At 35.7% G+C, this 57,671-nt stretch carries 52 protein-coding genes (1 of these 52 only partly in view); 42 read left to right on the forward strand and 10 right to left on the reverse strand.

The features are described from left to right. The 3 genes from FFM71_RS06565 to FFM71_RS06575 all read left to right on the forward strand — a co-directional run. A protein-coding gene (locus tag FFM71_RS06565; RefSeq protein WP_137611376.1) for an aspartate aminotransferase family protein crosses the window boundary here: on the forward strand, positions 1-806 show its 3' portion. 559 nt of this gene lie to the left of the window's left edge; the window shows 806 of its 1,365 coding nt (coding positions 560-1,365); the start codon falls outside the window, past its left edge; it ends in the stop codon at positions 804-806. 19 nt (positions 807-825) lie between these two features. Then, the gene (locus FFM71_RS06570) at positions 826-2,283 is read left to right on the forward strand and encodes an APC family permease (RefSeq protein WP_137611377.1); all 1,458 of its coding nucleotides are present in this window, start codon (positions 826-828) and stop codon (positions 2,281-2,283) included. 1,088 nt (positions 2,284-3,371) lie between these two features. Continuing rightward, positions 3,372-3,620 (forward strand): P8 family protein, encoded by a 249-nt coding sequence (locus FFM71_RS06575; protein ID WP_137611378.1) that lies wholly within the window; start codon positions 3,372-3,374, stop codon positions 3,618-3,620. A gap of 128 nt (positions 3,621-3,748) precedes the next feature. On the opposite strand, the gene FFM71_RS13405 is transcribed toward FFM71_RS06575, so the two are convergent. The 3 genes from FFM71_RS13405 to FFM71_RS06585 form a co-directional block, all read right to left on the reverse strand. Further along, positions 3,749-3,919, reverse strand: a complete 171-nt coding sequence (locus tag FFM71_RS13405; RefSeq protein WP_171000495.1) for a hypothetical protein — start codon at positions 3,917-3,919, stop codon at positions 3,749-3,751. Beyond that, positions 3,919-4,290: a hypothetical protein gene (locus FFM71_RS06580; RefSeq protein WP_137611379.1), complete on the reverse strand. Its 372-nt coding sequence runs from the start codon at positions 4,288-4,290 to the stop codon at positions 3,919-3,921. The genes FFM71_RS13405 and FFM71_RS06580 overlap by 1 nt, the downstream gene beginning before the upstream one ends. 889 nt (positions 4,291-5,179) lie before the next feature. Beyond that, complete coding sequence (locus FFM71_RS06585; RefSeq protein ID WP_137611380.1) at positions 5,180-6,037, reverse strand: SLAP domain-containing protein; 858 nt, start codon at positions 6,035-6,037, stop codon at positions 5,180-5,182. Positions 6,038-6,500: 463 nt separating this feature from the next. Here FFM71_RS06585 and FFM71_RS06590 point away from each other — a divergent pair, with 463 nt between their 5' ends. Then, positions 6,501-6,755, forward strand: coding sequence for an AbrB family transcriptional regulator (locus FFM71_RS06590; protein WP_137611381.1), 255 nt, complete (start codon positions 6,501-6,503; stop codon positions 6,753-6,755). 429 nt (positions 6,756-7,184) lie between these two features. Here the strand turns inward: FFM71_RS06590 and FFM71_RS06595 are convergent, their stop codons facing one another. Next, positions 7,185-7,643, reverse strand: a complete 459-nt coding sequence (locus FFM71_RS06595) for a hypothetical protein (RefSeq protein ID WP_137611382.1) — start codon at positions 7,641-7,643, stop codon at positions 7,185-7,187. A 368-nt stretch (positions 7,644-8,011) separates the two neighbouring features. On the opposite strand from FFM71_RS06595, the gene FFM71_RS06600 reads away from it, so the two are divergent. Beyond that, positions 8,012-9,139, forward strand: coding sequence for a hypothetical protein (locus FFM71_RS06600; protein ID WP_137611383.1), 1,128 nt, complete (start codon positions 8,012-8,014; stop codon positions 9,137-9,139). Positions 9,140-9,352: 213 nt separating this feature from the next. On the opposite strand, the gene FFM71_RS06605 is transcribed toward FFM71_RS06600, so the two are convergent. After that, positions 9,353-10,225, reverse strand: a complete 873-nt coding sequence (locus FFM71_RS06605) for a hypothetical protein (RefSeq protein WP_137611384.1) — start codon at positions 10,223-10,225, stop codon at positions 9,353-9,355. A gap of 324 nt (positions 10,226-10,549) precedes the next feature. Between FFM71_RS06605 and FFM71_RS06610 the strand changes: the two genes are divergently transcribed. From FFM71_RS06610 to FFM71_RS06645, 8 genes are all read left to right on the forward strand, one after another. Next, positions 10,550-10,975, forward strand: coding sequence for a hypothetical protein (locus FFM71_RS06610; protein ID WP_137611385.1), 426 nt, complete (start codon positions 10,550-10,552; stop codon positions 10,973-10,975). Between the two features lie 758 nt (positions 10,976-11,733). After that, positions 11,734-11,940, forward strand: coding sequence for a hypothetical protein (locus tag FFM71_RS06615; RefSeq protein ID WP_137611386.1), 207 nt, complete (start codon positions 11,734-11,736; stop codon positions 11,938-11,940). A gap of 13 nt (positions 11,941-11,953) precedes the next feature. Beyond that, positions 11,954-12,166 carry a DUF2922 domain-containing protein gene (locus FFM71_RS06620; protein WP_137611387.1) on the forward strand — a complete coding sequence of 71 codons (213 nt, stop codon included), beginning with the start codon at positions 11,954-11,956 and terminating at the stop codon, positions 12,164-12,166. 369 nt (positions 12,167-12,535) lie between these two features. Further along, complete coding sequence (locus tag FFM71_RS06625) at positions 12,536-14,047, forward strand: hypothetical protein (RefSeq protein WP_137611388.1); 1,512 nt, start codon at positions 12,536-12,538, stop codon at positions 14,045-14,047. A 230-nt stretch (positions 14,048-14,277) separates the two neighbouring features. Further along, the gene (locus FFM71_RS06630) at positions 14,278-14,781 is read left to right on the forward strand and encodes a hypothetical protein (RefSeq protein ID WP_137611389.1); all 504 of its coding nucleotides are present in this window, start codon (positions 14,278-14,280) and stop codon (positions 14,779-14,781) included. Between the two features lie 284 nt (positions 14,782-15,065). Next, positions 15,066-16,553, forward strand: a complete 1,488-nt coding sequence (locus FFM71_RS06635; protein WP_137611390.1) for an SIR2 family protein — start codon at positions 15,066-15,068, stop codon at positions 16,551-16,553. Positions 16,554-16,681: 128 nt separating this feature from the next. Further along, a complete protein-coding gene (locus tag FFM71_RS06640) occupies positions 16,682-17,653 on the forward strand; it encodes an ABC transporter substrate-binding protein (RefSeq protein WP_137611391.1) in 972 nt (323 codons plus the stop codon). 108 nt (positions 17,654-17,761) lie between these two features. Continuing rightward, the gene (locus FFM71_RS06645) at positions 17,762-18,169 is read left to right on the forward strand and encodes a hypothetical protein (RefSeq protein ID WP_137611392.1); all 408 of its coding nucleotides are present in this window, start codon (positions 17,762-17,764) and stop codon (positions 18,167-18,169) included. A gap of 567 nt (positions 18,170-18,736) precedes the next feature. Here the strand turns inward: FFM71_RS06645 and FFM71_RS06650 are convergent. From FFM71_RS06650 to FFM71_RS06670, 5 genes are all read right to left on the reverse strand, one after another. Then, a complete protein-coding gene (locus tag FFM71_RS06650; RefSeq protein WP_137611393.1) occupies positions 18,737-19,171 on the reverse strand; it encodes a helix-turn-helix domain-containing protein in 435 nt (144 codons plus the stop codon). A 43-nt stretch (positions 19,172-19,214) separates the two neighbouring features. Beyond that, complete coding sequence (locus tag FFM71_RS06655) at positions 19,215-19,574, reverse strand: hypothetical protein (protein WP_137611394.1); 360 nt, start codon at positions 19,572-19,574, stop codon at positions 19,215-19,217. Positions 19,575-20,176: 602 nt separating this feature from the next. Then, positions 20,177-22,069 (reverse strand): putative glycosyltransferase family protein, encoded by a 1,893-nt coding sequence (locus FFM71_RS06660; RefSeq protein WP_137611395.1) that lies wholly within the window; start codon positions 22,067-22,069, stop codon positions 20,177-20,179. 394 nt (positions 22,070-22,463) lie between these two features. Then, positions 22,464-22,916: an SHOCT domain-containing protein gene (locus FFM71_RS06665; protein ID WP_137611396.1), complete on the reverse strand. Its 453-nt coding sequence runs from the start codon at positions 22,914-22,916 to the stop codon at positions 22,464-22,466. 130 nt (positions 22,917-23,046) lie between these two features. Beyond that, a complete protein-coding gene (locus FFM71_RS06670; protein WP_137611397.1) occupies positions 23,047-23,406 on the reverse strand; it encodes a DUF2628 domain-containing protein in 360 nt (119 codons plus the stop codon). A 155-nt stretch (positions 23,407-23,561) separates the two neighbouring features. Here FFM71_RS06670 and FFM71_RS06675 point away from each other — a divergent pair, with 155 nt between their 5' ends. From FFM71_RS06675 to FFM71_RS06810, 29 genes are all read left to right on the forward strand, one after another. Next, positions 23,562-24,893 carry a DUF3329 domain-containing protein gene (locus FFM71_RS06675; protein WP_223876492.1) on the forward strand — a complete coding sequence of 444 codons (1,332 nt, stop codon included), beginning with the start codon at positions 23,562-23,564 and terminating at the stop codon, positions 24,891-24,893. 143 nt (positions 24,894-25,036) lie between these two features. Continuing rightward, a complete protein-coding gene (locus FFM71_RS06680) occupies positions 25,037-26,056 on the forward strand; it encodes an acyltransferase (RefSeq protein ID WP_137611398.1) in 1,020 nt (339 codons plus the stop codon). Between the two features lie 856 nt (positions 26,057-26,912). Then, positions 26,913-28,355: a hypothetical protein gene (locus FFM71_RS06685; protein WP_137611399.1), complete on the forward strand. Its 1,443-nt coding sequence runs from the start codon at positions 26,913-26,915 to the stop codon at positions 28,353-28,355. Between the two features lie 782 nt (positions 28,356-29,137). Then, a complete protein-coding gene (locus FFM71_RS06690; RefSeq protein ID WP_137611400.1) occupies positions 29,138-29,377 on the forward strand; it encodes a hypothetical protein in 240 nt (79 codons plus the stop codon). 725 nt (positions 29,378-30,102) lie between these two features. Further along, positions 30,103-31,836, forward strand: a complete 1,734-nt coding sequence (locus FFM71_RS06695) for a glycoside hydrolase family 73 protein (RefSeq protein ID WP_137611401.1) — start codon at positions 30,103-30,105, stop codon at positions 31,834-31,836. A 372-nt stretch (positions 31,837-32,208) separates the two neighbouring features. After that, a complete protein-coding gene (locus FFM71_RS06700) occupies positions 32,209-32,910 on the forward strand; it encodes a type IV toxin-antitoxin system AbiEi family antitoxin domain-containing protein (RefSeq protein WP_137611402.1) in 702 nt (233 codons plus the stop codon). Beyond that, a complete protein-coding gene (locus FFM71_RS06705) occupies positions 32,907-33,752 on the forward strand; it encodes a nucleotidyl transferase AbiEii/AbiGii toxin family protein (RefSeq protein ID WP_137611403.1) in 846 nt (281 codons plus the stop codon). The genes FFM71_RS06700 and FFM71_RS06705 overlap by 4 nt, the downstream gene beginning before the upstream one ends. A 147-nt stretch (positions 33,753-33,899) precedes the next feature. Further along, a complete protein-coding gene (locus tag FFM71_RS06710) occupies positions 33,900-34,667 on the forward strand; it encodes a hypothetical protein (protein WP_137611404.1) in 768 nt (255 codons plus the stop codon). Between the two features lie 575 nt (positions 34,668-35,242). Further along, positions 35,243-35,737 (forward strand): sigma-70 RNA polymerase sigma factor region 4 domain-containing protein, encoded by a 495-nt coding sequence (locus FFM71_RS06715; protein WP_137611405.1) that lies wholly within the window; start codon positions 35,243-35,245, stop codon positions 35,735-35,737. A 107-nt stretch (positions 35,738-35,844) separates the two neighbouring features. Then, positions 35,845-36,804, forward strand: coding sequence for a peptidoglycan recognition protein family protein (locus FFM71_RS06720; RefSeq protein WP_223876493.1), 960 nt, complete (start codon positions 35,845-35,847; stop codon positions 36,802-36,804). Positions 36,805-37,773: 969 nt separating this feature from the next. After that, positions 37,774-39,201 (forward strand): hypothetical protein, encoded by a 1,428-nt coding sequence (locus tag FFM71_RS06725; protein ID WP_137611407.1) that lies wholly within the window; start codon positions 37,774-37,776, stop codon positions 39,199-39,201. 16 nt (positions 39,202-39,217) lie between these two features. Continuing rightward, positions 39,218-40,015: a YdcF family protein gene (locus FFM71_RS06730; protein WP_137611408.1), complete on the forward strand. Its 798-nt coding sequence runs from the start codon at positions 39,218-39,220 to the stop codon at positions 40,013-40,015. A gap of 13 nt (positions 40,016-40,028) precedes the next feature. After that, a complete protein-coding gene (locus FFM71_RS06735) occupies positions 40,029-41,081 on the forward strand; it encodes an AI-2E family transporter (RefSeq protein ID WP_137611409.1) in 1,053 nt (350 codons plus the stop codon). Between the two features lie 73 nt (positions 41,082-41,154). Then, on the forward strand, positions 41,155-42,648 hold the full coding sequence (locus tag FFM71_RS06740; RefSeq protein ID WP_137611410.1) for a hypothetical protein: 1,494 nt from the start codon (positions 41,155-41,157) through the stop codon (positions 42,646-42,648). Positions 42,649-43,028: 380 nt separating this feature from the next. Further along, the gene (locus FFM71_RS06745) at positions 43,029-43,718 is read left to right on the forward strand and encodes a 2,3-diphosphoglycerate-dependent phosphoglycerate mutase (RefSeq protein ID WP_137611411.1); all 690 of its coding nucleotides are present in this window, start codon (positions 43,029-43,031) and stop codon (positions 43,716-43,718) included. A 255-nt stretch (positions 43,719-43,973) separates the two neighbouring features. Then, positions 43,974-44,330, forward strand: a complete 357-nt coding sequence (locus FFM71_RS06750) for a type II toxin-antitoxin system RelE/ParE family toxin (RefSeq protein WP_137611412.1) — start codon at positions 43,974-43,976, stop codon at positions 44,328-44,330. Beyond that, on the forward strand, positions 44,323-45,429 hold the full coding sequence (locus FFM71_RS06755; RefSeq protein ID WP_137611413.1) for a helix-turn-helix domain-containing protein: 1,107 nt from the start codon (positions 44,323-44,325) through the stop codon (positions 45,427-45,429). Before FFM71_RS06750 ends, FFM71_RS06755 begins: the two co-directional genes overlap by 8 nt. A 302-nt stretch (positions 45,430-45,731) precedes the next feature. Further along, entirely contained in the window at positions 45,732-47,195 is a 1,464-nt protein-coding gene (locus FFM71_RS06760) for an SWIM zinc finger family protein (protein WP_137611414.1), read from the forward strand. Between the two features lie 33 nt (positions 47,196-47,228). After that, positions 47,229-47,351 carry a hypothetical protein gene (locus FFM71_RS13785; RefSeq protein WP_263390691.1) on the forward strand — a complete coding sequence of 41 codons (123 nt, stop codon included), beginning with the start codon at positions 47,229-47,231 and terminating at the stop codon, positions 47,349-47,351. 433 nt (positions 47,352-47,784) lie between these two features. Continuing rightward, positions 47,785-48,060 carry a hypothetical protein gene (locus tag FFM71_RS06765; protein WP_137611415.1) on the forward strand — a complete coding sequence of 92 codons (276 nt, stop codon included), beginning with the start codon at positions 47,785-47,787 and terminating at the stop codon, positions 48,058-48,060. 144 nt (positions 48,061-48,204) lie between these two features. Next, complete coding sequence (locus FFM71_RS06770) at positions 48,205-49,587, forward strand: type I restriction-modification system subunit M/S (RefSeq protein ID WP_223876494.1); 1,383 nt, start codon at positions 48,205-48,207, stop codon at positions 49,585-49,587. Between the two features lie 236 nt (positions 49,588-49,823). Continuing rightward, entirely contained in the window at positions 49,824-50,606 is a 783-nt protein-coding gene (locus FFM71_RS06775) for a YveK family protein (RefSeq protein ID WP_137611417.1), read from the forward strand. Positions 50,607-50,609: 3 nt separating this feature from the next. Then, entirely contained in the window at positions 50,610-51,368 is a 759-nt protein-coding gene (locus FFM71_RS06780) for a CpsD/CapB family tyrosine-protein kinase (protein ID WP_137611418.1), read from the forward strand. After that, the gene (locus FFM71_RS06785) at positions 51,365-52,147 is read left to right on the forward strand and encodes a tyrosine-protein phosphatase (protein WP_137611419.1); all 783 of its coding nucleotides are present in this window, start codon (positions 51,365-51,367) and stop codon (positions 52,145-52,147) included. Before FFM71_RS06780 ends, FFM71_RS06785 begins: the two co-directional genes overlap by 4 nt. 101 nt (positions 52,148-52,248) lie before the next feature. Then, on the forward strand, positions 52,249-52,902 hold the full coding sequence (locus tag FFM71_RS06790; RefSeq protein ID WP_223876495.1) for a sugar transferase: 654 nt from the start codon (positions 52,249-52,251) through the stop codon (positions 52,900-52,902). Between the two features lie 13 nt (positions 52,903-52,915). Continuing rightward, on the forward strand, positions 52,916-53,965 hold the full coding sequence (locus FFM71_RS06795) for a glycosyltransferase (protein ID WP_171000497.1): 1,050 nt from the start codon (positions 52,916-52,918) through the stop codon (positions 53,963-53,965). Further along, a complete protein-coding gene (locus tag FFM71_RS06800; RefSeq protein WP_137611422.1) occupies positions 53,958-54,992 on the forward strand; it encodes a hypothetical protein in 1,035 nt (344 codons plus the stop codon). The genes FFM71_RS06795 and FFM71_RS06800 overlap by 8 nt, the downstream gene beginning before the upstream one ends. 14 nt (positions 54,993-55,006) lie before the next feature. Beyond that, positions 55,007-56,122 (forward strand): glycosyltransferase, encoded by a 1,116-nt coding sequence (locus tag FFM71_RS06805; protein WP_137611423.1) that lies wholly within the window; start codon positions 55,007-55,009, stop codon positions 56,120-56,122. A gap of 52 nt (positions 56,123-56,174) precedes the next feature. Then, the gene (locus FFM71_RS06810) at positions 56,175-57,590 is read left to right on the forward strand and encodes a flippase (protein WP_137611424.1); all 1,416 of its coding nucleotides are present in this window, start codon (positions 56,175-56,177) and stop codon (positions 57,588-57,590) included. The last annotated feature ends 81 nt before the right edge of the window (positions 57,591-57,671 follow it).

Consider the following 57,671-nt stretch of genomic DNA (forward strand, 5'->3'; position numbering starts at 1 on the left):
ATTCTAATGAAACTGAGCATGACGTATCGTTACGGTACTTTAAGGCCTTCAAGGAACCGTTTGAAAGTTTTTTACCACCAGATGAAGTTGCCTGTGTATTGATTGAACCGATTCAAGGTGATGGGGGTATTCGTAAAGCTCCGGACGAATATATGAAATTAGTTTATGACTACTGCCATGAACATGGAATTCTCTTTGCTGTTGATGAAGTTAATCAAGGCATGGGACGTACTGGTAAAATGTGGAGTTACCAACAATTCGATGGCATCGAACCCGACTTGATGTCAGTGGGAAAGTCGCTTGCTTCCGGAATGCCTCTGTCAGCTACAATCGGTAGAAAAGAAATTATGGAAAGCCTTGATTCACCAGCACACGTCTTTACTACTGCTGGAAACCCCGTTTGTTGTGCCGCTTCCTTAGCAACTTTGGACGTTTTGGAAGAAGAAGATTTACTGGAGAAGTCGACTGTAGGCGGTTTTCACGCTGAAGCACGTTTTAAAGAGATGCAAAAGCATTACCAAGAAATTGGGGATGTGAGAATGTATGGTCTCGATGGTGGAATTGAATTAGTTAAGGATCGTGAGTCCAAAGAACCAAATCCCGATTTTGCTAACAAAGTGATTTATTATGCTTTTCAACATGGTGTTGTTATGATTACATTAAAAGGCAATATTCTTAGATTTCAACCGCCACTAGTAATCAGCCCTGAAGAATTGGACAAAGCGTTGGATGTTTTGGATGACGCTTTTGCCGCGGCAGAAAATAATCAAGTAATTATTCCAAATAACGAAAAAATAGGTTGGTAAATAAGGGAGAGAATTTTTTATGAGTGATTTTTTTAAACGTTTGACCTTAAAAGAAGATCCGAGTATATACGAGGATAAAGATTCACATTTAGTTCGAGTTTTAACAGTTAAGGATTTTTTGGCTTTAGGTGTTGGGACAATTGTTTCGACGTCAATCTTTACACTGCCCGGAGTCGTTGCCGCTGAGCATACTGGTCCGTCAGTAGTGTTCTCATTTATCGTTGCCGCAATTGTTGCTGGTTTGGTTGCCTTTGCCTATGCAGAAATGGCCGCTGCAATGCCATTCGCAGGTTCAGCGTATTCTTGGATCAACGTAATGTTTGGTGAATTCTTCGGTTGGGTTGCTGGTTGGGCCTTACTAGCAGAGTACTTCATCGCATTAGCCTTCGTTGGCTCCGGATTATCTGCCAATTTCAGAGGATTGTTGGAGCCTTTGGGAGTTCATTTCCCGAATGCCATTGCTAATACCTTTGGAAGTAATGGTGGTGTCGTCGATCTGGTCGCCGTGGTCGTAATTGCAGCTGTAGCGTGGCTGATTTCCCATGGTGCCGGTGGTGCTGCCAAAGTTGAAAATGTGCTAGTTGTGCTAAAAGTTTTGGCCGTTTTAACGTTTATTGTCGTTGGTATGACGGCTATTCACGTGAAAAATTATTTCCCGTTTATTCCTAAATATCGTGTTAATCCTGATGGAACTGCCTTTGGTGGTTGGCAAGGAATTTACGCTGGTGTTTCAATGATTTTCCTATCATATATTGGATTTGATTCCATTGCTGCTAATTCCGCTGAAGCTAAGGATCCTGGGAAAACAATGCCTCGTGGTATTCTAGGTTCACTAATGATTGCTGTTGTCTTGTTTGTAGCCGTTGCGCTAGTGCTCGTTGGGATGTTCAAATATTCTTCATACGCTAACAATGCTGAACCAGTTGGTTGGGCCTTGAGACATGCGGGACATCCAATTATTGCCAGTATCATTCAGGCAATTGCCGTTATCGGGATGTTTACCGCGTTGATAGGAATGATGTTAGCTGGTTCACGACTAGTTTATTCATTTGGACGAGACGGAATGTTGCCAAGTTGGTTAGGTAAGTTGAACAAAAATAATCTTCCTAATCATGCGTTATTAGTACTTACTATTGTTGGTATTTTGATTGGAGCCTTTTGTCCATTCGCATTCTTGGCACAATTGATCTCAGCGGGGACGTTGATTGCATTCATGTTTGTTTCATTGGGAATTTATCCATTGAGAAAACGTGAGGGTAAAGATATCAATATGCCCGATTTCAAAGTTCCATTTTATCCAGTTTTACCTGCGCTTGGATTTATCGGTTCACTGATTATTTTCTGGGGACTTGATATTCAAGCTAAGACATACGCCGGTATCTGGTTTGCCATTGGTTTGATTGTGTACTTTGCTTATGGGATGCATCATTCCACATTAGGTAAGAAAGCTGATGCTGAAAAAAAGAATAATAAATAAAGCAGCACTCTTCGGAGGCTGCTTTTTTGGTTTGGTTTTCTAAAGGTTGAAAGTTTGATGTATTATGCCGTTTCCAGAGCTGAGAGTATTCATTAGCTGCGCGGAACGGCTCGAGCCAAAGAACGGTCTCGAGTCTCGGTTGAAGCCTCGCAAAACCCGCGAGTCTTCAACGCGTCCGGTGGTGTAATTGCTGAAGCAATTACACCACTTTCGCTGCAAATGAATACTCTCAGCTCTTCCAACTAATTTATTTTTTTATGGCGAGAACAATAAAATGAAAACTTCTGCTTATGTAAATAAATTAGCTCTAGGGTTGTAACAACAATGGTTACATTTTTTTCACCTTTCAACCTTTAGGTAAGTAATTTATGAACAAAAAAAGAGCCGAGAGTGCACTCCGGGCTCCATGAATCTGACTGGCTTTCGGCTGTACCTAGGCTAGCTGACGATCGAATCGTCATTTCATATTTTCAATACTACTATGCTAATTTTGGACAGTCAACTACTGTGTGGAGATCTGTTATTGGAATAAATTAGCCGATGGGTTGATATGGTAAAGGTAGTTAAGAAATTTTGGGGACAAAAAAAGAGTTGAGAGTGCACTCTCAACTCGGCTATGGGTAAATCTGACTAGCTTTCGGCAGTACCTAGGCCAGCTGACGATCGAATCGTCATTTCATGTGTAGAAGAATACTATATTGTCTCTAGATAGTCAATTAGTTTGCCCAATAGCCTGCTAATTGCCAGAATAATATGGGCAGTTTAAATAATGCAAAAAGGCCAACCATATCTGGACTAATATGGATGACCTTATGTGTTCTTCTATGTTGTAAGGAGATTCACACACAGACTGGTGTGAGAATTAAGTATATCATGAGTGTTTCAAAAAATGTACTCAAAATCCAATCGAATTTGTTGTACAAAATGTATAAAAGGTATTATTTATTTATAGAACACAGTGATATTAACTCTTATCAGTGAAAAGATAATGCCAATTAATAAAATAGTAAAAAATTATGGGCATTTAGTGTGTCACTTTTTCGGAATAGAACTATAATGGGTCTTGTAACAAAGGAGGTTGTTGAATTATGGCAGAAGTAGATCCATCAAAGATGGCTGATGCAGCCATTGCAAAAGAACCAGAAGTATTAAACCTAAAGATGAGTGAGGCTTTCGACTGGAGCGATGATAAGACAGTTGTTCGTGACGCAATCTGGGATTATTTCATGGAGAACAACAATCACGATACAGTTAAGACTGAAGAAGCTGAAAAACCATTCCTCGATATGAAGGATGACGATGTTCGCGACTTTGTCGAAAAGAACCTTAAAAAATAAATCTTTAATTTTCCTTTAGACTTCAAGATGTGATGTCTAAAGGATTTTTTTTGCATTTTTTTAAATAATTTTAATATATAACATGATATAAAAAAAGATAGAATTTTCAGTTTTGGAAATTCTATCTTTTATTTTGACTTGGAATCGTTATAAACCATAGTAACCACGTCATCAACGACATTAAATAGGAAGTCCATCACGCGTTTCTTAAATTCTTTGCTGGCAATAAAGTTGGCCGATTGATGAACAATGAAATTAACAACAACTTTTGGAGCTTTGGACTCAGAAAATCTTTTCATTATTTCATCCTCCTACGCATAACTTTGAACATTTTTCTAAGAAAGCGATTTGACGTTTCACGAGCTAGATGATCATAGGCTAAGTAATGTAATTGTCGTTTCGAAAGGCTGGAATCTTGCGCCAGTTGTAATTCGAGGTAGGCGTACAACTCCTTAGGTTTTAGGTCAGTGTTCTTGGTAAATTCATCTATTCGCTTATCAACAGCCTCTTCGATTTCCTCATGAATAATACCGTAAGAAAGGCCGTCAGGTAAAACTCTATCGTGTTCATGCAACTCATGTTCAACATGTAACTTTAAGTTAAGCTTGGTTTCATCATTAAAATCATCGATTTTTTGAGTAACGTCAGATAATTTTTTGCTTTCAGTCAAATTTATCACCCCTCGCAATTATTAATTTAATTATAGTCTGAACAAATTTAGATAACAAAAAAAGTCTCCCAGATAAGGAGGCTTTTGAGCTAATAGACACGTTCGTGTGCATGATATTTATAAATCATTTCATCGGTTATTTTATTATTTTGATGTTCGTCATATGATATTGTCCAAGGAGTGTCACTTTTATGAGTAAGATCCTTTAGGAAGTATGGATCTTCAATTGTACGTTTATCCTTTGTTATAGAGTCTAGAATATTTTTAATATGTTCATATTCTCCAACTTTTATCAGTTTACTAACTACAGGGGAAATGGAAATGATATCTGATTTAAATGAAGGCTCTATTTTTGAACGATAATTAAATTTGTACTTTTCCCAAAGTCCAGCATCAACGGGACCATAGTTAAAAGCTGCAAAATCATTACAGTTGTTGTTACAGCCTAGAGTTAATTTATTTAAATAATTAGGAGTTTTCGCTTTATTATTTCTTTCGTAAAAAAACTAGTTGGAAGAGCTGAGAGTATTCATTTGCAGCGAAAGTGGCGTTATTGCTTTAGCAATTACACCACCGGGCGTGTTGAAGACTCGCGGGTTTTGCGAGGCTTCAACCGAGGTCCGAGACCGCTCTTTGGCTCGGGCCGTTCCGCGCAGCAATTGAATACTCTCAGCTCTGGAAACGGCATACTTAACTAAACTTTCAACCTTTAGTTAGACACTAAAAAAGCCTCCCACAAGGGGAGACTTCTTCTATATTAGGGAGGGAGATTGTATTAGTTTGTTTATATATACTTCTCATATCTTTTAGTAATTCGAAATTCTTGCTTACCACTTTCTATAATAGTTGGTAAATGTGAAGAAATTGTGAAAAATAGAAATATCCCTAATTATTGTGTAACTGATGTCGCAAATTCTGGTTCGCTGGTAACATTTTGATCGGCTTGATTTACTTGCATGTTTGAACTTTGAGTCCATTCGTTAGTTGAAACTTGATAGAAAGTATAACCATATTTGTTTTGAACTTGTTGGCCAACTTTCCATTGAGAGCCCTCTTGTAATTGACGTCCTGAAAATGAATCCATCGAAGTGTCATAGACATCAGCAGGACCATTAACAACTGTACCTACAACGGGCTGTTGTTGTTCAGATTGTTGAGTCTGCTGTGTTTCGGTCTGAGTCGCAGCTTGAGGTGTAGCGATGTTCAAATTACTTGCTGCAACATATTCATCAGTTGCAATTTGAACATAACTTTCGCCATTAAGAGTAACAGTTTGACCAACGTTCCAAGATGAACCAGCTGGTAATATAACGCCACTGACTGCTTGACCTTGGCTGTTGACGACGGCCGTTGCCCATTTAACTGTTCCAATTTGACCTGAATTGGCAACTTGAGTTTCATATGAACTAGTTTGTACCTGTGATTGCGTTTGAGCAGCTTGAGTTTGACTACTGATATTTAAATTATTAGCAGCAATCCATTCATTCGTAGCAACTTGATAATATGTTACGCCATTGATTTGTTTAGTGTTACCGAGTTTCCAAGCACTATTGTTTGGAAGAAAAGTGCTGGTGATAGTTTGACCTTGGTCATTAACCAAGACTCCACTACCAGTGACAGTTCCGACTAAACCACCAACTTCTGCTGTATCTGCCGCACTTACGCTTTGAGGTGACAAATTAGACAGGACGGTTGGAGCGATTAACAAAGCTAATGCTGAGCCGATTAAAACTTTATTCTTTTTCATCAATTAAACCTCCTCGTTTTATTTTGCGGTTCACGTTAAACCTATAATGCAATCAGTAAATTCGCAATAGCTTTAAGAAACAGTTAATGGAAATGTTATCAAATCTTTAAAAATAGATTTTACTTTTTTGGTGTGTGCCGCCTTCGGGTGTGAGTGATTCCGCCGCTGTGAGACCGGTTCGAGCCAAGGTCTCGAACCTCGATTTTGAGCTTCGCATAAACCGCGAATCTCAAAATACGTCTGTGGAGTAAGAACGGAAGTGCACCGTCCTAACTCCACTGTCACTGCTGGCTCCATCACTCACACCCGAAGGCTAAGTTTTTTTAGTGGGCAGTGGATTACTTTGATTCGGTAGTATGGTTAAACGTATCTCTAGGAAAACAGTAGCAGTAAATTGAGAAGTATTTATGGACTGTGTGTGAACTGCATAATAATATATACATAGAACGGAGGGTGATAGCTAATGATTAATCCTGAGTCACTAAATCAAGAGGTTAAGATGTTCAAAAATGGAAATACGTATGCTTTTAGAATATCGGAAAAGGATTGCGAGTTTATGAAGGCTGATGAAGGGACTGAATTTGAAAAGATTGTTTCGCCTGACGGAAAAGAGATAACATTCAAAAAAGTAGAGAGTGCCACTTCGAATATTCTTGAAGCAGCCAATAATATTTATGATGAACATGAGGATATTATGAAGCGACTAGAGAATTTATGATATTTCTGACGGCAAACATATTTTTAAAGTGGCTTTTTTGAACACTGACAACGTTTTAAAACCTACGATATTATAATATTAAAAATTTTTGAAGTTACTGGATGTATCACCGAAGGTGGTTAACTAAATATACCGAATAGTCCAAATATCAAGGAACAAAGCATTATTGCTTTTCAGATCTTGCTTTTTTAGTCCTTAAATCACAAAACTAAAACAAATAAAAAACCTCCAACCCAATGAGTCGGAGGAGCTGAGTGAGAAGTATTCACCAGCAGTGAAAGTGGTGTTATGGCTTTAGCCATTACAGCACAGGACGTATTTTGAGATTCGCGGTCCAGGCGAAGCTCAAAATCGAGGCTCGAGACCGCACCTTGGCTCGAGCCGGTCCCACAGCAGGCGAAATACTTCTCGCTCAGCTCCGGAGACGGCCTAGTTCATAAAATTGGAAAAGTCTGAAGAATACCCCTTAATACTAAACTTATGATAAGTTTTCAAATCACGATCAGCCAATTTTACGATGATTGAATTGGTGATTGTATGTTGCTTAGAACGGATGGTTGGTCTGACTTTGTAGATCAGACCATATTCAGATGGCTTCTTCATTTTATAGACATTAATAGAAACATTTTGGTAATTGCCCCAGTCAAAGGGGCCATCTTTTTTGTCGATTGCCGTTCGAGCCATTTTGATAAATTGTTTTTTCTGATATTTATTCAACTTGTGCGTCTGTTTGCTCTCTAAGGTTATCTGATTGCCCGAAGAGTAACAGTAGGGCGCTGAATGATAATTCCGATATAGTTGAGGAATTCCAAAAGCCCCCATTAATATTAAAATGCAGACGATCCAGATAGCTCGGGTCGTGTGCTTTTTTACTTTTGCCTCGGTCATGTGTATCTCCTACGTGTATTAAATATAACGTATACTATTATACTGATTTTTTTGAGACTTTAACAATTTGCTTTTATTTCGATAAATTGAATTGCAACATTAAAAAAAACAATTGCAACATTATAATGTTGCAATCAAAAAAATAATGTTACAATTTCTTGAATTTAGGAATGTGTCTATTGAACAACTGCAGAAAGCTCTTGTTGTTCTTCTTTTATTTGTAGAATAAATATACTGTATGAATGGACATGATTAACGCTGACATATCCACTGAATATTGATTTTTTAGCCATTTGTAACATTATTTTGGACATCGTAACATTGCGATGAAACAATACGATAAAAAATGTTACAAAAGGAAAATTAATATGATGAATAATATTTCTGATAAATTAGATTATTTCAGAAGAGAGAGCGGAATATCGGTAGAGATAAAGAAGCAACTCGAGATACCAATGTCAAATTTAGACAAGAAGGTATCAGTAGTTTATTGTGCCTCAATTCTTAATAGAGAAATCAATCTCATAGATTACCAGACCAGAAGTGTTAAAAGAGCAGCTGTTATAATCCAAAGAATAAAAGAAAATAATGAATTGAATTCTGTTGTAATGGTTACTCAATTGAGCAAGGATGATAGAAAATTCTTAATCAAGCAGGGAATCCCTTTTATAACTCTAGAAGGAGAGATATTTCTTCCTTTTCTTGGGGCAAAATTGTTTCCAAATAAAATAAAAATATTCAACGACAACAAAACTCTATTACCTGTTGGTCAGAGACTATATATGTTCATTTTGATGATGATGCTTATAGTAGAAAAAAATCGAGTAGCCTTTGTAGAGATGGGTGATAAAAATATTTTAATTAATGACCTGAAGCAATTGGTTATTAAAGGCGGACAAAAATTTTATAGCCGTGTCGGTAAACGTATTGGTATCCATAATAGAATTAGCTTTTCCAGAGCAACCAATGATTTAATTTCTCATGGACTACTCAAGGCGTCTGGTGAAACAGTTGATCGAATATATACGTATCCATTAGGAAGCCGAGCATACTTTGAAGCTGGACTTGAATATCTAGTTTCACCTGTGAATGGAAAAGAATTGAAGTTTGATGCTGTTGATAACAAGGATGTCGTTGAAACTTTAGATTATTCCAAACTAATGAAGAGTGGTTTTACAGCATTGAGTAAAGTAACTATGATTTCGGATGATTGGAGAAAAACATTTGTCGCAGACAAAGATATGTTTAATACATTGTCAGATACTGTAATTAAGAAAACCGGCGAATCAATTGTGGAACCATTTAATACTGATTTGCAATTCTTAATTCAGGTTCAAAAGTATGATTTGCAATTTTTTAACGTACTTTATAGACAGGCAGATAAAGAATACCCCGAGGATGTAGTTGATCCTTTTAACTTGTATTTGATGATGTCAAAAGAAAATTATGATGAACGTGTAGATTCTGAATTGGAAGAAATGCTAGACAATATCTAGAGGAATAATTGATGCCATTTGAAAATTTATTGAATTGGTTGAGAATATTGATAAAAGAGAATTCAAATTAAAATTTCGACATATGAATTCAGCTGACAGACCCAATCAAGTAGATGTCATTACCGATCTAAACAATTTATTGCCAAAATAAAAAGCATCCAGTCAATTTGATTGGATGCTTTTCTACTATGATACATGATACATGGAATTAAATTAGTTTCGAATCTTAGCATCAGAAGGTTGGATAGTATCACGACCATCAGCACGAGCATTCTTGATAGCACGGATAATATCGTTGTCACTCCAAGCACCAACTGTCTTAACACCTTGGTCAGTCAATTGTTGACGAGCGTTAGCAATATCAGCGTCAGTAATTTCTTTACCTTCACCCTTACGAGATTCAACATCGAAGTCACCCTTAGATGCAGGATTACTGCTTTGGTCATCAGTTGTTGTTGTACTAGTATTGCTGTCAGTTGAAGTATCACTACTATCAGTATTAGTTTCATTAGTAGCAGTCACTGAAGCAGCAGGGAGCGAGTCTAACAATTCCTTAGCTTGCGTGTAAAGATCAGAGTAATACTTGCCCTTAACGCCCTTAGAATTAGTTACTTGCTCTAGTAATGAACGAGCTTGGTCATTGGAACCAGACTTGATCAAAGCCTTAGCATTTTTAATATCAAGTTTAAAGTTATTACGAGTTACTTGGATCTTCTTAACTTGCGTGAGCATTGTCTTTGCCTTAGTAGTCATTTTTTTATTGCCATTTTCTTGATTCTTAGCAATTGTTAAAGCTTTTTTAGCGGCGGAAAATTGACGATTGTTCATCGATTTCTTAGCTTTTACCAAGTTAGTAGCTTGTTTTTCAGAAGCTGTGGCTTTGTCAGTCTTCTTAGCTTTGACGGCGGACTCGAAGTGATCAGCAGCCTTAGTATAGTTTTGGGCGCTGACAGCGTCGTTACCCTTGGTCATTTCTGTCTTATAAGCGGCACTGTTGTCAGTGCTTTTGCTTGATGATGAAGAATTACTGCAGCCGGCTAGAATTAGTGCCAAACCTGTTGTTGCGAGTAATAAAGCTTTTTTCATTTTTTGATTCCTCCATTTAATACTGGTTGGATTATAACATGGAACTGGGGGTGTTGAAAAATGCCGCCTCCGGTTGTCAGATGATGGAGTCCCGCTATGGGACCGGTTCGAGCCTGGGGAGCGGTCTCGAACCTCGATTTTGAGCCGGAGTTCGCGTCTCAAAAGTCGTCCTGTGGAGTAAGAACGAGAGGTGCACTCGTCCTAACTCCACCTGCACAGCGGGCTCCATCACTGACAACCGGAGGCTGGGATATTTCATTAATTTAAAGAAGTTTTTCATTTGTGTATAATTATTTATGAATAAAAATTAGGAGGATTATTAAAATGGAGGATATAAAGGGATTGGAACATTATTATTCAACGTGTTCGAAAGATGAGTTGGAATTAAGAATTAATAATTTTGATGAGAATAGATATATTGGTTATATTAAATCTTTTACAACTTGGTTCTCGGCGGTAATGTTCTCATTCATAACATTTATGGGAGTTATGTACTCAGTTACTATGGGTTTCTATCAAAAATATGCATATGTCAAGGGGCACTCGTCAAAATGGTTCACAGGATATAAAAAAGAGCTTAATTTTTATTTGCTCAATGTAATAGGAGGACTAACTTTTACATTAATTATAATTGCTATTGCTTTAGGTATAATCATCGCTTTTAATAATGAGGATGAGAAAGAAAGGGAACTTCTATATCGCTATTATCATAAGAAGGACTCGGAAATATTTCCAATTAAGAACAAATAAAAGATAATCAACAAAATGTACTTACTATTTAGGATCATTTGACTCGTAATTATTTGATTTAGGGTGACAACTATACAAATCAGGATTTAAATGACTTTAAAACATATATATATATACCGGGATTATTCATGGTTCTAATAAAAAATGCGCAACTTCATGATCTGCATGAGGTTGCGCATTTCGTGATTTTTACCCACTGGGTGTACCTTCGTGATATTGTTATAGTCTACGAAAACGAAACAATCGGTGGTTCAACACAATGTCTACTTTACTATCTACCCAATCTATTCATGAATAGATTGGGTAGTAGATTTACTGAAATTCGGTATTGATCTTTGAATTGATTCTGGAATTAATCTTGATGTCCAACAATTATAGGAAGAATCTGGATCAGATTGTTAATTAAGACATCATACTTTCGAATTAATTCATCCATAAATCGCAGTCTAACAAACATCAATAATCATCAAAAAAACTAGCCACCGGGTGCGAGGGAGTCTAACCAGCAGTGAAAGTGGTGTTATGGCTTTAGCCATTACAGCACAGGACGTATTTTGAGACGCGATTTTCGGCTCAAAATCGAGGGTCGAGACCTTGGCTCGAGCCGGTCCCACAGCAGGTTAGACCCCCCTCGCACCCGGTGGCGGCAGAAAAAATGAAAATAGTATTTCCGTTTTCGCCATGCTCAAACGTTACTATCTATGTAAGTTACTTAACGGCCGTTAGTTCTTACAAATAATAATAAAGAGGTCAGACAAATGAGCTGGAAGAAAACTGCTATCACAATCACCATGGGAAATGACAAGTATCCAAAGGGAATCAAAGTGATCCGTTTCAACAATATTGTGGAAGAACCTACAAAGGAACAGATTGAACAATTCGCTGCAGGTTTGGTTTTACTATCAGATGGAGATTCTTATCTTGGTTCAGAAATCGTTAAATACACACAACAAAGTGCAAAATAGAGGAGAATAACTGATGAAAAAATTACAACTACGATTTAAGACTGCTGAAGGTCACAAGAAGAACTTGGTATTGAACTATGTTAAGGCTGATCTAACGCCTGAAGAAGTTAAAGCAGGGATGGCGAAGATTAGTGCCAGTAAACTTTTTGAGCAAAATACTGTCCAACTTTTTCAAGAAGTACTTGGTGCCAGCTATATTGAACGCACTGAAACCAAGGTTCTTTAGAATTATGCAGTATCTAGATAAAATAATTAAAATAATTAGAGGATAAACCTTGAGCCTACGACTTATTTCGACTAGAATAAGAGTAGGCCCTTTTGGATGAGCTAGAAGTTGTAAGGAATACGTCGGAATAACGGCTGTAATGAACTTGTAATTTTAAGGTTGACTTTGGTCAAAAAATAGCAAATTAGTTATAGTTATCTGTTTGATTATTACAGAACTGTGATTTTTAATACAGAATTGTTACAAAAAGGTAGACTTTGCAATTTAGAGTTGATTCATAAGCCAGAGTTTCATATAATGGTTGTCAGTGGGATAGCCCCACGACAATTAATAAAAAATAAATTCTTGTAGTCCAGGGGAGGATTAACATTGAAAAAATCTATTAAATATGCAGGAATCGCTGCTGCAACACTTCTAGCTGTTGCACCTATCGCTGCTCCTGTTGTTTCACAAGCTGCTACAGGTGATGACACATCAGCTGCTACAACAACAAACGAAATTACTAACGACAATATTACTACTGCCGTTAATGCATTAAAGGGTCTTTTGACTGATACTACTTATGGTGATAACAGTACAAATGGTTCATACCCAGCTGCTGTTCTTAAAGCAAACTATGATGCATATCAACCAGTTGCTACATATGCTGGTACAGGTATTCTTAATGGTACTTTGTCAACACAAAACTCTACTGTTTTAGGTAGCTCAGCAGATAAAGCTGCTGATGCATCAATGAAGGTTTATGCTGTTGATTCAAACAACAACAAGATCAACTACACAAACTACAACACAACATTGTACAATGATGTTTCAAAGAACAATGGTAGCATCAAGTATTACTACCAAATTAAGTACAATAATACTGATGGTGATGCACAAACACCTGTTACAGGTTACTTCACACTAACAAATGATAACAACTATTCAGAAGTTAAGGCTTTGAATGTTACATATACAAATCCTCTTAACGTAGCTTACGGTTCAAGAACTGTTAATGCTAAGTTGTCATCAACAATTGATGGTGTTGTTAAAGACCAAAATGGTAACACTATCGAATTAGATAATGATGCTGCAACTACTGTTGCTGGTAATCTTTACAAGTCACTTTCAGCTGCTATTGCTGACAAGGGTACAACAGATTCAGATTACTTTGGTGATTCAACATTTGGTTCAGAAAACAAGACTTATTACCAACCAGTAACAATTACTCTTAAGGCTGGCAAGCTAGGTACTGATTCTGATAACAATACTGTTACTGCTAATACAATCCTTACTAACTACTTAGCTGGTAAAGATGGTTATGCCGTTACTGTTAATGGTTCTGCAATGTCAGGTCAAACAGAAGCTAACTTGAAAGCTACTGATACTACTTTGACATTTGTTCGAGAAGTTAAAGTTTCACAAAATGCTAGCTGGACAACAGAAGATGTTAAGGGTGTTGTTACAACTAAGAGTGACGCAGCATACTACACATTGAGAGATGGTGACAATGCTACAATCACAAACCGTGCTTTAGCTAAGAATACTGCATGGCAAACAAATGCTGTTCGTACAGATGCTAACGGTAACAAACAATACCGTGTTGGTGCTGACGAATGGATCGACGCTAATAACGTAACATTCTCAGACAGTACTTCAACTGGCGAAGGTGCTTACACTGACGTTAAAGCCTTGAATGGTAAAGTTGTTACTGCTGGACCTTCAGGTTTCGTTTACCCACTATTTGACGATAATGGCAAACAAGTTACAAACCGTGCCGTTGCTGGTGATACAGCATGGTACACAGACAAGTCAGCTGTTAACGCAGAAGGCACAACTGTATATCACGTTGCTACTGGCGAATGGTTACAAGGTAACAATGTTACTTACACAGCATACTAGAAATTAGTTGCTTAATAAGTTCCAAAAAAGACTCGCTGTGGCGGGTCTTTTTTTTATCTAAAAATGTTTTTTTCTGCAAAACGCTTGTAGTTTCAAAGTCTCCGTGTATGACAAATATTGATATAGTTTATATGATGAGTGATTCAATTATACTTTCTGAATATATTTTTTCCTATTGAATGATAAATTATTAAATGATATAATGCATTTGAAATATAGGAGGGAAAGCTATGAAAAAGAAAGTTTTAGTACCTGTTTTAGCATCAATTATTGCTGTATTTGCGGTGATGTTCTTGGGTGGTACTGGGCAAACCGCAAACGCTGCCTTGAATAATACTATTATGATTAATAAATCAAGTGGTGCAACGGTTTATGCTTCTCCAAGTTCATCTGATCCTGCTGGCAGAACCCTATCTAATGGGACATCATGGGCTTATAATTCTATTCAAATTGGCGATAGCGGTAATACATATGTAATGGTTGCCCCTAATCAATGGATTAATACAAATGATACATATAAGCTTAGAGACGAAAGTGGAAGTATATATGTTAATCGACTGACTTATGTCTACAGTTCACCTACTAGTGGATTAACTACTCAAATATTACCTGCAAATAGCACTTGGGCCTACAATGGTGTTGCAAGACAATGGAATACCTCTGGTTTACCTGCATGGGTAAAAGTGTCAACAAATGGCTGGGTAAAAGCAGGCGATGTTGCTGCTTGGAAGTGATTTTTTGTTAGTCTTAAATAATTGATATAAAAGATAGTTGAAGGGAAAAAGTATCCTCCAACTATCTTTTTTCTGTTGTAAATCAGTTTAGATATTTTTGTAAGACGTTGTAGATTGTCTACATTCAAAACATGGTAAATGTGTAATAACCATAACGGCTGTAAAAGCAGATTATTTATGAGACTAAAACAAGTAACTTATGGCTTTCAAGAGTTATCAATTTGAAAATAATGATTTAAAAGTTATATAATTTTACCTAATGATAAGGGTATGGTGAATACACATTGGACGAAAATTATACTAATTGCATAGTAAGTTTGGCGGATGAAATATCAAAGTGGGGTGTTGGATTAATTGTTGGCGCTGGTTTTTCTAAGGCCGTGATCAATGACGGTGATAATCAGGCTAAAAACTGGAAGGAACTTTTTGAAGATCTTGCGAGATATTTAAATATTTCAGATTTCAAAGATAAAAAACAACCTTTCATAGATGTTGATGAAGATCTATCAAAAGGATTAACACTTCCACAAATTGCAACAAAGGTATGTCAGTTATTAGCAAAAGAAAGAAATATTACTTATGAGAATAGTAAAAATGAAGTTAAAAAAATTATTCGTGCACTTGTTAATTGGGTTCCGGAAAGCAATGAAACAGAAGAATATAAAAACTTATTCGAAGGTTTAAATATAAAATGGATAGTGACAACTAACTATGATGAAGTGCTTGAAGCTATTTTAGGTGAAAAAGGATATACCATTGATCCTGATCAGCCATTGACAGCTCCAAGTGATATGATTCCAATTTATCATATTCATGGTGATCGTAAAAATTACTCAAGTTTAATTGTCACACATGAGGACTACGTACCTTTGTTTAAACCAGGAAACTATCGAGAATCAAAGCTTTTTACAATGATGGCTGAAGCTCCTGTATTAATATTAGGCTATAGTCTATCGGATTTGAATTTGCTGTCGGCATTGGAACAAAGTAAGCAAATATTTAATGATAAGGATAATTTTCCGGTAGTTTTGGCAAACTTTGTTGGTCAACAAGATGATTTGGAGTATCAAAAAGAACGATTCGATGGAGGGAGCTATGAAAGAATAGACGTAAACTCTATCAGTACATTTTTAAACAAATTGGGCAGATTGATATCATATAATGAGGATATGCATAACTTGATGTTGACTGACAAAAAAGATGCATATGAACCATTTCAGAGTCTTGTTAAGGACGTTGAGAAGCTTTCTTCAGATTCCGAGTCATACGAAGACTATACTGATTTTATCATTGAAAATTATTCTGATTTATCCGAATGTCCTGAGGCATATATAATAAAAGATGCTAAAGCAAATTTTGATAATTTGAAGGAATTGGGCAAGCCAGAAGCAGATCAAACTATTATTTTTAATAAATCATTGGTGATTGTTATGCAGTATTACAGAGGAAAATCGAGTGAGAATGGTAATTTTAAATTATATAGTTCCCTTTTAGATTTTATTTTGTATATAATCGACACTTTTGAGATGGATTGGTTTACACCGCGTGGGATGGAATTAATCACTAGAAATCTTAATTATTGTTTGGAACATACAGGAGAGGCCGGAATACTAGGCGTTTCTTGGTCGGCAGATTCAACATGGAAGAAAGAAGGACCAAAGTTTTATAAAAATCATCGTGAACTATGGGATGAGATATATTTACAAGCCAAAATAGATAATAGCATGTTACAAGTGGTAGAACATTTTGATCAGGTTGCAAATGAAAACTAACTAGAGTGCTTGATATTTTAAAAAGATTACTTGTATTTCGTTTAATAATTACTAAGAATCTAGCATAAACTACTCCAATGTCTTATGATTAAGAAGTGTTGTTAATATAAAGACAAGGGAGTTTTTTTATGTCACGTAAATTAAGAAAGATTGGTATTATTATTGCGACCGTTCTTTTGATTTTGGGAACATTGCCATTTATGGGTCTTGGTACCGCAAAGGCGGCTGATACTGCTGCCAATGAAAAAATCACAATTGGCGTCTTGAAGAATACAGCCTCTCTACCAGCTTTAATGGCTGATGCTGCGGGTGATTTCACTCATCAGAATATCTCTGTTGAAACGAAGACTTTTGACTCTAACGAGCAATTAGACACTGCTATCAAAGATGGAACTGTTAATGTTGCAGTTACGAACTTAGTTAGCTATGCCGGACTTGTTAGCAAAAAGGCTAATGCTGACTGGAAGGTTGCTGGTGCTTTGCCTGGATACAGTGGTTTAGTTGCCAACAAGAAATACAAGTCAATCAAGAGTCTTAAGGGTAAGACAATTGCTATCGACAAGTCAGATGCTTCTAAGCAATACTTATTGGACGTTTTAAAGAAGAATAAGATGAAGTACTCAAGTATTAAGGTTAAAGAAGTTGCTGCTATGCAAGACCGTGTCGATGCTCTGAAGGATGGCTCGATTGATGCAGCTGTTTTAGAAGATCCATTGATGAGTACTGCCAAAGCTAATGGTGGTAAGATTTTGAATCGTCAAAAGATGACTGCTAATAATGGTAGTATTTTGATCATGAACAAGGCTTTTGCTAAGAAGAATACTTCTTCAATGCAAATTTTAGTTGATACTATGAACCAAGAGATTAAGTCGCTTGATAGGTCCGGTGGTTACGGTATGGCCGGGACTGCACTTAACAAGATGAACTTTGATCAAAAGGGTGCGAAGGTTTTAACTGATATTGACGTTAGTTTCAAGAAGATTCATAAAGTTAATAAGTCTGATTTTAACAGTGCCTTCAAGTATGCTAAGAATCACAAGCTTTATAGCGGTAAAATCAGCTACAAATCACACACGATTAAAATAAAAAATATTAAATAATTTTTTTTGAGATATCCCAATTTGGCGGTATCTCTTTTGTTTTAAGTAAGTTATATTTAAATAGCACCGCAATGAGGGTGTAAATAATTCCGAATGAGGTTATGCAAGATGGAAGCAGTCGAACAACTGTCCGATGTACGTCCATTGAACACAGTTGATGTAGCTTATATGGAAGCTGCAATGGAAATTTTGGAAAAATTACGAATCATCGAAATAATTAACACGACGGGGTTAGCTACAATTGATTTGGATGATATGGAACTTGAACATTTCACCCAATGGTTGATGATCTTATGTAATCCGGATAATCAATTTCAATTATCCCCGTTGAAAGATGTGTCATTTTCAGCCGCTTTAACGAGAGCTCCTTCGAGATGTTTTCCACACCCTCTATCTGCGCACCAATTAGGTTTGTACTTGCAACGTCGAGATGATAGCGACTCTATTCTAGAGTTCGCTATGGTCGTAAAGACTTTGCCAGCGTTACAAATCTTGCACGAGATTATTAACCGTTAACGGACACCACTCTTGTCAGAAATTTGGTCTCTGTTAGCTAGTGTAGTGCAATGTTTTTTTTAGGCTTTTAACGTCCGGTTTAATATTTGAGCGGTTAACTCAGGTGTTACGCTGTGGTCTATTAAAAATCAAATCATTGAGTAATTCAATTATTTAAAAAGCCAATCCTTATGTCGGGATTGGCTTTTTTAAGTTGTCTAAATTTTTATTTTGAAACATTAATTTATTAACAATCAATTATTTATTTTCTAACTGAAGGCTGAAAGGTGAAAAAGTAATCTAACGATTGCTATTACAGGCCTAGAGTTAATTTATTTAAATATTCAGAAATCTTTGTTTTATTGTTCCGTATATTAAAAAAACTAGTTGGAAGAGCTGAGAGTATTCATTTGCAGCGAAAGTGGCGTTATTGCTTCAGCAATTACACCACCGGGCGTTGAAGCCTCGCGGTTTTTGCGAGGCTTCGACCGAGGTTCGAGACCGCTCCTCGGCTCGGGACGTTCCGCGCAGCAATTGAATACACTCAGCTCTGGAAACGGCATACTTAAGCTTTCAACCTTTAGTTTTCTAATGATTTGAGATTTCTTTATCCGAAATGAACCCAGTAGCGTCAAATTTTTCTCTAGTTAATTGAAATATTCTATCCTGGTACTTGGTTTGGATTTTCTGATTATTTTCTATTTTTGAAATAGTTCCATATCCTAATCCAGTCCAATCTCCAAATTCTCTAACGGTCATCTTAATATCTTCTCTTAATTTCTTTAGTTCCCATGGTTGCATAAAACCGACACGAGATCTGTAAGCTGAGAAATCATTTCTGACATTTTCCATAGGGTCGTCAAAATTGTTCCAAAGTTCACCATCAGAATCTTGCCAATAATAGTGAAGTACTACGAGATCATCCATGTCTTTTACTTTGATTTTTTCTACTAACAATTTTTTTTCGTATAGTTCTGTTATTTCCTTTTCTGGATTATAGAATTCTTTTTTTTCTACATTCATATTCTTCACCTCGTAAGAAAATAGATAAGCAATATAATTACTATTAATGTGAATAGGGGAAATTTAAAGTGTGTTCTTGCTCATGGATTGAAATCCACATAATAATACCAGCGGGTTTATCTTGAAATTTTAAGTAACAATTCATCCCAACTATTACAAGTCCAAATATCCAAATATCACCTTTTACAGGTGGGATGTGATTATCTGGTAAAGGTCCAGAAGAGTAATTGTTCAATGATATGTTTTCTTGAATTCTGTCAAAAATATCATCTTCATTCATATTTAAAACCGATAGGGTTTTATAATTTTTTGGACGGGGACTAAGCTGCCACATTTCTCTTTTATCCTTAATTTTAAGTATAAGTTCTTGGATTTCCTCTTTATTGTCAATTTTATCAGTCAACTATTGTTACGCATCCATTTCATATATTGTCTGATACTGGTAGTATCTTATCACGGTTTGTTGCTGACGAGCAACAAAATATTTTCACTAAATTATAGTGTAAATAATTGAATTCGAATAATAAGGAAGGATTTTTAGTGGATTTTAGTAATGAAAATCCTAAAAATTATCATTATTATTTTAACTTATCGTCTGGTTTAGAATTAGAAGTAGCAGTTGATGCGGATTATAATTTTTAATTTAGAATCAAATTATTGGGTAATTGGGTAATTCGATGACTAAAAGAGCCAATCTTTTTCGGTAAGATTTGCTCTTTGCTTTGCCTAAACTTTTAATTAGCTAATTAAATCATTTATTATCGTGATTACTTCGTAAAATGTTTCGTCATCTAGTTCATCGATTTTCTTGGCATTCCTTGTAGTGAAGTCTTGCGTGTTTAGTTGAAGGGGATTGATGAATCCATCAACATCGGTAATATCATTTAAAGGATATGATTTCCCACATATATTAGATTACGGTTTTAAGTGAGTAATTTTTAGAATATTAGTCAATAAAAAAGCCAATCCATCTAATCCGGGTTGGCTTTTATTTTGGTATTTGAACTATTCTTTTACTTGTTTATCTTCTGAATCATCATTTTTAGAATCATCAGTTTTTTTAGATTTTTCTTTAATTTCTGATTCTTCAGTTTCTTTAGATTCTTGTGTGTCTTCAGATTCTGGGACATCTTTTGGTTCCGATTTTTCAGACTTAACTGCCTTTTTCTCGGACAACTTATTTTTCATTTCAATAGCCCATGGTTTGAACTTGCTCCATTTGAAATTGAACATACTTAAGATTGCACCGATAACTAGTACAACCAATGCCCAAAATGAGAAGTGGCGGGCGGTCTTTTGGACGTGTGTTTCATAGTAATCAATGACTACTTTTCCGTTGCCACTGACAGTCACTTCACCGAGGCCGTTGTTTTTCTTGTTCATGGTCAATTTCGAAACGTTGCCAGTGGATTCTTTAGATTGGAACCCATAATAGGCGATTACTGGTACGGAAATAACGGTCTTCTTAGCATGTTTAAAGTTGAAAGTCATTTTCGTATCAACTCGTTTGAAATTGGTGATTTTGGCCTTTTTACCAGCCTTGATGGTTGGTATCTGAGGTTCGGCCTCCAATGGTACAATATCCGCACCATCAGGCAAGTATTCCTGTCCACCACCAATACTGAATGGTGAGGCTTTATCATACTCTGAATATGGCACCATAGCGGTTGACATGCTATTGACCATACGATAACTGGCAGAAATTGCTAGTAATGTTACGAAAACAATTAGGGCTGCTTTAACCAGATTCCCCTTTAACAAGTGCAGTGGATCAGAGGCGACGAAGATTGCCAAGAGAATGGTAGCAATCATATCGAAACGCCATGGATATTGAATCATCTTAAATGGTGTTTTGTTGAGCATCACCCAAGGGAAAATTTTACTCCCGCAGATGAACATGATTGCACCAATACCAGCAAAATGTTTGACTGCTTTGTTCTCGATTTTACCCATTGAAACTAGGGCAGCCAGACCTGCCAACAAGAGGACAATCCCAATGTTTGGCTTGTTGATGACGTTATCGATACTCCAATGGAAGTAATCAACTAAATTATCGGCACCAGTGGGGAGGATACTTTTACTTTCAGTCAAACGCAGTGTTGTGTGCTTCAATTGTTCAAGCATGGGCAAGAAGTAACCAATGCTCAAGAGTCCTGAGGCAACGGCAGCCCAGATTAGTGAAAGCAATCGTTTGGGATGAACTCTCAGTTCTGGGATTTGGCACAACATAACCAGCACAATCAAAATGGCCACGAGGATAGGTGAGATAGCGTGAGAATATATGATTCCAGTCATACCAAAGGCTAAGAATAACCAATTACGTTTTCTTTCGCCATAAAAAATTTCATAAATTCCTAGAACAGCTATAGGAAGGAAGACGAATGCACCAATTTCACCGAGATCGTGACGGAAGAGCATATCGTGGAGTCGGTAGTTAGCCAACGTGTAGACAAAACTGAAAACTAAACTGTTCCAATATTTTTTGGAAACTTTGAAAAAGCAGAGAAATGAAACGGTAAATGTTAGAAAGTTTAATAATAGGTAGAAACGCACAATTGTCTGTGCCGGTGTAAAGCCCATCAAACGCAGGAAAGCGGCGGGATATATCAAGAAATCAGAGTAGAAAATATTCGAGATATAGCCGAGGCCTTCCATAAAGGACATATTGACGAGTGGAAAATAGTTGTGATGCAAGATGGACTGGTAGAGCCCTTCAATCCGCATCATGTGGAATCGATTGTCACTTGGGCCTAAGAAAGTCCAAATCGAGTGGTGATAAAATTCAGTTTGATAGAGTGCAACGTAACTGACACCCGCAAATAATCCGGTCGTAGCGATGGCAATAAGGATAATCAGTAGGATTCGCAAGTACTTATTTTTCAAAGATATATATTTCATAAAGTTGATACCTTTCCCCTAAATATATATAACATAACGTGCTGTACTAATTAAATATTTCTCAGCTATTTCGACTAATGGATCTTCGGTAAGAGAACTATATAATCCACTTCAAGTGACATTTAATTATAATCTTTCCCTTATACATAAAAATTTATTAAACAAATGGAACATCCAAAAATGAATTATTAACCAGCACAATACACAACATAGTTTTATTATACTAATACTTAATAGGACAATCATAGAATATTATCCAATATTTCAAAGAAATGTTTAAACCGCTACAGGGGAGACTGGTTATTTAGAATAAGTGATTTATAAATTCATGATGTTTATAAATAAAAAAATGGCGTAATCAAACATGAAATCCCGTGTTTGATTGCGCTATTTTTTATAGTCCAAGAATTTGTTTTTTCTTAATATCATATTCTTCTTGAGTGATAGCACCTTGATCGAGTAATTCTTTTAATTTATCGAGTTGATCAAGTTGCGAATCACTTGTATAGCCATTGTTTGCGTTTGAAAATCTGCGGCCGGGTGCGATGTAATTCTTAGCCAATAGTGCATTGTATGAGTAATCGTCAGCTGGTTCAAAGCCAGAATTCAATAAGTCATTGGCATAGAGTTTGTTGTAGAAGAAGGCAAAGATTAGGTTGAAAAAGAATGAGCCCCCGCCCCATGTGAAGACACCAAAGGCTAGGTCAACTAGTAGAATAATGATAAGCCATTTCCAGTCACCTCTGAAAAGTGCAGGCCAGAAGCCCCAGAAAAATTCAGTCCATGAGAAGCCAACTTTGACGTCTTTGTGTTCATTAGTATTGCGATTAATTAGTGTAGCATGCATATTTAATCCTCCCCGATAATGGTACATTTGCATTAAGTATAGCAAATAATCGTATAAATTGAAGGATTCATCTTATTTTACACAGAGGTTTTCTGCAAATGGATGTTACCAATTGGAAGTCTAATTGATACTAACGAGTTCTACCATAGTGGCTTTCATTAATAGTTGAAAATCTACGACCCGAGGCAATGTAATTTTTGGCAAGTAATGTATTATATGAAGAATCATCAGCTGGTTCAAAACCACTGTTTAACAAGTCATTTATATATAATTTGTTGTAAAAGAAGGCAAAAATCATATTAAAGGCGGCTGATACGCCACCAAAACTCCAAACACCTAAAACAAGATCGACTAGCAATATAATTACTAGCCACTTCCAATCGCCTCGAAAAAGTGCGGGCCAGAAGCCCCAGAAAAATTCGGTCCATGAAAATCCAACTTTGACTTCTTTACGTTCGTTTGTACGTCGATTCAGTAAAATTGCATGCATAATATTCTCCTGTGATCATTTTTCCTAAGTATAGCAATGGTTCTTTATTCTAGCAGGAGTGAACGAAGTTTTTTACAAAATGTTTGGCAGATGAATTATAATTTTATAATGTATAGTAACAAAGCGTTTATAAGGGGTGTTGAGTCATTAACAAAGTGCTTTCAAAACTAAAAAAATATCGGTGGTCACTGATTATTCTGACAATTGTCTTTTTTATTATGTTATTGCTCAACTGGAAGACGTTGTATGTGGCTGATGATTACGTTTATCGTTTCGTCTATCAATCGCCATCGCCCACGGCATTTCCCCATCAACAACGAATCAGTACGGGATTGATCCCGTATTCGATGTGGAACCATTATATGCTGTGGAACGGACGTTTTGTGGCGCATTCAATCGTACAATTTTTTATGCAATTTAATTCAAAAATTCCGTTTGATATTTGTAGCAGTTTGATTTATGTATTGCTGCTAGTGTTTATGGATAAATTAGCCGTGAAATTAACAGGTAAGAAACACAATGCCTTTATTTTGCCATTAATTTTTGGATTCACTTGGTTCTATATTCCTTATTTTGGTCAGTCAGTTTTATGGCTGTCAGGATCAGGGAATTATTTGTGGATGAGTGTGATTTATTTAGGATTTATCATCTTCAATTTGAAAAACTATTCTGTAAATATCGGTAACGTCTTGGGTGCAGTTATACTGGGATTTTTAGCCGGAGCCTCGAATGAAAATTCTGGGCCAGCAGCGGTGTTGATTATCCTATTATTCATGTTAAAAAGATTTATTAAGGAACATAAGCTCAGTTTAGTTTCGACAATTAGCGTAATTTCTAGTGGAGTCGGATTTGTCATAATGATGTTGTCGCCAGGTTCGCAAAGTCGTGGTAATGTTCATCGAGATTGGGCAATCATTCAAAAAAATATTGCTGGTATTTATAAGTTAACGTTTGACAAATGGGTCTGGATCTACGGATTAATGGCAGTTTTGCTGATTGTCGCAATTGTGATGAAACGTATCAATGCGGACACCTTTTGGGCAGTGATCTTCTTTTTGATTGGACACTTGGCGGCCGTTTACGCGATGGCTTTTTCACCGGAATATCCAGAAAGAACTTTCTTCGGTGGTGTAATTTTTCTAGGGATAGCGTTGTTCATTTTAGTTTATGCTGTCTTTGGAGAGTTGAAGTGGGTGCCAATAGTTTTGTCAGCGACGGTAATAATCACATTTGGCATTAGTTTTGGACCAGCATATCGTGATATCAATGTCAGTTATCATCAAATGCGGACGCAATATCAATTAATTTATAAAGCCGAAGCAACTAAGGATAAGAGTGCTAGAGTGCCATTAATGACGACTCAGAAGAGCCAGTACAATGCCAATTATGGTGTCATTGCTTTAGATACACCGGCGAATGCGTTGATGAACCAATGGGAATCAAAATTCTTTGGCCTTAATCAAATCAGTGGCTATCGAATAAAATAAACGATATGGTAAGATAGTTTTTACGTTGTGCTAGTTAAATATGACGTTTCCAGGGCTGAGAGTATTTTCACTCTTCAACCTTCAGTTAATTAATTTGAAAATTTCTATTAGTGGAAGACGTCAAAAAAGTTTCGGGGGATATTTTGAATAAAAAAAGAGTAATTTATATCGACGTGATTCGAGTGGTGGCTATGATGCTAGTGGTTTTAGCTCATTCTTTGGCAGCTAGATTAGCGGTTAGGGATGGGTCACTTAATTGGGACATTTCAAACATGCTAGTTGTGATTACCGAGATTGCAGTGCCATTATTTTTCATGATCAGTGGGGCAACAATTTTAAATAGTCGTCGTACCAAAGATGTGGGGTACTTGTTCAGTCATAGATTAATCAGAGTATTGGTTCCATTCATCATCTGGTCGATCATCAGTGCTTATGGTGCCAGAAAAATCGACGGAGTTTTCACATTTCATGACTTTTTTCACAGTGTCTTATTGATGTATCACCAACCAGTTTTGATAGCCTATTGGTTCATTTATCCATTGGTATCACTGTACCTGTTGTCGCCATTGTTGAAAGCTATGGTCGAGGGCATGGACGATAAAATATTCAATTACCTGTTGGCATTATGGATGGTTATCAGTATGTTTTTACCAGCATTAGTTGATGCATTGCCAAAGAATCTCAGCATGTATTTTGACGGCTATACGGTTGGAAAAGTTGTCTTCTCAACTAGTCTAGGATATTTCTTGTTGGGATATAAGTTGACCCAAACGAAACATGCCAAAGATAATTCATTACAATTATTAGTTATTGCCGTCGTGTTGATGGCGATTAACGTCGTAATCGGCTTTGTCAGTTTAAAACTAGCTTTCCATTATTTAAGCGTAATTTCAGTAGTTAATATTCCCGTTATTGCCGCCTTGATTTTCTTAATTTTGAAATCATATGAAGGTCGCTACCATAATTGGTTCATCAAATTGACTGAAATTATCGCACCGTTGACTTATGGTGTTTATCTAGTCCATGGCTTGAGCATTGGAGTCGTACAGAAGATGGCCGGAGTTAATCATTATCTGATTACATTTTTCTTGGCAACACTGCTGTCTTTGGTGGTTATATTTGTATTGAGTAAGATACCAGTGTTGAAAAAGTGGATGTTGTAGGCCACTTTCGGTTGTGAGTGATAGAGCCGCTATGAGGACCGGTCCGAGCCTGTGGTGCGGTCTCGAACCTCGATTTTGAGCCGAAAACCGCGTCTCAAAAGTCGTCCTGTGGAGTAAGAACGGAAAATCGTCGTTCTAACTCCACTGCCACAGCTGTCTCTATCACTCACAACCGAAAGCTAGTTTTTGTGGTTAGGGCAGTGGTATTGTTCACTTTGTTTCAGTTATTTAACTAAAGGTGCCGTTTCCAGAGCTGAGAGTATTCAATTGCTGCGCGGAACGGCCCGAGCCAGAGAGCGGTCTCGAGCCTCGGTTGAAGCCTCGCAAAATCCGCGAGTCTTCAACACGCCCGGTGGTGTAATTGCTGAAGCAATAACGCCACTTTCGCTGCAAATGAATACTCTCAGCTCTTCCAACTAGTTTATTTTTTTATTGCGGGAACAATAGTAAGATTAAGACTTTTGAGCTGTTTGAATAAATTAGCTCTGGGTCTGTAATAACAATGGTTAGATTAATTTTTCACTTTTGAACGTTCAGATAATTAAAAATTAAGTAAGCTATGCCGTAATTAAATATATGGCAGGCTTTTTTTGATTAAAATAATTTACAGTTAAACTAGTCGGAGGTTTCTAAGTGATTTTTTGCCAGCAATGAAGGTGGCGTTATGGCTTTAGCCATTACGCCACAGGACGAATTTGAGACTTGCCGAACTTGCAAGGCTCAAATTCGAGGGTCGAGACCGCACCCCAGGCTCGAGCCGGTCCCATAGCAGGCAAAAAAATCACTTAGAAACCGGAGACGGCAATACAATAAATCTCTTGCGGTATTGAGGAACTTAGCGCAAAATTAAAGCACTATGAAAAATAAAATTACGAACAAATTTAACCTTTGGCAAAAGTTTGTCACACCGTTGATGTTTGTGATCTCGTTGATATATTTTGGGGTATTTAGATATTTTGTGATTCCATCTGGGGATGATTATTTCTGGTGGGGACCACAAGGGTCTTATTTACTCCATCATATGTTTTATGGTTCACAAGCAATCTACGGGGGTAGTAGCAATGGTCGATATTTAGGCAATACTTTAGAAATATTGACTATGCATTATCAAGTGATCGCCATTTTAACTTATGCAGTCTTTTGGACATTGTTATTGTGGGGACTATGGCGCTTATCGGGGAAAACGATGCTGTCATTAGTCATGTCATTCTTATTCGTCTTTACGTTACAAGATGCTTTTTTGAATAATATTTTGGTTTGGAACGCTGGATTCGTAAATTACGTACCGCCGGTAGCTTTAGCACTAGTTTATATTTGGTTAGTCGATAAAGGTAAGACGAAAAAGTTTAACCAATTCATGACATTAGGAACTTTGATTTTGGCATATATTGGCGGACTATTCACCGAATCGATGACAGTAGCACAAATAGCATTAGGTATTTTTGTGATTATTCATTTCCGTAAGCAAGTGAAACTTTATCATGTAACGTATTTGTTGGGATCTGTCATTGCAGCTGTGACGATGTTTACCCACCGAGGCTATCGTGGCAAGAGTATTTATCGCAATACAACGTTTGATCCATTCAAAATTTGGACAAATTACGCCAAAATCACTCATTTCTGGTTGATAACTTTTAATGTGGTAATGTTAGTTGCCATTTTAATAGCGATTGCCATTTTGGTAATTCGAGCTGATTTTTCCATCGTGAAAAAGTCGATTTTAACCGTTATAGCGTTGGGATTCTTAGGATATTACATCGCAATAAATATGTATCTGCAGCGATTCGAACTCAACTATATGTATGGCTACAACACGATCAACGATAATATTTCTAATATGGAAGGGATAGTCAGCCTACTATTAGTGACCTTTATCGGTTATAGCATCTTCCTATTTTTCAAAACCGATGCCAAAATGTGGCTCTACTTCTTAATGACAGGTGTAATCATGGGACAATTGTTGTTCGTATCAGCCCCAATCAACTGCCGAGGGAACTTTTTAACATATGTGTTCACATACTTAATTATGATGCGATTTGTTTTAGCAGCCATGGATAGTTTTAGATGGAAAAATTGGTTGACTGGAATACTAATGGCCGTTTTATTAATAGTGGGCGGTCGATATATGAACATTATGTCAACAAATTATCAGGCAAATTTGGCCAGAGTGAATAATCCTGATTATTACAATGGCAAAGTTGAATTAACCAAACACGTTCCATATCGGAAGTTCGTCTGGGTCAATGATTTGTTGAATCAACAAGTTCCAAAGTATTGGAAGCATTATTTTAATAAATAGTGAGTGGAGACAGGGTGGTCAGCTTCTGAGAAATTTTAGGAAGGAGGCCGTTTCCAGAACTGAGAGTATTCAATTGCTGCGCGGAACGGCCCGAGCCAAAGTACGGTCTCGGACCTCGGTTGAAGCCTCGCAAAATCCGCGAGTCTTCCACACGCCCGGTGGTGTAATTGCTGAAGCAATAACGCCACTTTCGCTGCAAATGAATACTCTCAGATCTTCCAACTAGTTTATTTTTTAATGGTGGGAACAATAAAACTAAAACTTCTGATCATTTAAATAAATTAACTCTAGGTCTGTAACCACAATAGTTATATTCATTTTTTGCCTTTAAACCTTGAGGCATCTATCAAAAACTCCCTATCGTAACTTGTTTTAAGGTCATTTAGTATATTAGAAAAAAGGAACTATCAGCAATTAAACTGATAGTTCCTTTTAGAATATCTGGTCGAGGTTCCAATTAATATTAGTGTTACTTATTATCTTCAAGCATTCTTTTGATACTTCTATCAAAATTATAATAGCTTATGTTACATATTGCTAGAACTCCATTGTTGGGGAGGTTTGCAATTTTTGCAACACTCGTAGCTCCGGGCATTCTGGGGCTAGTTGATTTTTAGTTTTGAACAAAATTATTCTGACACGGCGCTACACTATTTTTATTTTACCTACTAAGAAGAGGAAGCCGCAATTTGCAATGGAACTTTCTGGCGGAAAAACGGCAACCTTTAATTAATCATTTAAGGTATAATAAAATCAGTATTAACTTAAAAGGTGGTATTACAATGCTTGAAAATGTACAAGGTCTTGTAAAGGTAAACCAAGATAGCCGTTATGTCGTCTTTTTGTTTGACTCTTATGAAGTCAATCGTAAAATGTTGCAAGATAAATATGTTAAAGGTGAGTCAGCTTGGTACACAGATGCCAAGGGAACTGGCGACGATGGCAAAGTCTTTTATCGAATCGCTCAAGATGGCGAATGGATCGAAGCTGAATACGTTACCTATATTGAAACTAAAGATTAATATCTGAATTCATAAGGTATTGATCTTTTTTTCTTTTGGGCCGTTTCCAGAGCTGAGAGTATTCAATTGCTGCGCGGAACGGCCCGAGCCAGAGTGCGGTCTCGGACCTCGGTTGAAGCCTCGAAAAACCCGCGAGTCTTCAACACGCCCGGTGGTGTAAATGAATACTCTCAGCTCTTCCAACTATTTTATTTTTTAATAGCGGAACAATAAAACGGGGATTTCTGAGTATTTAAATAAAGTAGCTCTAGGTCTGTAATAGCAATCGTTAGATTAATTTCTCACCTTTCAACCTTCAGATATTTAATTTATTTTTTCAATCTTCAAATATTCTTCGTAATTTAGATATAGAGTGAATAGATAGCATACAGCCTGAAAATTCCAATACAAATTGAAGAATTTAAAACATCTGTTAGTTTCAAAGAAAGAGCCAGAGGGTTCCAGTGAATTCAGCCGCTGTGCAAGTGGTGTAGTGGCGAAAGCCAATACACCACGGGACGACTTTTGAGACGTGGGCTTCGGCTCAAAAGCGAGGTCCGAGACCGCTTCCCAGGCTCGGACCGGTCCCCATAGCGGCTGAAATTCACTGGAACCCTCTGGCGGCAGATTATCAAAAAATAAAAATGTTTAAAAAATGGCATATTTCTTAAGGTTTTATTGAAGGCACCCCGTTTAAATAGTAGTCTACTGTTAGTTATATTTTTTGTAATTGGAGGGAGACAATTATGAACAAAAAATGGGTTGCCTCTACTGCTCTAGCAAGTTTTTTGGCAGCAGTTGGTGTATCATCGAATGCTTCTCCAGTAAAAGCTGCACTTGCCACTGATGATGGAAATCAGGATGATGATCAAGATCATAAAGTTGCTGATACTAAGGACCCCAATGTCGCCAGTGTTATGGACGAACAAGGGGCTCCAATCAGTGAGAGTGCTGCGGATGCTATTGAAGAGAATGAAAATAGTACCGAGACTAACAGTGTTTTGCCGGCCAATGCGGTGCGTTCAATTACGCAAGCTGCCACTGCAACTAGTGGGGCCACTCAGGAACAACAGGATGCTTTTCTAAAAAATATTGGACCGATTGCTCAACAAGCAGCTTCTAAGTATAATGTCTACGCCTCAGTTATGATGGCTCAGGCAATTATCGAAAGTTCTTGGGGTCAGTCAACTTTATCGACTCAAAGCAACAATTACTTTGGTGTCAAAGGTGATTACAATGGTTCATATGTCAGTATGCCTACTCAAGAGTGGAGTGCTGATAAAGGCTATTACACAATTTATGCCAATTTTAGAAAGTACCCTAGTATTTATGATTCTTTTGCCGATAACGGTGCATTACTTAGAGGTGGAATTTCCGGGGCCCCTAATTTTTACAATGGTACTTGGAAGGAAAATGCCGCTTCTTATAAAGATGCTACGGCTTGGTTACAAGGCAGATATGCTACCAGCCCAATTTATGCATCAACTTTGAATAGGATAATCGAGACTTATAATTTGACACAATATGATGACGAGGCCAGTACCGGTGGTACTAGTGATAATTCAGTCAGTGGTACGCAAACAGCAATGGATGATACCGCTACTGTAACGAATAAAAGTTTGGCTAAAATTTATATCAACGCTAATCCCAATCAGATTGCCGCTAATCGTGCTTTGGCGTACAACACTTCATGGCACATTTCTTCAAAAGTTGTCGCTGCTGATGGACCCGTTTATTATCAAGTAGCTTCCAACGAATATGTGAAGGCAACTGATGTTCAATTAGCATCCGAAAAATCCAATCCACCAGTTAAAATTGCTGATACAGCAGTAATCGTTAACAATAGTGGATCGGTAGTTTATAGTGCTGCCAATAAGAAAGCTGCAACAAGTCGAGTTTTACCATATCAATCCGCTTGGATAACGACAGCGTATGTAGTAGATGATGATGGCAATACATTCTACTTTGTGGGAAATAATGCCTATGTTTTGGCAACTGACGTCAGTTTGAAGTCACAAGTTGCCAATGATGAATATAAAGACGATGACATCGTTTCATACCCAGATATCGTACACGTTACAGCAACCCCCAGTGCTAGAGCTTATGATGACAAACATAATGTGTTGGCAGTCAGCTTAGCAAATGGAACTGATTGGAAGATTGATAAGAAATCAATCCATTCAGACGGTTCGATTTGGTATCGAGTAGCAACTAATCAGTGGGTCAATGCCAATGACATTCAAGTCAAAGGTTCAAATTACGTAACTTCAGTTTCCGGAATGGTAAAAATCAATTATATTCCTGGCTATGGAGTTAACGTGTATAACAGTCCGGCTTCAAATAACAAGTTTACAGGAGTCCGTTTGGCAGATGGTACAACATGGCGCGTAACATCAAAGCAAATTGTTGATGGACAAACTTGGTATAAAGTAAATGCCGGTTGGGTTAATGGAAAATATTGTATTTATAATGCGGATTAAAATTAGAGAGTGGAGACAGGGCGGTCAGCTCCCGAGCATTTTCGTAGATATGTCAATTACACGCCGATTTTGCGTGTGATTGACATATCTATGAAAAGCGGAAGGAGTTGCCCTGTCGGAACTCGTTTTAGAGCCACTGCATATATAAACTTAAATAACAAATTTAAACTGTATGTTCTCAGAAAATGACTGAGAACATATTTTTTTGTTGTTTTATATTTAAGCTTATTTTCAGAATATGCTAATATATACTTAAATATTTGAAATGTTAAGCATTACATTCAAAATCGGTTTAAAATACTTCAAATAAAATATTTTGAAGGATAATACTCAATATATGAATAATACACTTAAAAGATTGGGGCGAGTAATTTGGAAAGAAAAGATTCTACAGGACGTTCGGCAATTCAAGATATTTTGAAAGAGGACGATTCTAATATTAAAAGACAACATGGCACAGTTGATTACTTAGATTATCGAATACAAATATATCATGAATTAAAAAGATATTTTGAAAATGAAGCTATCATCAATGACTCGAATATTTCAGAAATTGAAAACAACAAAGTGATTAAAGAAATGATAAGTTATGGGGTTCTTGAATACATTGGTCGTGGTATTTTAGTAGATTTAGCATGGAGTCCAAATGATTTTCTGCTTCGTCAGTTGGTACTGAAACAAGGAATATATTCTGGATCTACAGCACTCTATCTTTGGGGATTGAGTGACGAGTATCCGTATAAATCCTTTATGACGTTCAAACGTGGATATAGATTACCTAGTACAATGCAAGAATGGACCAAAGGAATTATAGTTAAACAAGTAAGCAATGATGTGTTAAATATGTTTGTTGAAAAGATGGATGTATCCGGAACACAACAAAAAATTAATATATATAGTAAAGAAAGAGCACTGATAGATGTACTCCGTGAGCCAGTGGGTACAGACGTTATTAATACTGCCTATAAACGTTATCTGAAGGATTCAAAAATAGGCGTTAATAAACTAATGCTTGCTGCCAAAAAGTTGGGTGCTCTTGAAAAAGTCAGAAGTAGATTGGAAATTATGATATGAGTACAGGAAAGAGTCAAGAACAGAGTATCAAGGATAAATTGAAAGCAAAACGTGATGAAACCGGTGTTCCCTTTGATATTTTACAAAAGAAATTTTTTATTGATTGTTTTCTAAAATTATTATCTGAATCTCAATACTCTGATAATTTTGTTTGGAAAGGGGGTTTTGTTCTTTCAGCAATTACTGGAATAAAAAAACGTACAACAGTCGATTTAGATACTCTGATAACTGGTATGGCTGTAAACTCCAGCACACTTAGCAAGGTAATTCAGGAAATCATTTCAAACAAAGATGAGAATGGTCCTGTTTTTAAGCTGTTAGATATTGAGGAAATTCAAGAAGAAAAGGCTTATCAAGGATTGAGGGTCAGAATAATGGGCCAATTAGGACAAATGAAGGATAATTTTCACTTAGATGTTGTTACTGGTGAGACCTTAGAGCAAAGAGCAATTAAATGGGATTATCAGCCATTGATTGGTGATAGGAAAATACCAATTTATATATATCGTCCTGAACAAATTTTGTCTGAAAAGTTACAGACTATATTGGAGAGGGGAATTGCCAATACTCGTATGAAAGATTTTTACGATGTATATATCATTCCAGCCACCACAACACTGGATATAGATGATTTATCAGTAGATTTTATAACAGTCATGCACGAAAGAGGTACCGAAGAGCTTTGGAAAATGCGCAAATCGGTTCTAGATTTAATTGCCGCTGATCAAAAAATGCATGGCGAATGGATTAATTATTCTAAAAAGAATAAATTTGCTGAATATTTGTCATTTGAACAGGTATTAATTGCTGTAAATATATTATTTGAAAAAATTAAAATGTAATGTAATTTAAATCATTTCCGTATTACGAAAAAATATTTGAAAATACAACAAAAGTTTGCAGAAAATGTATCTAGAATTGTCCAATCATGTTATATTTTCGGCATACTCGAACGAGAGTAAATAATGCACTGCTAAGAGGTAAAAATCTTGAAATTATATCAATATGATTCTATTGAAATTTCGAAACAATATCTATTAACAACCGGTTATTACTTGCTCTGGCGTAACGAGAATTTTGAAATGGATAACAGAGTTGTAGCATTATTTGATGTATCTCATTTTAATGTGCCGAATATTAAATCATTAATTTTACATTTGGATTTTGGCGTGATTATTGAAGAAAGATCAACTAAGCAATTGATGAATGAATTATATAAATCAAATGGGCTCGGCTTCACCGTAACTAAGGTGTTGGCGGGCCTTTTAGGTGTCAAAAGTTGCATTCCTTTCGTCCATGCATATCAGGCTTATATGCCTATTAGTGGTGGAAGTCGGAAAAATACTGATTGGATCTCTCCCAATTTATTAAGTGAGTCGCAGGTCTCTGATGGAGTGTTACATCTTGTGTCAATCGAGGGACGTAAGGTTAGTTTGGAGTTTGTTAAGGGCGACTTGAAGAAAAGATTGCATGATGTGGCATTATTGAGCAAAGCTAGTTTTTTGTTTTTAGAGATGTTAGCCAATTGGGGAAATTGTGGGTTACAACCTCCGTCGGATTTAGGTTTATTAGAGGAATTTGAAAATTGTCAGTGCGTTGATCATGAACAGATGGAACTAAAAGTTAAAAATTTACGTGAAATGATTGTCGCATTCAAAAAGGTCATTCTATTTAACTTAGGAATAGAACAATTTCAAAGATTGGAATTGATTAAATTATATAGTCAGAATTTATCGAGACTGAAAAAGCTTTATTAGTAATCGGATACCAAGGATTGTTATTGATACTGAATTAAATAGATATTTTAGATACTGCAAAAAAAAGCAGGAATTAATTTAATCGAAAATGATTCTAGAAACAATGTTGTTTACCCAAATGTAATTGAGGAATACATTGGTGAAAAAATTAGAATGAATGAGAAAATCTTATTAGCAATATAATATTGCAAAATGAGTTATCTTGAGATGCTAATTATAAATGTTATTGCACCTAAAGTAGAAAAGAACCAGAGTGGATTATTCTAAAATAGAAACAATCTAGTTGGAAGAGCTGAGAGTATTCATCTGTAGCGAATGTGGCGTTATGACTTTAGCCATTACACCACCGGACGTGTTGGAGACTTTCCGGTTCTTGGAAAGGCTTCAACCGAGGCTCGAGACCGTTCCTCAGGCTCAGGCTGTTCCGCGCAGTAGATGAATACTCTCAGCTCTGGAAACGGCATATTTAAATAAACCTTCAAAATTTGATTTTTGGCAATTATTATTACAAAACCCAATCAGTTATATTAATTCCACCACAAGCGCTTGTGAGTAAATCAGGAGAACTCACAATTATGACTGAATTGGAATTAGGCTTTCAACATGCATTGCAAAACCAAAAATTGATCCATGGGGTTTTAAAACGTGTCCATATTTTTGTAACGCGGTGTGATTATGATGATTATTTTCAAGAAGCAATGATTTTATATGCCCAAACGTATGTAAAATACTGTCAAACTGAAGACGATTTGTCTAAATTTAATCCTTATGTTTTTCAAAAATTAACGTGGCGTCTAACGGATATGTTGCGTCAGGAGAAGCGTTATAACGACTTTCATAGTCTCGAAGAATTCGACTTTCAGCGTGTACCAGAGGTATTGATACTGGCAGATTTGGACTTTGTAAATTTAAGCGAACTCACGGAAATTGAGAAAGTTATATTGCAAGAGCACTTTATTAATGAGCAATCTTTAGTAATATTAGCGAAGCGTTATAACCATACTTCAAGGGGCCTGAGGTACTGTCGCAATAGGCTTTTGAAAAAATTACGACATATGAGCGTTCGTTGAATTTTACTATTTGATTACAGGCGTATTACTTTTGTCAAATTTGTAAAGAAACTTGTTATAATTTATAACGTTAAGGAAATTAACATCGGGAAGGAAATATATATATTATGGCATCTAAGAAAATAATGACTACTATGGTAACTTCTGTTGCTTTAGCTAGTATCGGATTTACAGCAGTTGGACAAGTGGCTCCTCAATTTGCAGCGCACACTCAAACAGCCCAAGCTGTAACATCTTCAATTAATGATTACATTAATACTAATAACATCAAACCAGTTTCAATCACTAACCAAGAAGGTACATTTAATGTATGGCAAGGTTATGAAAATGGTGTTGGTAAACCAGAAGGTGTTGTCATTCATGAAACAGCTACACCAGGGGCAACTGCTCAAAATGAAGCAACATACTTTAATCGTGAGTGGTCAAATATTTATACATACGTTCATGCTTTTGTTGATAACAATGAAATTTTGAATATCAAGAATACTGATTATGCTGTTTGGGGCGCTGGTCCTACAGCTAATGCTAAATTTGTTCAAGTTGAATTATGTGAAGTTTCAACAACTGATGCTTTTGCACGTTCAGTTGCTAATCAAGCATATTACACAGCTTCCAAATTAGTTCAATACAATTTACCATTTACACCAGGAACAACCGTTATGTCTCATAACGATGCTCGTATCAAGTGGGGCGAAACATCTCATACTGATCCAGTTGCTTACTTTGCTAAATGGGGCTACAGCATGGATCAATTCTATGATCTAGTTGGCAAGTATTACAACCAATTGAAGGGTTCAACAAACTCTGGTAATGATAACAACAATGTTAACAATGGTAACGGTGATGCATCTAATTCAACTAATATCCGTGTTAACAATTCTAATGGTAATTTCGTTCCATTAGTTGCTTTCCAAAATGATGGCAGTGTTAAGAATATTTCTGACCGTGCATTGGCAAACAACTCACTCTGGTATACAGATCAAGTTAAGGAATACAACGGTCTTCAATATCGTCGTGTTGCTACAAACGAATGGGTTGATAACGGCTATGTTACTGGTAACAAATAGTTAATAACTAAATAAACTTGCATTGATAAAAGTTTATTCTAAAAGATACGCTGAAAAGCGTGTCTTTTTTTGCTATCATTATTCAATAATAGGGTGGTTTTTGGGGGGCCGCCAGATGATGCCAATGATTTTCACCTGCTGTGTGACCGGTGCGAGCCAAGGTCTCGCACCTCGATTTTGAGCTTCGCAAAGTACGCGAATCTCAAAATACGTCAGTGGAGTAAGGACTAAAGTCCTAACTCCACTTTCACTGCTGGTGAAATCATTGGCATCATCTGGCTAATGTATTTGTTAGTTGCAGTGGTATTTAAGCCTTTTAAGGATTTATATACAAAGCTAAAGGTTGAAAATTTAGTTAAGTATGCCGTTTCCAGAGCTGAGAGTATTCAATTGCTGCGCGGAACGGCCCGAGCCTGGGAAGCGGTCTCGAACCTCGGTTGAAGCCTCGCAAAACCCGCGAGTCTTCAACGCGCCCGGTGGTGTAATTGCTGAAGCAATAACGCCACTTTCGCTGCAAATGAATACTATCAGCTCTTCCAACTATTTTATTTTTTAATAGCGGAACAATAAAACGAGGATTTCTGAGTATTTAAATAAAGTAGCTCTAGGTCTGTAATAGCAATCATTAGATTAATTTTTCACCTTTCAACCTTCAGTACAAAGTAAGAAATACATCGCTTTATGATGTTCGTAATATTTATAACTTGAATAAATATATTTAGTAATTTTTAGCCGGAGGTGGACGGTAATATAGCCGGCTGTGAAGGTGGAGTTAGGGCTTCAGCCCTTACTCCACAGGACGACTTTTGAGACGTGCTTTTCGGCTCAAAATCGAGGCTCGAGACCGCTTCTCAGGCTCGAACCGGTCCCATAGCAGGCTATATTACCGTCCACCGGAGGCGGCATGTTTTATCTAAGTTCAAATAAAGAGACGAAAGAGTATAATTGTTGCATGAGAAAGGCATAAATATGGGTAAAAAAATCTATGTTGTTGTGAGTATGCTGTGTCTTTTTGCCGTACTTTTGGTAGGTTGTAAAGCAAAAGAGACGTCAAAAATTATTGCATCGAATAAGACTTGGTATCTGTACCAAGATCAGGGCGAAAATGATACGGTTTCAATTAAATTTTTAAAGAATCAACGTGCTGAAATTAAAGATATTACAACGATTGATGGTAAGGTCGGAATCAATCGTTTCAATAATCAATTTAATAATCCGCAATATACTTTGGGCCGTGATGGCAAGACGGTAACTTTCAAAACGGCTAAAACCAATTTAGTTTTGAAGATCATCAAGAGTTATCACGAAAATGTTTATGGCAAACACATGAAGGGGTACTATGTCCAATCGGGCAATGAAACCTACAAGTTTGCTTATATTACTAAGCGTGACAAGCAATCCAATATCAGTAAGTCGCAAAAAACTAAGTCACAAGTGATTTCATATGACCAGTTGCCAGACCATATTCTTGATGTAAATGCTGATACTAAGCCATTAACGGAGAATAATGCTTTGCTTGGTAATTATGATTTTTCAACAATTATTGACTATCGTAGGACGGATGGAAATTTGACCATCAATCAAAATGGAACTTACCAGATGACTTTGACGGAACATTCCGCACAGAAATTGACTGATAATACTGATAGCAAGGTTGTTATGTTGACAGAAGTTGAGACTGGAAATGTTCAAAGTCTCTATGGCAAAATTTATTTAACTCCCAAAAATCTATTAACAATTAATTACTATTATCATGGTCAAAATCAAGATCGACTTATGCCCAAAAGTGTTAATTTGAAGGTCAATTCGAAAGCAACTGGGAATCAGATTGATCGGGCTAAAATTCGAATGGAGGCTGATGGAGATCAATTGTATCTCTATTCTAGTGATTACACTGTTCGAGCAAAAGATGGTCAAAATAATACCAAAGCTAATCTATTAACGAAGTCGGATACGGCACAGACAAGCCTGAGAGAAGCTATTACACAGACGAAGGATTATTATGATAAGTATGTTGCTAATCCATTGACTTCAAATGCCGACTTGATGCAACTAGTTGGAGCAATTTCTGACAATCATAATAAGAAGGTTGGCAGTATTGGAGTCAACTTTGGTGATCTATATGGGACGAATATTCAACCGAGCGATTATCAAGGAGTCAGTGTTAATGGTAGTAAGCAACCATTAATGCAATATATTTTCTTAGTTTCACCATCAGCTTATTCAGAAAATGGACCAGCTGTAACGACTACTAAAGGAAAGCTTTTGATTTATGGGTCTTTGGATAACAAATTATTCTTGCTGAGACAGCCGGATAAGGATTCGACAACAGTAACCTGGACGATGGTGAAAGACTTTCCACTGACCGTTCCTAAATTAAAATTCAGTTTAAATTAAGTTCTGGAGGGGAACTATGAATTTTTTAATGATGGTCGTCGTTATAATCATTGAAGCGCTAGTGGTTTATCGCATTAGATTCGTCTATAGTCACAAACCATTTTTGGCAATCATTTGCTCAGGAGCCACGATTATGGCATTTTTCTTGATTGCTAAGTTTTCAAGTAGCAGATATGTCAGTGCGTTTTCCTTTAGTTTGGCAACTATTAATCTAACTTTGCTAATTGTTATGTTGCTTTATATGTGGATATTGAATCAAACGTTGAAGCAACAAAAATCATTGCAGGAGACGGACTTTCTGATGGTCTTAGGAAGCAAATGTTTGACACCACGAGTAACTCCAGTTTTGGCATCAAGGTTAGATGAAGCAATTGAACTTTTTAATGATTTTGATATTAAACCTCAGATAATTGTAACTGGAGGTAGCAGTGCAGCTGGCTTACCAACAGAAGCTGAATTGATGAAACATTATTTAGTTGATAATGGTATTTTGCCTGAGATGATTATTATGGAAACCGAAGCTAAGAATACTATTCAAAATTTAGAATTTTCTTCAATAAAAATTCGTAATATTTGGCATAAAAAAAGTCGCCCACGCGTTATTATAGTTACGAGCGATTTTCATTTGCCCAGAACGAAGTTTCACACGAAAAAACTGGGATTAAAGGTTAATTTTGCGGCAGCAAGAACGGTTCAGAAGTTAAAGTGGCCGGCAATGTTTCGCGAGTTTACTGCAATTCTTTGGGATCACCGATATTCCCTAGTGACAATTTTAGGGATGGATTTCGTATTTTCGTTAAGCATGTGTCTATGATGAGGAGATTTATATGAGTTTGTACGATAAGTTTGTTGAAAATAAACGTCTGCGAAGGTTCGTCTTGCTGTTAATCGTTATAACGGTGTTTTACTTGCTACGTAGCATGATGAGTATGTTCCTGTTGACGTTTACATTTACCTTTTTATCAGTTCAGTTAGTACGGACTGTTCAAAAAAGATTGCCACGGATTAAGCCTGTTTGGGTAATTGCACCAGTTTATCTGATTATTATTGGCTTGTTGATTTTTGTCATTGCCAACTATATACCACAATTGATCAGTCAGACTGCCAAAATGTTTACTTCGCTGCAGAAGTTCTATGAGAGTAAAGAAGTTCGTTCCAACCCATATTTGGACGTGATCTATAACTACTTGCAACAAATTAACCTTGATAATCAAATTAAAGTTGCCATCACACAAGTGGTAAATTACATTACTAGTGTTGGTGCAGTAGGATTTAATATCGTTATTTCCTTCTTATTGAGTTTCTTCTATACCAGTCAAGTGGAACAGATGAATGCTTTTGGACGCCAATTTTTAGATAGCAAGTTTAGCTGGTTATTCTCTGATTTATTCTATTATGGTAAGAAATTCGTCAATACTTTTGGGGTTGTTTTAGAAGCACAATTGATGATTGCGGTTGTAAATACTACGTTAACAACGATTACACTGTTGTTCATGAAGATGCCGGGAATCATTGCTTTATCAGCGATGGTCTTCATACTGTCCTTAATTCCAGTCGCCGGAGTAATTATTTCCTTGATTCCATTGAGTTTCGTCGCTTATTCAGTTGGGGGAATACGTTACGTAATTTATATTGTGATCATGATTGTTGTAATTCATTTAATCGAAACATATTTCTTAAATCCACAGTTCATGTCCAGTATGACGCATTTGCCAATCTTCTTTACATTCGTCGTGTTGATTGTTTCTGAAGAATTACTCGGGACTTGGGGTCTGGTCATTGGTATTCCAATCTTCGTTTTCTTCCTCGATATCCTCGGAGTGCATTCAATTGGGCATAATCGCAAAAAATTCCGAATAAAATTAAAGAAAACGTTATAATTATGAATAAGATATATTTGTCATATATAATGTAGTTAAACGTAGCCAACTGACGTAGATGGGAGATTAAAATATGTCATTCTTCGATAGAAAAAAGAAAGATAATGATGATAATAATTATTCTGATCTAAACAATCCTTCATATCCAAATGCTCAACCGGATCAAAATAATTTTGACCAAGCACAAAATCAATATAACGATGCACAAGCTGGGATGGGGACACAGTTTACACCAAACGACCAGAATTTTAACAATGCCAATAACGATAACAATAATGGCAATGATTATTTCTTTGGCCCAAATCAACCACAATTTGGTCAACCAGATCCACAACAAGGTCCAGCTCAACCGCAACAACAGGGACCTCAAGACCAAGCTCCTCAAATGGGTGATAATGGTGGCGAACAGTGGCAATATACCGAACAGGATCTGCAAAGTACTTTGGATCAGAGTGCTGATTTAAAGGCTCAACTCCGTAGTCAATTGTTGGCTGACAGAAGTTATTGCAACCATGTTTTGCGCAATACAAATAGCGACCAAGTTGATGACCGTCAACAAGCAACCGACCGTATCAATGATATTAACAAGTCATTGAAAGAATGGTTTGGAACAGATGAGATGGCTAACGAAATTTATTTGGATGAAAATCGTGATTATTATATTTTCACTGATGATGTAGCTGCCAATCCCGATGCTGATACAAGCAAAATGTGGCAACAGTTAACAATGACTTTGTCCGATAAGGGATTATTAGCCAACGCTATTTCTGTGACATATAACGATCAAGTCGACCAAACATGGTTGAATTATCAAAATGCTGGATTTGTTGATGGCAATGCATTTTTGATGAATATGTACAATGAATTGCAAGGCCGCAACTTGAATACACCAGTCACACCGGCTGAAATTCCTTTTGATGCTGACTATCGAGTTCAACACGTCAGCGATAAAGTTGACAAAATTTTGGATGCCGACGACAAGTTAGTAATGGAAGTATCCAGAACAGCTAACCATCAATTACAAATTATTCGTCATTACAAAGACAACAGCTTGTTGAGTCGTGATATTTTCGATGTTAACGGAGTAATCTCAGCAACCCAATTTTATGACCACCGTAATGCTAATAAAGTCGTCCGTGAGAACTTCTATCGTCAAGATGGAACATTGGTCTTGATTAAGAGTTATACAGCTAACGAGCCTTATATTCAGTTATTCAGTGAAGGAAATGTGCTGATCAGTACATTTGATAGTGATGAAGAATTGATAGTTTGGTGGTTGAAGAATCAAGCATTGAGACAAAGTGAAGCTACAATTTTTGTATCAATAAATTCTGAGTATTACAAGAAGTTGTTGACACTTAGAGATAATGGCTTTGAAGTAGTTCCAATCGTGATGAAGCAGAGTGAAAATGCCGATATCGTTTCTGATTTGATTGAAGGTAAGGATAAGGTCAGTGCAGTGTTGGCTGGGTCTGATCAAGTTAATACTTACTTGAATAAGAATGCTAAGAACAAGTTGGATATTACTACTTTGAAAGAGATCGATGCACCAGTGTACAAGGAATAGAGAGTGGAGCAGGCCCGGGAATTTCCGAGCGGAAGAAATTGGCCTGCGGAACTCGTTTTAGAGCCACTGCCTATATAAATAATTCTTTGAAGATAATAAAATAAGGAGCCATAACAATTATATTTTAAATTGTTATGGCTCCTTTAATGTAATTACCGATATTTTAAAGAGAAAATAAATACTGCACTGAAGATTGAACCAGCAGCAAATGCAGTGTCACAGCCTTAACCAATAAGCCACTTAAGATAAAACTTTAACTAGAAGAAGACACAACAACATGTTTCAATATTTTTTACCACTCAAAGGTGGCGCCTCTTTTTTTTATTGCCAAAATCGTGTAAAATACATATTGTTAAAGAAATGAAAAGAGGATCTTATAAATGGCAAAATTAGTTTTCATTCGTCACGGACAAAGTGAATGGAATTTATCAAACCAATTTACTGGTTGGGTTGATGTTGACCTTAGTGAAGAAGGAGTAAAGCAAGCTCAAAACGCTGGTAAACTTCTTGAAAAAGAAGGCATCCAATTTGACCAAGCTTATACATCAGTATTGACACGTGCTATCAAGACATTGCACTATGCTCTTGAAGGCTGTGACCAATTATGGATTCCTGAAACAAAGACATGGAGACTTAACGAACGTCACTATGGCGCACTTCAAGGTCTTAACAAAGCTGAAACAGCTGAAAAATATGGTGACGAACAAGTTCACATCTGGAGACGTTCATATGATACATTGCCTCCATTGTTGAAAGCTACTGACGAAGGTTCAGCAGCTCAAGATCGTCGTTACGCAAACTTGGACCCAAGAATTATTCCTGGTGGCGAAAATCTTAAAGTTACTTTGGAACGTGTAATTCCATTCTGGGAAGATGAAATCGCTCCTAAATTGCTAGATGGCAAGAACGTTATCATCGCTGCTCATGGTAACTCATTACGTGCCCTTACTAAGTACATTGAAAACATTTCTGATGCTGACATCATGGATGTTGAAATGGCTACTGGTGAACCAGTTGTTTATGACTTGGATGACAAGTTGAACGTTGTAAGTAAGAAGAAGTTGAACTAATTTAGTAACACTTAGCGACTTTGTCGCTTAGAGTTAGTTATGGGGTCGCCTCGGCGACCGTAATCCTTTATTAGTTGAATATAAAATACGACTGCACATTTTGTGCCAGTCGTATTTTTTTTTGCGTAATTTTTAATTAGAAAACTAAAGTAAATATTGTGTTTGTTTTAATGGTTAAAAATCAATTGATTGAAAAAAGCTTACTAATTTGGTAAGATAAATTGCAATCAACTATGGTGGTGGCTTCTTATCAAATTGAAGTATAGATCTAGAAGAGTTGAAAAAATCTGTACCAATTTAAAAAAATCTAGAAAAGAATTAGGATTAAAAACGGCCGATGCATTGTTTGGATTGATAACTTTACTTGAAAGTTCTGCATCGCTTGAAGATATCAATGCACTAAGAATTTTTAGAATACACAAGTTGATTGGTGATAGAAAAAATTATTACGCTTTGGATATTGATGGACGTTCAAGCGGTTATCGGTTAATAATACAACCAATTGGGGTTAATGGCGAAACGATTGCCAATAATGAAAATTTAGAATTACGATTTTTTTATAGCAGCATCAATATTATCGAAGTGGAGGAGGTTTCAAAACATTATGCTTAAAATAAGTAATGAGAATTTGGTGGCCTTTCATCCGGGATATTATGTTAGAAGGTATCTAGAAGATCAAAATATGAATCAACGGGAACTGGCGGATCGTCTAAATACAAACGAAAAAACAGTTAGCCAATTAATAAATGGAAAGATTGAATTAGATAGTGAATTAATTGAAGGATTAGCTTTAGTTTTGGGAACATCGGAATCATTATGGAAAAATTTGAATGACAAGTATTTAGAAACCAAAGGTCAAATTGAAAAGCAAAATCGTTTAGATGCAGAAAAGAATGTTCAACGTCAGCTTGATTATAAGTTTTGGGAGAATTTGGGTGTTGTAAAACATACAAATAAAACTGTTGAAAAAATATCGGAAATGAAAAAGTTTTTTCGAGTGTCTAATTTAATGGTGCTGGAAAATAGAGATTTTTTGGTTCAATATAAAACGGTTATCCCAGAAGTAAAGGATAAAAATGTAATAAATTCCAACGCTTGGATTCAGACGGCACTTAATATGGGAGACCTGGAAGATGTTGAATCCATCAATTTAGAATATTTGAAATCAAGATTACCAGATATTCGAAAGATGACGATTGAAGATCCAGAAACTTTTATGCCTAAATTGAGGATTATATTAAAACAAGCAGGGGTCGCCTTCGTAGTTATTCCTAATTTGAAAAATTGTGGCGTCAATGGAGCGGTTAAGTGGATGGGAAAGGATAAAGTTTTGCTTGTCATGAATGATCGTAGTAAGTATGCTGACATCTTTTGGTTTGCCCTTTTTCACGAAATTAGACATATTTTTCAAAAGAAGAAGGGACATATAATCGTATCCGCCGAGAAAAATATAGGACTTAAGAGTGCCTTGGATTTAGATAGACTCGAAAAAGATGCTGATGATTTTGCTAAGAATTATTTAATTGATCAAACAAAATACGATGAATTTGTTAAAGAGAAGGACTTTTCCGGTGAGTCTGTTGAAAAATTTGCTGAGAAAAATCAAATTAATTCAGGAATTGTCATTGGTAGATTGCAACAAGAGAAATATTTAGGTTATAGTCAGTTGAATGATTTAAGGCAAAAGCTTACTGTTTCTGCTGATAAATGATTTGTATTCAAACGTAAAAAAAATAGAAGCTCCCCACAAGGGAAGCCTCTATTTTTTTGTATGATAATCATTTGGTGTTATCAATTGATTTCAAAATAGGATACTTAGATTTATTAGTATCGTAGAATCGTCACGATATATTCTTATTTATCAAGGGTTCAGCAAATGGCAGTGGTCGTAAAGTGGTCGCAAATTAAAAAATAACCGGGAGATAAAAAATCATTTCAATAAACTTCAAGACTCCCACGCAAGGAGTCTTATTTTTTGCTATAGTAAAACTAAACGGATTAAGGAGTTGGCCGATGAATTGGGAAGGATTATTTGTACCACGAATTTTAGAGAGTGGATATGACTATTTTGAACAGGGTCTTGTTGAGGAATTTCTTGAAACTAAGACTGAAATCACTGCCAAGGTTTGGGGTTCTGAAGAGTATGATGTCAGTATAAAGATTAAGAATGATAAGGTTGTGGATGCAGATTGTGACTGTCCTTATGCGATGGATGGGAAATATTGCAAACATATGGCTGCGGTGTTGTATTTCACTGAAGAATATCAACAAGAAGATGATCCTTCAGTGGATGAACTTGTTTCCAAAGCATCTGAGAAGGATGTTAGAAACTTTTTGACGAAAGTTTTGAAAAGTGATGCACGGCTTCGTAATTTATTTCAATCAATAGTCGAACCTGATAACGGTGATTTGAGTAGTTATCAACAATCTGTTGACGCCATTATTGCCGAATATGCTGATCCGTCGGGCTTCATTGATTACTATCGGGCTGATAGATTTGAAGATGATATGTACGGTTTTATTGTTGATGGTGTGCAGCTTTTAATTGAGGATGAAGATTTGAAGCTGGCATTTTCAGTCATCAATTATGTCGCTAAAAAGTTAAATTATTTGGATATTGATGATTCTAATGGTTGTATTATGCGCTTGGTGGAAGAATGTGAACAAGCTTGGGAACAAGTGATTGATCAAGCAGATTTAACTTTTAAGAAGAAAATGTTTGCTTGGTTCCAAGAAAATTATGATATATTGAGCGTCTTTACTGACACTTTTGATAACATATTGTCGTCCAATTTTGATGAAAAAGAGTTTCTTAAAAAGAAATTGGTTTGGACTGATAAAAAATTCCATGATAATCAAGAGAACAGACATTCCGATTACGATGTGTCTAAATGGGGAGTCTATCACGTTCAAGTCATGAAGAAGTTGAATTTACCTGATGATGAAATTGAAGAATTTTGTTTGGAAAATGATAATTATCCTGATATACGTAATTTATATATTGATGATTGCATTGCCAAAAAGGACTATCAGGCTGCCATTGATTCATTAATCAAAGGAAAAGAACAGACTAAGGGATTGCCCGGGGTTATGGAAAAATTCAGTATTAGATTAAAGGATATCTACAAGGATCAACATCGGACGGAAGATTATCTCAATGAGATGTGGGAAATACTGACGGAATATTATTCGATTGATATTGATGTTTACCGTGAATATAAGCAGCAGTTTTCGGATGATGAGTGGGTAAAGCAACGTGAAAAACTATTTTCTAAAGTGCAAGATGAACAAGATCTTGAGAGATTATATATTGAAGAGGACTTATACGATCAATTGTTAAAATTAGTTTTGGATGAATCGGGTTTATACGGCATTGAAAAATATGAGCAACGATTGAAGAAACATTATCCAAAACAGGTATTGCACAAGTATGAAACTGAGGTGCAAATTATGGCTTCACATTCAGGTAGCAGGTGATATTACCGTAAAATTGTAAGGACTTTGAATCATATGGCTACTTTAGATAATGGATATGAGTCTGCCGTCAAAATCATTTCAGGGTGGAAGACTAAGTATGCCAATCGTCCAGCTATGATGGAAGAATTAAAAGGATTTGATCGGAAAATTTACTAGGTTTCAGGTGTTGAACTAAAGGGTAAAGTGATGAGCTTGGAACCAAAGTGTTGAGCTAAAGGATATGGTAGATAATCAAATGTTAAAGAAGGTGGGATCTGGCCCATCAACAAGATACGTTTTATACAATCGGACGTTAAATGGTTAACCGGGAGATAACCGGGAGATAAAAAATCATTCCAACAAACTTCGAGACTCCCCACAATAGGAGTCTTATTTTTTTTTTGCTGTGGAGAATATCATTGCGATATTACGGAAATTTTTAAGTATATGGATATCTGAGTAGTCATAAATTGACGCTTAAAAAAAATAATATCCAAAACCTTTTTTTTCATTTACAGACTGTCTACAAGAGTATATATTTATTAAGGCGATAAAACAGTATTAGCTCTACTAACTTAAAAATTAAACTCTACAAGGGGATTGTAAGTATATGGAAGTGCCCAAAAACATTAGATCTATATTATCGACTGAGGATGCTCAATCGTTAATTTTTTCGTTTGTATATTTACGATTGACTTCTAAAATTGACCGCAATTGGATTTTAAATGGCAATAGTTTCCAAGCTGAATTGGAAACGGTAGATGTACCTGAATATAAGAATGAATTTGCACTATTGTTCAAAGGTGCGATTGCAGCTGACCAAAAATTGACGACAACACAACGCAATGAGTTGTTTTCCGAAATGATTGATATTCCAATTTTGTAATTGATGGGAATGGGAAGCCGAGTTAGAAATCAATTTCGAAATAATCCGCTGAATTCTAAGTTTAGCTTTGAAAACTTATTAGTCTCACTTGCTGATATAAAAAGCTGCGACAAGATATTAGATCCAACATTTGGATTCAGTGAATTGATTTTTAAAATTCTGCTGAATAATAAGGAACAAAAAATCACTGCCGAATTCATTGATGAACGGTTTGTCGCTATGGGATATATCGCTGCACTTGGCTTAGGAGCAACTCACACTAAACTTTATACTGGTGAAGTTTTGGATGAACCAATGTATGTCCAAGATGGTAAACTGGAGCAATTTGACAAAGTTATCACCATGCCACCGATTGGTCAGAAGTTGGAATATACCGACAATGTTTTAGATGATAAATATAATCGTTTTCCATTCGGAATACCTTCCCGCAAATCGGGAGACTGGGCTTTCGTCAGCAACGCAATTGCCGCATTGAACCATAATTTAGGCAGTAAGGCTGTAGTTGTGGTTCGAGATGGAGCACTGTTTCGAGGTGGAATGGACAGCAATATTCGTCAAAAGATGGTCGACTATGACCTGATTGAATCGATTATTTCTTTACCCGTTGGAGCTGTTGAGGATGCTGCAATTTCCGTTTCCATAATTATTTTAACGATGAATAAGCCGGAGAAAATGCGTGGCAAGATTCAGTTTATTAATATTGACCGTGAAATGTTATCAACAAAATCACTACGATCAATTGAATTTACTGATGAAGAAATTGAGCAAATCACTAAGTGGTATCACGACAAAAAAGACGTCGAAGGAATTTCAAAAATTGTTTCCAATGACCATATCAAGGATACCCAATTACAAGTCAAACGTTATGTTTATTCGACCTTGTATCGAGTAAACGGTCGTGACGTCCAATTTCACAGTGAGAATTTGAAAGATATGAAAAAGGTGCCATTGAGTGAAGTCGTTGATATTACTCGAGGTTTCAATTTGACCGCCAAGGATGAAACAACGGATGGTATGTATCAAATTATTAAAATTACTGATATTAAAGATAAAATTAATTATCATGATTTAACGTATTTCAACTTGAGTGGTAATGCAGATGTTAATCGTTATCTGGTTCAAAAGAACGACATTATTATGGCGATCCGCGGTAATATTAATAAAATTAAGTGGATTGATGAAACGGTTTATAACGTAGCTATTAATTCTAATTTAGTGCGACTAAGACTCAAAAATGATAAATATGATCCATTGTGGTTACGCTTGTACTTAAATAGTCCACTAGTCCAAATTTTACTGGGTAAGTCATCGGTCGGAAGCACCATTACACAAATACCAATTAGAGATTTGGAAAAATTACCAGTACCAGTATTATGTATCAATGCTCAAAGAAAAATGGCCAGTGATTTCATGGAAAAAAATGATGAAATCAATAAGGCCATGAATAAGCTTGAGCTGGAACGTCAAGAAATTGGTAAGAAATTATATGATGAGATGAATATTACTGGGGCTATTGAACTACTATAAGTATGCCGTTTCCAGAGCTGAGAGTATTCAATTGCTGCGCGGAACGGCCCGAGCCTGGGAAGCGGTCTCGAACCGGTCCTCACAGCAGACTATATTTCTGACAACCGTAGGCGGCAAAACAGTAGACCTAATAATTACCTAATAATTATAAAAATAGATTCTATAATATCATTTATTTAGGAAAACAATGTGATAAGATTTAAGTTATATAAGATTAGTTATATCGGAGGATTTCATTGGGGTCAGAACAAACAATAAGCATGATGCAAATTATTGCCATACTTCGTAAACACATAAGAATGATTTTGGGGACTACATTTGTCGTTACATTAGCAGTGGCATTTGTGACATTTTTCGTCATGGCACCAAAATATCAATCAACAACACAATTACTAGTTAATAGGAAGCTTTCTTCAGAAATGCAGGCTGCACAGTTGCAACAAACGCAAGCTGATGTGCAGATGATCAATACTTATAAAGATATTATTACTAGTCCCACTGTTTTAAAGAGCGTGGACCAAAAAGTGAAAAATTATCCTGGTTATCCGGGATCAATGGACGCTTTGAAAAAAGAAATTTCTGTAAGCAGTCAACAGAACTCACAAGTTTTCTCAGTTACAGTTAAGTCAACGGACCCTTATACATCAGCTGAGGTTGCTAATTTGACTGCCAAGACTTTTAAGAAAAAAGTCGGTAAAATCATGAGTATCGATAACGTTTCAATCGTTTCACCAGCATCAATCGAAAAACATCCAGTCAGTCCAAGAAAAACATTGAATTTATTGGCTGGAATTGTGGTCGGATTATTGTTGGGTGTCGGTTTTGCTTTCATTAGAGAAATTACGGATACGACGGTCACATCTGAGGATTTCTTGACACATGAACTAGGCCTAACGAGTCTAGGAATTGTGAACGAAATTGATCAAGCTGAAGTTAAGAAACGAATTTATTCTAAACAAGAGATTTATGGTTCAAATAATACCGGCTTAGCTGCACAGCCTAGTCAAAAGAGGGTGTAGATTATGTCCTGGTTTAATCGCAAGAAACACAAACTTGATAATACTAGTTTGAAGTATGGAATCGGTCTCGTAACGTACACTGATCCTAAAGGGATGATTTCCGAACAATTCAAGACGATTCGCACAAATATTCAATTTTCATCAGTTGATAAGAAATTGAAATCTTTGTTGTTCACATCGTCTGCTCCATCTGAAGGTAAGTCAACTATCAGTAATAATGTTGCCGTAACATGGGCTGATCAAGGCTCAAAAGTTATTTTGATGGATGCTGATTTACGTCGCCCAACTGTTCACAAAACTTTTGGTGTCAGTAATCGACGTGGATTATCAAGTTATCTATTAGGTAACGCAACCTTGGATGAAATTATTCAACCAACTGTTGTGGATGGATTGTTCGTTATTACCAGTGGACCAGTGCCACCTAATCCAGCTGAATTGCTTGGTAGTGCAAGAACCAGAGACTTGTTAATACGGTTAGTTGATAAATTTGATTTATTGATTCTCGATGCGCCACCAGTTAATACTGTTACTGACGCACAAGTTTTGGCAGCTCAAGTTGATGGAACTATCTTGGTTGTTCCTCAAGGCATCGCCGATAAAGCTGGTGTAATGCATGCTAAGGAAGCTTTGCAGACGGTAAAGGCTAATATTTTAGGAGCCATTATGAACCGAGTAACGGAACAGAAATCCGGCGGCTATTACGGTGGCAGTTATTATGGTGGTTACTACGGCGGTTATTATGGAGCTGATGATAAAAAATGAAATTGATCGACTTGCATTGTCATATTTTGCCAGGAGTCGATGACGGTGCCAAGGATTTAGATATGGCTTTGAAAATGGCTCAAGTGGCCGTTGATCAAGGCATCAGTCACATCTTGTTGACACCACATCACATGGATAGTCACTATTCGAATCATAAACAAGAAGTTGTTAATCGTACGAAGATTTTTCAGCAAGATTTGTTAGACAATGGTATTCCACTGAATGTTTTTCCTGGTCAAGAAGTTCATCTAACGGGTGAATTGCTCAAAGGAATTTTTAGTGATGATATTTTGTTTATGGACTCTGGCAACCATTATTTATTGCTGGAGTTACCACATAATGAAGTGCCAGAATATACTGAAAATATGCTGTTTGAGTTGACAACACGAGGTATCACACCAGTATTGGCACATCCAGAACGTAATCTGGGATTTCAAAAAGATCCCGATAAACTGTTTGATTGTGTCGAAATGGGATGCTTAACTCAATTGACAAGTAGCAGTTACATGGGTGTATTCGGAAAAGAAGTTCAGGCTTTAACTGAAAAAATTGTGAAGGCAAACTTAGGCTTTGTCTTTGCATCGGATGCACATAACTTTGAAGGACGTCGATTCATGATGAAAGAGGCTTTTATCAAATTGGCCGAGCAAGAAGGCGTTGAGACAGCAGAAAGATTTAATCAAAATGCCAAGAATATCTTGAATGGGGACGACGTTGAAGTTGGTGTTATCCAACATATTTCAGATGTTAAGAAGAAAAGATTCTTTGGATTATTTTAGGGATTAAATGAAAGCGGAAGCACTTTTAAAGTATTAAAAGTGACTTCTGTTTTGATGATTAATTTATAAATGTTTATATGTTTTCTTAGGGGGAAATAAATTTGGAGTATTGGGAAGGACAAGTTGACGCAAAATATCAACAGAGTCGGCATATTTACCGAAGCATAAAACGAGTCTTTGATTTTGTTGCAAGCTTTATCGGTTTGATATTACTATCACCATTGTTTTTGATGGTTGCTATTGCTATTAAAGCTGAAGATCCCAAGGGACCAGTATTTTATTCGCAAACACGATTAGGAAAACACCAAGAACCGTTCGAAATGTATAAGTTTCGATCGATGGTAGTGGATGCTGAAAAGCTAAAACAGACGCTTTTGGATAAGAACGAAATCAAAGGCGCTATGTTTAAGATGAAAAATGATCCCAGAGTAACTAAAGTCGGCAAATTCATCAGAAAGTATAGTATCGATGAATTACCACAATTGGTAAATGTGTTAACAGGCGAGATGAGCTTAGTTGGACCACGTCCACCTTTGCCAAAAGAAGTTAAAAAATATTCAAGTTACGACAAACAACGCCTAACAGTCAAACCCGGATGTACCGGTCTCTGGCAGATAAGCGGTCGCAATGACGTTGGATTTGAGGAAATGGTTCGATTGGATCTGGATTATATCAATCATCGAACGGCAGGATATGATATTTATATTTTGTTTAGAACGATTGGTGTCTTTCTGTTTCCTAATGGGGCCTATTAATAAAGGTAATAATATGAAAAAAATTGTACATATAGTGGAATCATTTGGTGGAGGAGTATTCTCTTATCTTTCTGATTTAACATCCGGACTATCCAATCGTTATGATATAACTATCTTATATGGACGAAGGCAACAAACACCGGAAAATGTTACAAATTATTTTCCTGAAAATGTAAAATTAATTGAAATTAAAAGTTTTACAAGAAATCTTAATCCATTGGCAGACTTAAAATCATTTATAGAAATATCAAAACTTCTAAAGAAAATAAATCCAGATATTATTCATTTACATTCATCCAAGGCTGGAGCAATTGGTAGATTGTTATTTTATAAAAGTAATCAAAAAGTTTTTTACACACCACATGGGTATGCGTTTTTGAATAATCGGGATAATAATTTAAAGTCTCATTTTTATTTCTATATTGAAAAGGCTTTGGGGTTTAGAAAAGTTCAAACCATAGCTTGTAGTAAAAGTGAATATTTAGAGAGTTTAAAAGTTACTAAATATTCAGGATTTATTAGTAATTCCATTGATACTGAAAAATTAAATGAATATTTCACAGATAATAGTAATACAGATAATTCAATATTTACCGTTGGTAGAATAGACGAACAAAAAAATCCTGCTCTTTTTAATGAGATTGCAAAATCAATGCCTAATGTAAATTTTATATGGTTTGGTGATGGTGATAAGAGAAGTCAATTATCGTCAGACAATATAAAAATAACAGGTTGGATGCCAAGAGAAGAATTACTGTCAAAAATACAAAAGCCTAAATATTTTATATTAACTTCAAAATGGGAGGGGCTTCCTATCTCTCTACTTGAAGCTATGTACTTAGAAAAGATATGTTTCGTTACGGATGTTCCTGGAAATAATGATGCGATTACAAATAATATTGATGGATATCTTTTTAAGAATAAACAACAATTTCTAGAAAACTTTCGTTCCAAAAATATTTCTCTGGGAACATTATCGAAAAAGAAAGTAGAAGAAAAATTTTCTAAAGAAAAAATGATTGATGATTATATAGGAATTTACGAAAGAGGCAATTATGACTAAAAAAAACTTAATTGTTGTCACTTTTGGTACTTTTTTTCTAAGCTTATCTTTGATCTATTTTTTATTAAGTAGAAGCATATTTCCAAATTATTTTTTTAATGATAATCAAACTATTCGAAGTTATATGAATAATATTAATTTAAATAGTGACAAAAATTATGTCAGTACTGCAAAACTATTTTTATTGTTTAAATTTAATGCCAATACGTCATATGAAGTTGAAGCATTTTTTGCTTGGATTATTTTTGCGATACTTATTTTAATACTAATTTTTAAATATAGAATTGACTTTTTAAAGATTGGAAATTTATTGTTGCTAACAATGTTCACACTGTTTTACGGAGCTTATTCAGCACAATTTTCAAAAGAGCTAGTTGTCTTTATCATGTTAGATGTTGTTCTATTAGTTTCACCCTTGAAAAGGTTAAATAAAGGCTTAGGAATATTCATATTGCTATACGGAGTGTTCTTTCGAACCTATTGGATATTAATATATTTTTGTTCTATATTATTTTTTATTATATTTAATTCATCCCATTTAAAAAAGATTGAAAAAATAATCTTATATTTTGTGTCTATTTTTGGAATGGAGTTTTCTTATAGTTTGATAACGGGTGGATTTCTATCCGATGCTAGATACAGTGTTAATAGTACGAGAGATATGAATTTTTACGCTAATACAATGATTAATAATCCGTTTATCAATTCGTCTGTTTTTACAGATTTTTTGAACTTTATGTATGGTTTGATTAATATATTTGTTCCCATCGATGGGATAAATTCAGCAAATGAAATAATTTATTATATTTGGATTTGGACGATTGTTTATTTATGTATTGGCTTTGTTAGAAATAGTAGGGATGTATTGGATTATAAGCTTTTTTTTATAATTTCAATGCTTACAATACAGGCATTTTTTGAACCTGATGTGGGATCAATGCTAAGACATCAAATAATATTAGTTCCAGTTATTTTACTTATGATAAATAACGATGATTATCTTACAACTAAAAATGATAATAATTAATAGGAGAATTATTTTTGGAAAAAAGCGTTTTTTTTGTGGCCAGTAATCCATTTAATCCCGATCCAAGAGCGGAGAAACAAATGATTACTTTATTAAAGGGAAATTATAATGTTTACGGCATAGGGTGGGACCGTGATAAAAATGCAGATTATACTTATGATATGCCTATTGGAATAAAAGTATATGAAATAGGCATTAAAAGTTCATTTGGTAGTGGTTTGAAGAATTTGATTCCACTTATTAAATTTAATATTAAATTGCTGTTTAAATTAATTAAATTTAATAAGAAAATTGATATTATACATTCGGTTAATTTAGATACTGGTTTAGTTTCTATTTTTTTCGCCAAATTATTTCATAAGAAAATAATTTATGATATCTATGATTATTATGTGGATGCTTTTCCTGTTCCCAATGTACTGAAGAAAAATGTGAAAAAATTAGAGGACATGGTTATAAGCAAAAGTGATCTAACTGTGATTCCAATTGATTATAGAAAAAGTCAAATTAAAGATGCAAAGCCTAATAAACTAGATATCATATATAACACACCAAATTACAGCTCTAGTAGAAATATAAAAAAATATTTAAAGATGTATGTACCTAATAAGATAAATATATCTTTTGTAGGTGCGCTGGTTCCTGACCGGTTTCTTGATGAATTAATAGATATTTCTAAAGAGAGAAATGATGTTTTTTTTCATATAGCCGGATTCGGATCTGAAAACTTGGTTAATAAAATCAAAAATAGTTCGAGTAATATAAAATTCTATGGGAAAGTTTCTTATGATGATGGATTAGCAATTTCCAATATATCTGACATTATGATTGCTATGTACAATCCTAGTGTAAAAAATCATAAATATTCGGCACCTAATAAGTTTTATGAAGCATTATTCTTAGGGAAACCAATTGTTGTTTCAAATGGCACAGGAATAGATTCATTTGTAAAAAAGTATGATGTTGGCTATGTAGTGGATTATTCTAAAAGGTCTTTTGAATTATTTTTAGATTCAATCGATAAAGCAAATTTGGTTGATTTCAAAAAAAGAAACCAAGCTTTATACAAAAATAAATTTAGCTGGATTGAAATGGAAAAAACAATATTAACATCTTATAAAAACCTGTAGATTAAATATATCTATTTATCATATGTCCTGAAGTAGATTTGGAGAGACTTTCATGAAAGTTATTAAGAATTATTTATATAACGCCTTTTATCAGGTTTTTATATTGTTGGTACCATTTGTAACTATTCCTTATTTATCAAGAATTCTTGGACCAGTCGGTGTGGGAATAAATTCATATACTAATTCCATTATTCAATTATTTATTCTTTTAGGTGGGTTGGGAACTAATTTGTATGGGAGTAGGCAAGTAGCATTCGTTAGAGATAACAGAGAAAAACTTACTAAAGTCTTTTATGAAATAACAATTTTTAGAATTATAATTTTTGGTATTTCCTTTTTTTGTTTTGGAATATTTATGCTATTTAATCATGAATATAGATTGTTCTATTGGGCCCAGGCCATTTCGATAATCGCTGCAATGTTTGATGTTGCCTGGTTTTTTATGGGAATAGAGAATTTTGCAGTCACGGTCTTAAGAAATATTATAGTGAAAATAATTTCATTGATACTTATTTTTACATTTGTTAAATCTTCTTCCAATTTGCTTATCTATATATTAATTATTTCTTTTTCTTTAGTGATAGGTAATTTAACTTTATTACCTAGCCTAAAAAGGTATATTGGCCGTCCAAACTGGAATGATTTTACTATTTGGAAACATTTGATGCCTTCAGTTTTACTGTTTGTTCCACAGGTTTCAACGCAAATTTATGTACTCATAAATAAAACACTTCTAGGATCAATGGTTAATGTTCAGGTTTCAGGTTATTTTGATCAATCTGATAAAATAATTAAAATGATTCTGGCCATTGTAACAGCAACCGGAACAGTTATGATGCCTCATGTTGCTAACGCGTTTGCTAAAGGTGATAATGGTAAAACAAAAAAATACTTATATGAAAGTTTTTCATTTGTTTCTGCATTATCTATACCAATGATGTTTGGACTAATGGCAGTGTCTTCAAAATTTGTTATATTATTTTTCACAAAGAAATTTATCGATGTCATTCCAATTATGATGATTGAATCCATTGTAATTTTATTAATAGCTTGGAATAACGCACTAGGAACTCAGTATTTATTACCAACTAATCAGACAAAATATTATACACAATCAGTTATTTTAGGAACCGTGTTTAATTTAGTCTTTGATATTCCCTTAATCATTCTTTGGAATGCCAAGGGGGCTGCTATTTCGACCGTCATTTCTGAGTTTATAGTAACCGGATACCAATTATGGACGTTGAAATCACAAATCAATTATAAAAAGTTGTTTAAAGGTAGTTTAAAATATTTCTCTGCAGGTTTTATTATGTTTCTCATTATATATTCATGTGATAGAAATTTAAATAATTCATGGATGAGTATTATTTTAGAAATAATCGTTGGCATTATTGTATATATGTTTTTGCTTGTTCTGTTTAAAACAGAAATTATTGATGAAGCAAAAAAAATATTAAAACATTAAATTTATTTAAAATTAGGGCTAATCAAAGGAGGCGGATAAAAAAATATATATTAATCTCTTCATAAGCGGTATAAATTCCGT

The organism is Companilactobacillus huachuanensis (genome assembly GCF_005404815.1).
In the GTDB taxonomy this organism is placed as follows: domain Bacteria; phylum Bacillota; class Bacilli; order Lactobacillales; family Lactobacillaceae; genus Companilactobacillus; species Companilactobacillus huachuanensis.

Bases quoted from the DNA above. Each gene is read 5' to 3' on its own strand.
- FFM71_RS06570 (WP_137611377.1), top strand. From the start codon at position 826: ATGAGTGATTTTTTTAAACGTTTGACCTTAAAAGAAGATCCGAGTATA.
- FFM71_RS06575 (WP_137611378.1), top strand. From the start codon at position 3,372: ATGGCAGAAGTAGATCCATCAAAGATGGCTGATGCAGCCATTGCAAAA.
- FFM71_RS13405 (WP_171000495.1), bottom strand. From the start codon at position 3,919: ATGAAAAGATTTTCTGAGTCCAAAGCTCCAAAAGTTGTTGTTAATTTC.
- FFM71_RS06585 (WP_137611380.1), bottom strand. From the start codon at position 6,037: ATGAAAAAGAATAAAGTTTTAATCGGCTCAGCATTAGCTTTGTTAATC.
- FFM71_RS06590 (WP_137611381.1), top strand. From the start codon at position 6,501: ATGATTAATCCTGAGTCACTAAATCAAGAGGTTAAGATGTTCAAAAAT.
- FFM71_RS06595 (WP_137611382.1), bottom strand. From the start codon at position 7,643: ATGACCGAGGCAAAAGTAAAAAAGCACACGACCCGAGCTATCTGGATC.
- FFM71_RS06600 (WP_137611383.1), top strand. From the start codon at position 8,012: ATGATGAATAATATTTCTGATAAATTAGATTATTTCAGAAGAGAGAGC.
- FFM71_RS06605 (WP_137611384.1), bottom strand. From the start codon at position 10,225: ATGAAAAAAGCTTTATTACTCGCAACAACAGGTTTGGCACTAATTCTA.
- FFM71_RS06610 (WP_137611385.1), top strand. From the start codon at position 10,550: ATGGAGGATATAAAGGGATTGGAACATTATTATTCAACGTGTTCGAAA.
- FFM71_RS06615 (WP_137611386.1), top strand. From the start codon at position 11,734: ATGAGCTGGAAGAAAACTGCTATCACAATCACCATGGGAAATGACAAG.
- FFM71_RS06620 (WP_137611387.1), top strand. From the start codon at position 11,954: ATGAAAAAATTACAACTACGATTTAAGACTGCTGAAGGTCACAAGAAG.
- FFM71_RS06630 (WP_137611389.1), top strand. From the start codon at position 14,278: ATGAAAAAGAAAGTTTTAGTACCTGTTTTAGCATCAATTATTGCTGTA.
- FFM71_RS06640 (WP_137611391.1), top strand. From the start codon at position 16,682: ATGTCACGTAAATTAAGAAAGATTGGTATTATTATTGCGACCGTTCTT.
- FFM71_RS06645 (WP_137611392.1), top strand. From the start codon at position 17,762: ATGGAAGCAGTCGAACAACTGTCCGATGTACGTCCATTGAACACAGTT.
- FFM71_RS06650 (WP_137611393.1), bottom strand. From the start codon at position 19,171: ATGAATGTAGAAAAAAAAGAATTCTATAATCCAGAAAAGGAAATAACA.
- FFM71_RS06660 (WP_137611395.1), bottom strand. From the start codon at position 22,069: ATGAAATATATATCTTTGAAAAATAAGTACTTGCGAATCCTACTGATT.
- FFM71_RS06665 (WP_137611396.1), bottom strand. From the start codon at position 22,916: ATGCATGCTACACTAATTAATCGCAATACTAATGAACACAAAGACGTC.
- FFM71_RS06670 (WP_137611397.1), bottom strand. From the start codon at position 23,406: ATGCATGCAATTTTACTGAATCGACGTACAAACGAACGTAAAGAAGTC.
- FFM71_RS06685 (WP_137611399.1), top strand. From the start codon at position 26,913: ATGAAAAATAAAATTACGAACAAATTTAACCTTTGGCAAAAGTTTGTC.
- FFM71_RS06690 (WP_137611400.1), top strand. From the start codon at position 29,138: ATGCTTGAAAATGTACAAGGTCTTGTAAAGGTAAACCAAGATAGCCGT.
- FFM71_RS06695 (WP_137611401.1), top strand. From the start codon at position 30,103: ATGAACAAAAAATGGGTTGCCTCTACTGCTCTAGCAAGTTTTTTGGCA.
- FFM71_RS06705 (WP_137611403.1), top strand. From the start codon at position 32,907: ATGAGTACAGGAAAGAGTCAAGAACAGAGTATCAAGGATAAATTGAAA.
- FFM71_RS06715 (WP_137611405.1), top strand. From the start codon at position 35,243: ATGACTGAATTGGAATTAGGCTTTCAACATGCATTGCAAAACCAAAAA.
- FFM71_RS06720 (WP_223876493.1), top strand. From the start codon at position 35,845: ATGGCATCTAAGAAAATAATGACTACTATGGTAACTTCTGTTGCTTTA.
- FFM71_RS06725 (WP_137611407.1), top strand. From the start codon at position 37,774: ATGGGTAAAAAAATCTATGTTGTTGTGAGTATGCTGTGTCTTTTTGCC.
- FFM71_RS06730 (WP_137611408.1), top strand. From the start codon at position 39,218: ATGAATTTTTTAATGATGGTCGTCGTTATAATCATTGAAGCGCTAGTG.
- FFM71_RS06735 (WP_137611409.1), top strand. From the start codon at position 40,029: ATGAGTTTGTACGATAAGTTTGTTGAAAATAAACGTCTGCGAAGGTTC.
- FFM71_RS06740 (WP_137611410.1), top strand. From the start codon at position 41,155: ATGTCATTCTTCGATAGAAAAAAGAAAGATAATGATGATAATAATTAT.
- FFM71_RS06745 (WP_137611411.1), top strand. From the start codon at position 43,029: ATGGCAAAATTAGTTTTCATTCGTCACGGACAAAGTGAATGGAATTTA.
- FFM71_RS06755 (WP_137611413.1), top strand. From the start codon at position 44,323: ATGCTTAAAATAAGTAATGAGAATTTGGTGGCCTTTCATCCGGGATAT.
- FFM71_RS06760 (WP_137611414.1), top strand. From the start codon at position 45,732: ATGAATTGGGAAGGATTATTTGTACCACGAATTTTAGAGAGTGGATAT.
- FFM71_RS13785 (WP_263390691.1), top strand. From the start codon at position 47,229: ATGGCTACTTTAGATAATGGATATGAGTCTGCCGTCAAAATCATTTCA.
- FFM71_RS06765 (WP_137611415.1), top strand. From the start codon at position 47,785: ATGGAAGTGCCCAAAAACATTAGATCTATATTATCGACTGAGGATGCT.
- FFM71_RS06780 (WP_137611418.1), top strand. From the start codon at position 50,610: ATGTCCTGGTTTAATCGCAAGAAACACAAACTTGATAATACTAGTTTG.
- FFM71_RS06785 (WP_137611419.1), top strand. From the start codon at position 51,365: ATGAAATTGATCGACTTGCATTGTCATATTTTGCCAGGAGTCGATGAC.
- FFM71_RS06795 (WP_171000497.1), top strand. From the start codon at position 52,916: ATGAAAAAAATTGTACATATAGTGGAATCATTTGGTGGAGGAGTATTC.
- FFM71_RS06800 (WP_137611422.1), top strand. From the start codon at position 53,958: ATGACTAAAAAAAACTTAATTGTTGTCACTTTTGGTACTTTTTTTCTA.
- FFM71_RS06810 (WP_137611424.1), top strand. From the start codon at position 56,175: ATGAAAGTTATTAAGAATTATTTATATAACGCCTTTTATCAGGTTTTT.